Source organism: Erysipelothrix inopinata (assembly GCF_014396165.1).
Classification (GTDB): domain Bacteria; phylum Bacillota_I; class Bacilli_A; order Erysipelotrichales; family Erysipelotrichaceae; genus Erysipelothrix; species Erysipelothrix inopinata.
On record NZ_CP060715.1, the window covers coordinates 2131218 to 2188257 of the forward strand.

The following is a 57040-nucleotide window of genomic DNA, read 5'->3' on the forward strand; positions in this document are numbered from 1 at the left end:
AGTCAGAGTGGAAAAACAGTAACCTTAGTAATTGCTGACTAAATAAAAATGAACCGTTCCTTAAATAAGGAGCGGTTTTTTTAATATAAGAAAAGAGCACATGAATCCATGTGCTCTCGTTTATTTAATTGGGTTTACATAAATTCTTGGAACAGTATAACGAATTAGACTAATTAATTCATTAATAGATTGTCCTGTAATTTGGATGTAATCATAGATAGTTTGATCTTCATGACCAAATATCATAACCTTATCCTCAACTTCACAATCGATGCCTGTAACATCAATCATAAACTGTGACATTGCGATATCTCCAGTAATAGGGCAATGATGTCCATTTACCATAACGCCACCACCATTTAAGGATAGACTCTTCATAACACCATCACAATATCCTGCAGTGACTGTCGCAAGTTTCATATCTTGTGTTGCAGTAAAGGTACGTCCATAGCCTACGAACTCACCTTTCTTAATCTCTTTAACCATACAGATACGTGCTTCCATGCTAAGGACAGGTTTGTATCCATCATGAAGAGATTCGTTTAATTGTGATGGATGGTAAAGGCCAAACATGACCATACCACAACGAACAGCTGAATACCCTAGATCACCAAAATGAATGATGGAAGGACTGTTTTGCATGTGAGTCATCTTCGTATCAATACCTTCATCATGAAGTTTTTCAAGAACTTCATTAAAACGACGAATTTGATTTTTTGAAAATTCTGTAGCATCGCCATCATAGCTTTGAGCTTCGACAAAGTGAGAATAAATACCTGTAATATCTAAACCTTCTAAGTCATAACATGAACGAACTTCTTCATACGTTTTAAGTCCCAATCGATTTAATCCCGTATCAACTTTGATATGGCCTTTGATTTTAGTATTATTTGCTTTCGCAAAGGCATCTAATTTATGGGCGTATTCCATATTAATAACTGCTTGGGTTAAGTCAAAATCAATGAGATATTGAAAATTCGATTCAAGGGTTGCTCCTAAGAGAATGATAGGAAGCGTAATACCATCATTTCGCAAATCAACAGCTTGGTCAACATCAAGAACTGCTAGCATGTCGATTCCTAATTTCTCACATGTGTGAGCAACTTGAGTTAAACCACAACCATATCCATTTGCTTTGATAACTGAGATAATCTTGGTTTCTGGTTTTAATGTTTGACGTAAGAGTTTCGTATTATGCTCGATAGCTGCTTCATCAACAATAACATTTACGCTATCGATCATAAGATATCCTCAACCATCTTAGCCATAAGTTCTGTATACTCTACACCAACATTTTGTAACATCATTGGGTAACGAGAATTCTTAGTAAAACCTGGCATTGTATTCACTTCATTAAGATAGAATTGATCATCTTTTGTCACAAAGAAGTCTAAACGTGCAATATGACGGCAATCAAGAAGATCAAAAATAATTGCACCTTGGTTACGGATTGCATCTCTTAGTGTTTTTGGATATGTTGATACACGAAGTGTTTCAGTTGCATGAGGATGATATTTCTCTTGGAAATCAAATACAGCACCCGTTACGTTCACTTGGTCAACATCACTAATAATAAACTCGTTTTTTGTCTTGAGAATTGATAATCCGACTTCTACACCATCAATATATTCTTCGACAAGAATTTTACTATCATATTTGAAAGCAAACTCACATGCTTTATAGAGTCCTTCTTCATCTTCAACATAAGTTACACCAAATGATGATCCTTCACGTGTTGGTTTCACAATACAAGGATAATTGACATGGGCCATATCTAATTCCGCAATATTATGAATTGTTTGATATTGTGCCATTTTGATGCCATTGCTCTCACATACAGCATGTGTAAATGCTTTATCCATGCAAAGGGATGACCCTAAGACATCCGAGCCGGTAAAGGGAATGTTTGCACAATGTAATAGCCCTTGAACGTGGCCACCCTCTCCCATTTGTCCGTGTAAGACTAGGAGTGCTCCATCTAAGAGTACCGGTTCTTGAGTCACAAGATTCATGAATCCTGGTTTATCTAAATTAAAGGTAAGTGCAAGTTCCTGACAATTTGTAAATGTCATCGTTTCAAGTTCTTCAGGAGTGAAGTCTCCAACATTCCATTTTCCATCTTTAGAAATATAAATAGGAACGCATTCATAACGATCATGAGGGAAGTGTGCAAGTGCAGATGCTGCACTTGCTACTGAAATATCGTGTTCGCTGTTTACTGATCCAAATAATAATCCGATTCTTTTTTTATTCATCTTACTTATCCTCTTTCATTAAGCGTTCTAATTGATAAGAACGTGATCCTTTAATTAGTATCATAACGTGTTGATGATAATATGGCTTAACACGCTTTTCAAATGATTCATAGGTTGAATCATTAATGAAACGTTCTTTGTCATAACCATATTTATTAATGACCATTTCGAATTCTGGCCCAAGTGTCATGACTTTAACGATATTAGGATATTTTAATATCTCATCTAACACTTCTTTATGAGCTTGTTCACTCTGACTTCCAAGTTCCACCATATCTGATAAGACCGCAATACGATCTCCCTCATACTGATATTCAGATAGAAGTTCGAGCGCGTACTTTGCACTCACCGGATTAGATTTATAAGCATCTAAGAGTACGAGTGATTCAAACTTTGTTACAAGTTCCGTACGTAACCCTGTAAGAGCAACCTGGTTCAATCCATTTTGAATGGCATCTTCACTGATTCCAATTTTTTGTGCCAATCCGATGACTCCAGCACAATTGGATGCTTGATGACCCCCAATTAGATTACAAGTATAGTCTTGATTATTAACTTTAAATGAGATGCCACGGTTGGATGATTCGACATCTGAGACTACGAGTTCATTTGAATCTTCATATCCAAATGTATGAAATCTAGGTCCTGCTAATTCTCGGTAGATTTCAAAATCACCTTGATAGAACGCAAGGTCTTCATTTTGAACATGATCAAAGATTTTAAACTTCTCTTTAGCAATATGTTCAATGTTATTAAAGTTTTGCATATGTGCAGGTGCAAGACTTGTAACGATTGCGGCATTAGGTTTCACAACCGATGCCATTAGTGCTACATCGTCTTCATAGTCTAAGCCCATTTCAAAGATACCATACTGCGTGTCTTCATCCATTCTAAATAGATTGAGATAGGTGCCAATTTCAGTGTTTTGATTTTTATAAGTTGCGACCGTAGTTCCTAATCTTGAAAAAAGACTCTTTAAAATATCTTTAGTTGATGTTTTACCATTACTTCCAGTAATTCCTATGAAGAAAGCATTTAATGTATCACGGTAACTTCTTCCAAGCATCCTTAATGCTTCCAATGTATCCGCAACGATGATTTGTGGTACATCAACATCTAGCTTTGAGGAGACGATTAATGCAGTAGCACCATTATCAATGGCCTGTTGTGCGAAATCATGCCCATCCACACGTTCTCCTACAAGACATACAAACAAATCATTAGGTTCTATAAATCGAGTATCTACTTTAATACCATCAACGAATGCTTCTTCCTGGCATGTTCCATTGACCCACTGGGCAATTTTTAATGTGCTTAATTTTTTCATACAGAATGTTTCTCCTTCAATTCTTCTAATACATCAAATGCATCTCGTGTATCACGAGCTGTACTGTGATAACGTCCAAACAATAAAAGTAGTAAATGTGCTTCAGCCCATTGTTCCTTCGGTATCTTTCTCATTAACTTGGTCTCTACTTGCTCAACAGAATCATTGGGTTTCGCAAGCTTCAACCGTTTTGCTACACGTTCAATATGCGTATCAACTGCAATAGCAGGAATCTTAAATCCTTCTGATAATACAACATTGGCAGTTTTTCTACCTACTCCCGAAAGAGACATTAACTCTTTTCGAGTGTGAGGAACTTCACCACCAAATTCATCAACGAGTTGTTTCGAACACTGAATAATAAACTTAGATTTATTACGATAAAGACCAATCGTTTGAAGATACCTCTCAACATCCTTCACATCCGCTTGAGCCATTGCTTCAGGCGTAGGATATGCTTCAAATAATTTAGGTGTAACTTTGTTAACAGCAGCATCCGTAGTTTGTGCCGATAACACAACAGCAATTAAAAGTTCGAAAACATTTTCATGTTCTAACTCCCCTTTAACATTAGGATACTCCATTCGTAATATATCCAAGATTTCTTCAGTCTTCACGCTTACACCGTCTTTTCTTTTTCGTTATTAACTAAAATAGAATTAATATAATTCATCGATACTTTCTTATAAATAATTGCTGCTCTCAAAGCATCTAAGATATTTTCTTCTGAATACTTTGACAGCCAACCATTCAACATCACAAGTTCATGTTGAGATAAGAGTCTTCCAAACTCAGTTTCAAATACTTCGAAGATTCCTTGATCCACATAATCATAGACAACACCTTCTTGGAAAACACCATCAATACAAAATTCAAGACCCATTCCCTCAACTTTGATAGTGAGCAGTTCTTGACGAACAAGATCATGAATTAACTCGTCAATCTTATTCATCTCAATACCCGTTCTTTCGGAAAGGACCTCCAATGTGATAGGATCATTTTGTTGATTGAGAAAATCTATCATTAACAAAACCACAGTTTGTAATGGCGTTAACTTTAAAACACCAAGATTATCTAAAATCCAATCTCTACGATTTACATACGCTTTATTCCACCACATTTTTATTTCCTCCTACTTGAAATAAGATATCCAAAGTATCTACATCCACAAACAATTCAAGTTGACGGTTTTTAAGAACAAAGACAAGTTTGTTTTTATAAACTCCATAACTAATGTTCTTTTCATTCATGCCATAACGGGTTGCAATTTCACTTACTTTATCTTTACTTACTAAATCATGTTTTTCTAGTTTTGATAAATCCTTATTAAACCATACGATAAAGGATGCATCAGCATCTTTAACTTGAGTAATATAATAGACTTGATCATATGAAAAACGATTCAACAATTGAGCTTCATCATATTTCATTGTGTCCATCATTGCTTCTACATATTGCCGGTCTTCTTTCTCATAGGCACGTGCTGGCCCACCAATAAATCCGACATAACCTAACCATAATACGAGGATTAAGAGTATCACGAGAAGCAGTGATCCGAAGAATGATTTTAATACGTTTTTCATAATAACACCTCATGTATTATTTTATCATATTTACTCCTACGATTCATGAAAAAAGACAGGGTTTCCATTCTTAATTTGAAACTAATAACCTTAACGTCTAAAGATATGAAAAGACAGCATGTAGATGCTGTCTTATTGAGAGTTTAACTTTGAATTCTTGTGTCGTTTGAATTATTGATGTTCCTTCGCTGACTTCATGTTTAGTTCTTCATTTTTCTCTAATATCTTGAAGAAAGGATAATAAATGAGGAAGGAAACAATCCATCCAATAATGACGAAGGCCGCAGCTTCCCATCGGCCACCAGTCGATAAGAACGCTTTAATGGGTGCAGGTGTAATCCAAGGAATACTTAGAACAGGTGTTGGTAGAATATGGAGACTGCTACCAATTACTGCCATGATAAGGAGTACCACTGCAGATAAGATAAATGGAATCATCATAAGAGGATTCAACATAATCGGAAGTCCGAAAATTACAGGTTCAGCAATGTTAAAGATACTTCCTGGAAGGGATAGTGCTCCAAGACCTTTGAGTCGTGGTTTCTTCGACATTACAAGCAGTATGACAAGCGGAACAACACTGGTCCAAACATAGTTATCTAGGAAGAGAGTCGTGTATGTATATGGAAGTGCTTCTCCGGCTGCGAAGGCTGCTTGGTTTGCAGCAACCATTTGCGTCATATAAGTTCCTGTTATTGGAGAAATTGTATTGGAACCATGAATTCCTACTGACCAAAGAATTCGGTCAATGACAACGATAATACCACTTGCTAATGGGGTATCACCGACTTGAAGAAGAGGTGTAAAGAGTCCTGTAATTAATTTCCCAATATTAATATTTAGAACACTTCCCAGTACCCACCAGAATACAACTACAAAGATTGAAGGAATTAATCCTGCAAAGACATTCGCAACCATTGGTGGAACACCTTCTGGCATCTTGATTGTAACTTTTTTTCTTAAAAAGAAACGGTAGATTTCTACAGAAACAATCGCAACGATAATCCCAGTGAAGACACCATCAGCACCTAAAAATGCTTGTGATACTCCAGTAAACATTGTCGTTTCAGTAGAATTTTTCACAACTACTTCAAGAGTTTGTACAGGATTTAATAATAAGAAACATGCAGCCGCAAGAATTACTGGTTGAACAATTTCGTTGGTTTCCCCACGGTTTCGATTATACCAATCCACTAGGGCATACGAAGTTGTGAAAACAGTAAAGAGACCAATATAGTTTGTACCAATTCCTGCGACTTGGGCAATTGTCCATCTAAAGTCACCTAAGAAATTAAGATAAGCCTTACTTGGAAAAGACGCTAACAGTAAGAATAGAGATCCAATAATTAATAGTGACATAATGCCAAGTCCCGTGAACTGCATAACTTGAACATACTTTAACTGCGAGAAACGAATCAATGGTGGTGCAAGTTTTTCTTCAACAAAATTTGATATTTTTTGCATAATTACTCCCCTTTAGTGTTAATTGTGTAATCTATCAGACCTGCATGCATATAAGCTTTTACAAAATTAGGACAACTAGATTCTAGTCCTCTAACTTTTCCCATGGTAGTATAATATGCCTCGTAAGGAACAATACTAATTTCTCCTCTAAAGAGATCATATTTCTTCAAGGCTGTAAACCAAGTATCCACATCACTATCACTCATCTCAAGGTATTTAGTTGGTACAAAACCAACTAAGTCTTCAAGGTTCTCACCATATAGAAGATCCATTTCGACACCTTTTGCACGCAATCGTTTAACTGCTGCAGTAACTGTTTTGTGTGTGTAATAATGACGATCATGCATTGTGCCAATATGATGTGTAATCACAAGATCCGGTTGTTCTCTTTCAAGATATTCCATCATTTCTTGAATAAAATCTTGTTCAGATGGCATATTGCTCGATTTATAATCAAGTCTAACCACATCACAGTCCATCCCTTGTGCTACAGCATCAATTTGACCTATCAATTTTGTTTGGTATGCATCAAGTTCTTCTTGAGTTGCATCTTTCTTCTCCAAACGTCCTGTTGTTACATGGACAAAAGTTGATTTAGCGCCAAAGCGATTCATCACAATTGACATCGGCCCTCCCATTAATTCAGCATCAAGTGGATGAGCCCCCACAGTAACAATCCGTTTATAACGTTTCATAATATCCTCCTAATTCCATCATAATCATTTTTGAACCAATACGTGATTCAATTAATTCAGTCGACTTGAGAAACACTGTAAGCGTTTCCTAATTTCATTATATCGGGCTAGTTTCAGATGTCAACACTTTTTCCCAATTGAATTGAGAAAAAGTGTCTATTGTAATTTATTGTGATATTTAGTATGATAAATACATCGTACGAGGAGGACATATGAATCCGATACAGTTAATGAAAATAAACGAAACAAATTTTACTAAACAAGAAATAATTATCATGGATAGTATTATCGAAAACGTTGAGGATCTTACCAATTTATCACTCATGGAATTTGCAGATAAAATAAGCATTTCCAAATCCGCTTTACTTCGATTTTGTCAGAAAATAGGTTATGAAGGTTATAGTCAATTCAAATATGCTATCTCAAGATATGTATCCGAATTGCCTGCAAGTGATGATAATTCATCACAACAAAAAAACCTTACGGATATGTATTCAGATACCATTTTAACCATGGATTCATTTATCGGTGATAAAGATCTCGAGTCACTTTATAGCAAGCTCAACAATGCCCATTCTATTAAGGTTTTTGGTTATGCAGAAACAGGAATTTCCGCGCACTATTTTTCAGATAAACTTCAGGCTTATGGTTATGATGCTGAGGCAATAATACAACTTCATAACCTTCGTCGAAAAATACAAGTCGCACATCAAGACGATCTTTTAATTTTTATTTCTATTTCTGGTAACACATCTATCATGAATGAACTTGTAACTCAGGCTCAAGATGCAGGATTAAAATCAGTTTTGGTAACACAAAATTCTTTCTCAACATTTAAAGAGTATGTTGATCAAACTATTTTACTTCCTTACTTTTCTGAATCTTCATTCGTCTTAGATCCACACGTTATTCTATATGTCTTTTTTAGTAAACTAATTAACTATATTAATGAAAATAAATAATTAGAAAGTAGGAGTAACTATGAATGTAATACCTTTTGACGGAAAATATATTGATTCCCTTATCGAACTTTGGAATCTAGAACTTTATGCAGATTCAATGAATGTTGAAACTTTCTCTGCATTAGTACTGGGTGATGTAAACTTTAATAAAAATCTCGTTCTTTTAGCCGTTGAAGATGATAAATTGTGTGGCTTTATCTGGGCCGTCAAGCGTCGATATCCATATCTAGAACGGGGTTTAGAACCCCATAGAGGGTATGTTGTTGCACAGGCGGTGCATTCTGAATATCAAGGTAGAGGCATAGGAAAAACACTTCTTAAAACAGTGGAAGATACTATGACTAAAGACGATGCACAAGAAATAACAATTGGTGCATACAGTCCTAATTACCTATTTCCAGGAGTTGATAAAAAACACTATGAAAAGGCAATTTCATTCTATCAATCTCAAGGATATGATGTGAAAGGTGAAGCAGTATCGATGCATCAAACACTTATCGATTTTGTATATCCTGAATCCACTCGCATGCACAAACTTAAACTTGAAGAAATGGGCTATACCTTTAGTAAGTTCAAATATAGCGACAGCATTGAACTCCTAGATTTCCTTATGGAGAACTTCGGTTCTGGTTGGACTTCAAATGTTCAAGAGTCTTTAAAACGACACAGTGCTAAAGACACACTCATAATCTGTCGAAACAGCACAAATGAAATTGTTGGCTATTGTCAACGAGCAATCGATGGTCACGATGATCGCTTTGGACCGTTTGGAGTTAATGCGTCATTACGAGGTCTTGGAATTGGTGGCGTCTTATTTGACGAGATGTTGTATAGTATGGTAAAAAAAGGAATCCACCATGTTTATTTTCTATGGACGGGTGGACGCGCGCAAGCAATGTATGAACGACATGGCATGAAGGTATATCGATCCTATTCACTGATGAAAAAAGAATTTTAATCACCAAAAAGGGCAAATCCACTAATGGACTTGCCCTTTACTTATACGTTTATTTTTTCTTTTTTAACATGATTGTGTATACAACACCTGCAATTACTGCGATTCCTAAGGTAGCTGTCGAAACAATAGCAACAGTTTTTGAAGTACCATTAGTATGATCAAATCCTACAAATGCTTTTTCAAATATGAGGCCATCGTCATTCTTTGTTTTGTAATGAAGTCTCTTCTCTTTGCCATTCATGATTCCATAGAAGACTTCTCCGTCTTCTGCAGTCCATGCTTTATATTTATTATTCATGACAAGAGTGGTAGACACTTCTGTATATCGGGATTCAAAATCTACCGTTTTTTCCGAGTATTTCTCTGTATTCAAAGTTTCTTTTTGCATTGCTTCAGGAGCATTCAAGACAAGTGCATAATTCGTTCCCGACTCTAATAGAATTACTTCTTCACTTGGTTTATTCGCTTCATCAAGAAGATGCCAGGAACCATTGTTATTTTCATCTACTAGTAATTGTAGTTTGATATCACCATTAACAAAGAAATATCCCATTCCGCCTTCAATTTCATACTCTTGACGTTCAAATCCAATATTCTTCATATTACCATCTAATGTATCATCATCTAGCACAGTAAGTTTCTTACCATCAATTTCTGTCTTATTAACGACAGGAATCGTACTTGTTAGTACAATTTCATAATCCTGAGATATCTCTCCTGATTTAGCATTTGCAGTAATTGTTTTCGAAGTTTCATCTGCAGCAAAGTCAATTTCTTTCTCGTAGGTAAGTTCTACTCCTTCTTTAGAAGGAATCAATTCTAACCCCACACGATCAATATTTTTAGGTAGTTCATAGCTATAGCTAAATGTTCCCTCTTCAGTACCAAGTGTTTCTAATGCAACACCTTCCATTTTTGGAGAACGTGATGAAATTTTAATTCCTTCTACTAATGGAATTTTTTGTTCAGCTTCAAGTTGAGCTTTCTTCTCAGCTTCTTCTTTTGCTTTCTTTTCTTCTTCTGTTAATTCTTTATCTGGTTTAGTCGTTCCTGGGTTAGATGTTCCTGGTTTTGTACCACCACCATTATTATTGGACCCGCCATTGTTTCCGTTGCCTCCACCGGTATCAGTCGATCTCTTTTTCACTTCTGTATAAACTGTTGTAACTAGTTCAAATGGGTTCCCTTGATAATCTTCGCCTTTAATGTTTATGGAAAATGACGCTTTACCAGTCGAATTAGGTGTCACATTCGTAGAGAATGAGGGATTTTTGGTTGTATCTTCGCCAGTATCTATTAAAATTTTTCCTGTTTTTTCTGCAGATGCAACTCCTGGATTATTATTAGTTATTGTACCTTGAAAGAATCCTCCAGGGGCATTTGCACTTATTTTTAATGTTCCGCTGCTGTCAGTCATAATAATCCCTGTCACAGATGCTGATGCGGAAGCAGCATTAATATTTATTGGAATCAGCATCAAACTCATCAAGCTGACTAATAATATTTTATTTATTTTTTTAATCATTAGAATCTCCTAATCCTCTATTAATTTAATTCCAAGATAGTGACGCTTGATAGCCATCATATCAAATCCATCAACTACGCCATCCCGATTTACGTCAGCTGCAAGTAATGAATCACCCTCTAATAATTTTATTCCAAGGTAATGTCGCTTCACAGCCATCATATCAAATCCATCAATTACTCCATCACCATTCACATCGCCTCGTTTGTAGTTAGATTCTTTTTTAACTTCAAAGTACGAAGCAGGAACATACACCACATCTTTACCATGGGTCGCACCTTTTTCACGGCGAACCGCTTCAGGATAATTATAGAATTGGAATATTTTACCATCGGTGTCTAGCAGGTTGTCCGAACTAATTTTGTACCAAATATTTGAATTTCCAACTTGTGTTCCACGTACTTCTTCTAAAACTAGAACTGATTGATTTTTAAATTTAAACTTCATGCCAGTCGCGTATTGACTGCTTGCTTCTGGTCGAGTATACGTTGTTACAGAGGATTCTACATTCTGTAGGTTTTTTATTTTAAATTTTCCGTAGTCTTTGCTTCCTGTAGCTCTATCTAGAGCTAAGTAGTGAGCTGCAGCTTTTTCTCCCCAGTATGCATCCGAAGCATATCGAACATTCATACCAGATTGCTTATTACCAAGGAACCCTCCCCTGTAATTGCCTTCAGTTGAGTCTAGGTAGTGCCAGTTTAAGAATCGAGTATTATGACTATGGACTGATTGATCGATACTAGCATATTTATTTGCAGCACCTGGATACTTATCATAAGCAGCATGACCAAATAGGTTATTACGATCACGAGCTAAGTAACTACGTCCCCAACCGCTCTCATGAATAGCAAGAGCAAATGTCATCGCTCCGTTTGCGCCGTATTTTATTCCTTGATCAATAAATGATTTTTCGTTGCCGTATAACATTGATTGATTTCTTGGTACGGAATCATTTCCTGGATTGGTAACATTACTTGTATAGCCATTTTGATTTAAGAATTTTCTTAAGTCATCTGAGGTTATATTTGATGGAGCTCTATATGGTAAGAATTGGAAATAATTGTAGAATGGATCATTAGGATTTACTGAATTCTTATAGGTTTCATCTGCATAGTCCTTAATCATAGTTCCTACTTCTCTATAGAAATAATGACCATCATAAGAATAGTATGTTGTGTTCTTAGCTAATTTTGAAGGTGCAACACCATTATTAATCGTTGAATACGTCTTTTGATGAACACCGTTACTGATATAATGAATCAAATCTCCATTGTCATTAACTTTATAGTGTGAAATACTTTTAGCATCAGAGATTTCATAAACAGATAGTGCTTGTTCTGAAATCCATCCATTAACTCCAGCAATTACAATATGGTATCTCCCATTTTCTTTTCCTAAAACAGCTGCATCCGGATTATATCCTACACTTGTATTTAGGTATGTTATGACACTTCCTGAAGTTGAAGTAGTATATACATTATAGTTGTCTAAGTCGTTATTAAATGCACCAATTCCGACTGTTGTACTACGACCATTGGCTGCATTAAGAAAGTAATAAGGGATAAATGCGCTAGGAAGTAATGAACGAGTTGCCATTGGTTCTTCTTGTAATTCTTCTAATACTTCTGGATTGATTGTTTCTTCAGGGAGTTCAATTTCCTTAGATTCCTCAACATCGTCAAAAGTAGTTTTCAGGTCTGGGTTAATCATGAACCCACCTTTTTCATCATCTATTTCATTAATAGGTATAAATTTATCTACTTCATCAGCCCCATACGCTTCTTGCTCTTCCGAAGCAAAAACACGGGATGATATTCCGCTAAGTAGTAGTGTCCCTGTTAACATCAATAAAAAGATGCGCTTAATGTGTTTATTTCTAAATTTTTTCAATGTAAAGCCCCCTTATTACGCAAGTTAGATAAATTATATCATAATAGCTACGAGTTTCGCATTTATGCTACAAAAATATGTTAAAATGTCATAAGATTGGAGAGGATATTATGACAACAAATACGTTAAATCAATCAGAATCACTAAAAAATATTACAAAATTAAGCTTTAAAGAAGAAATGTGGAATTCAATCACTCATGGCGTCATGGCATTAGCACTCTTAATCGTCTACCCTTATGTCGCAATCCGTGCATTCAACCAAGGTGGAACCCACCTCGCGGTTGGAGACTCTATCTTTATTCTTTCATTATTCTCAATGTTTCTAGGCTCAACATTGTACCATGCTATGCCTTATGATACAGAACATAAATACGTCTTTAGAATCTTAGACCACGTATTTATCTTCGTTGCGATTGCAGGTACTTATACCCCAATTGCACTTACTGTATTACCGCCTGCACTTGGATATACCATCGTAGCACTTCAGTGGGCTATGACCCTCTTTGGAATATTTTACAAAATATTTTCTAAGAAAGCAGGATCTAAAGTTTCACTCATTATCTATCTAGCAATGGGATGGATGGCTGTGTTCTTAGTGCCATCACTCATCAAGTCAACATCACCAATGTTTATAGCATTATTAATCATGGGGGGCGTTATGTATAGTATTGGAGCTTGGTTCTACGCTCAAAAAGATCGTAAATACTTCCATACAATTTGGCATATCTTTATTAACCTAGCATCGATTTGTCACTTCGTTGGAATTGTGTTCTTTATGGTTTAAATAAAATTGAATAGATAGCAAACCCCAACATCATAAGTTGTTGGGGTTTTTTTTATTATCTTCTATTGCCTCTGTTTCTATTATAGCCTCGTTCATATGAGTTATACGTATTGATCATTGCCCGTTCTAAATCGTTCAAGCTTGCATATCCCGATGAAACTAAACTTACGAGTTTAATTTTAAATTCATCCCCATACTTGTAGTCAGCATAGACATCACCATTACCACTACCTGTGAAATGACTATTTACACGACTCAAGACATTCTTTCCTTGACCAACATAGACTAGATTTTTAGTTTCATTGAACAAAACATAAACACCTGTAATAGAATAACTAGATGAAATGTGTTGTTTATTATCCATAGTTTTTCTATTTCTTAAATTAAAAAACTCTTTGGGTGTTAATGTTATTTGATCATTGACTAATGTTCTAAGTTTCTTCCTCGTTTTTACATTCGAAATTAATTGGCCGATTATCATGCCAATTGATAGAATAAAACAAAAAATGCAAAAAAGACGTAGTCTCCAATCTAATAATTGAAACATAGTTTCCCCCCTATATTTAAAAAAGGAATGTTCTCATTCCTTAATTTTAATTCTTATTCTTCTGAATCTTTATATGGACAATCAAAGACAAATTTATTTTCATCTTCAACAAGGACTCTTCTTAAGTCTCCATCAGCAATGTAGTCATTGTCATGAAGCCATTCTGCAATCCCGATATGAACATCCTCAAAAGTATCTGCAATCACTCGAATCATACGTTCACGTGGTTCAGTCTGTATAAATTTAATAATCTGAGAATCATTACCTGGGTTTTCAACGGCAACAAATAACTTAATATCTACCAGTTCAACTCTATTTTCAGAGTCATAACCAATTGTAAAGTTATATTCTGGACTACGTAATTTTACATTTTGTCTCACGAGTTCTTTTCTAAGTGAGTTTAGGGCTTTGAGATCTAGTTCTCGAGAAAAATCAGGAATGGTCATTTCCATCACTGCAAGCCACGTTTTATCGAGTGATATTTTTTCAATTGTGTACGGCATAATTTTCTCCTTTTATTAATTATAACATAAAATTATAGGTTTCAAGGAAGATATAAAATTGTAGTGTTTTTATGTTCACTTTTGAATCAGTTTTGTCCACAATATTTGCAAAGCTGTGAATGTCATCATCATTGTATCACGCAGTATATTCATTTATTATATACGACGTATCTTCTTTTGGGGAAAGAAAAAAGAAGTGTATAACACTTCTTTTATGTTAAATCATTTATCATGATAAATACGAAGAGTAATACCATGATTGCGAGACCAATAAACATGATTACATTTTCTAGTTTTTCAGGTATCGGTCTTCTGATTATCGATTCAATGATAATTAAAACCGCTCTACCACCATCCATAATTGGAATAGGAACTAAATTAATTACTGCAAGGTTAAGTGATAATGCAGCCACTAAGTTTAAGAAGAATGTAAATCCTGAGTTTCTGATTTCTGATGTTACTTTAAAGATACTAATAGGACCTCCAACGGAAGACAACCCAATACCTTTTACAAGTCTTGCTAATAAGAATACAAGTTGTTGAATTAAGAACATCATTTGTGACCAAGCTACCGGAATAGCTTCTAGAATAGATAGTGATCGGTATTCACCCGGTTCCGCTACAATTCCAATAACATATCTCACTTGATCATTTTCCTCAATTTTTTGAGGGCTCAATTGAACGGATTCAATCGTTCCTTCGCGATCGACTGTGACAGTCATTTCACGGCCTTCATAAGTTGTTATACCTACAAGAATGTCTTGGAAGGTATTTGGTTTCACAACAGTACCATCACTGAATTTGAGTTCAATGATATGATCTCCTGGTAAGAGTCCAGCAGCTTCTGCTGGGTAACCTTCTTGCACAGATGCAATCACAGGTTTCGGTGAATCAACGGTACCATGATATGAGAATAATCCCCAGAAGATTAAGAACGCTAGAATAAAGTTCATTGTGACTCCGGCTAAGATAACAATTAGCTTTTGCCAGTTCTTGATACCTTTCATGGTTCTTTCAAGTGGAACATCCATATCTTCTTCACCGGGTTCACCAGCCATAGATACAAATCCACCGAGAGGTAAAGCACGGATACTATAAGTAGTTTCCCAGTGAGGTTTCTTTACCTTCCAAAGTGTCGGTCCCATTCCAATTGCAAATTCTTTACAGTATACTCCAAATTTCTTAGCAGCTAATAAGTGTCCGAGTTCATGAATAAGAACAATTATTCCCATCACAAGGACAAACATCAGTACATTAAATAAAAATGACATAGACAGCTCCTTATACTAAGAATGTCAATAAGACATTAAATGTGAAAAATGCAAAGATTACGGAATCAATTCTATCTAAGACACCACCGTGACCTGGGAAAATATATCCAAAATCTTTGATATCAAAATGTCTTTTGATTAAACTGAAGGCTAAATCTCCGAACTGTCCCATTACTGGAATCAACAGGGATGCAGCAATAATAATCTCTTTAGATACATAAGGCGTAATCCAAAGAAGTCCAAATGTTAAAGACAAAGCAGCGGATACAACATATCCAATTACTGCGCCTTCAACTGTTTTCTTCGGAGATATTCGTTCAATCAATTTATGCTTACCAAAGAATCGACCACCAAAGTAGGCAAATGTATCTGTAGCATAGGTTGCAAAGAGAATAAATCCAAAGACAAGTCTATCAAGTGCCAAGACTCTTGTAATAGATTGAAGTGTAAGAATCAACATCATAACAAGAATATAAATATAGGTTACGTCTTCGAACTTAAACCATTCAAAGGTTACTGTCATGCTGAATAACAACATGATCAATAACATTCCGAATGTAGGAACACTTGTCCATTTAATAATTCCACCAATCAAAGTCGCAATCACAATAACAACGAGAACGATTGGTTTTAAGTGATCTTTTTTTAAATTATAAATTTCATAAGATCCAACTAATACAAATGCAAATAGCAATAGAAAAAGAGCACGATCACCTAGAAATAGTGCTATGGTAAAAGCGCCTATTAATCCTATTGCTGTAATCACTCGCTCTTTCATCTACAACCCTCCAAATCTGCGATTTCTTGAATCAAAATCAACAAGACACGCTTCAAACTCGTCAGGTCCAAATTCCGGCCATGGTAAATCAACAAACATCAATTCTGCATATGCAAGTTGCCATAACAGATAATTAGATAAGCGTTGTTCTCCACCTGTTCGGATAAGTAGGTCAACATCTGGTAAGTCTTTAGTATCTAAATACAACGAAAAATCTCTTTCAGTAATATTACTGATGCCTGAATCTGCAATTCGGTTTACTGCGCGAACTATTTCATCGCGAGCACCGTAATTAAGAGCAAAGTTAAGCACAAGTTTGTCATTATTTTTAGTACGCTCAACAGCGTTTTCCATAACTTTTCGAGTACGTTCAGGGATTTTAGTTAAATCTCCGATTGTTTCAATGCGTATCCCACGTTCCATGAGTTCTTTAAGAAACTTCTCAAAGAAAATTGCTGGCAATTTCATAAGGTAATCAATTTCTTCCTGAGGACGTTTCCAGTTCTCAGTAGAAAATGCATACAAAGTAATGACTTCGACACCCATATCCAAGGCTCTTAACGCAATTTCACGAACGTTTTCACTACCATAGTAATGACCGAAGGAGCGAGTCTTCTTTTGTTTCTTCGCCCATCGTCCATTACCATCCATGATGATAGCAACATGTTTACATGATTCCATATTAGATCGTCATGATTTCCTTAACTTTATCTTTTGAGATTTCGTCAATTTTTTTGATGAATTCATCAGTAAGTTTTTGAACTTCATCAAGTAATGAACGTTCTTGATCTTCTGATACATCATCCATTTTCTTAACTTCATCGTTTAAATCACGACGGATGTTACGAACTTGAACTTTAGCTTCTTCTGCATAAGTACCTACAGACTTAGAAACATCTTTACGTGTTTCTTCTGTTAATTGAGGTACATTAATACGAATTAAAGAACCATCATTTTGAGTTGGTAAATTTAATCCGGATTCATTAAGAGCATGTTCAATATCTTTCATACTTGAAGGATCGAATGGTTTAATTGCTAATTGACGTCCCTCAACTACTGAAATTGTACTAATTTGCTCTAACGGTGTTGGTGAACCATAATAGTCAACATTAACACCGAATAGAATTGCTGCACTTGCACGACCTGTACGAAGTGTACCTAAACGGTTTTCAAAATTGGTAATTACTTCATCCATCATTGGACGGCCATCATTTTTTACTGAAAACATTATTTTCCTCCTCTTGATACGCGAGTAGCTACTGCCTCGCCTTTTACTGCTTTAATTATATTATTTTTTTCGTTCATATTAAATACTAATAGATCAATATTATTGTCCATGCACATAGAAGTTGCTGTTGAATCCATAACTTCTAATTGTTCTTGTAGTAAATCCATGTAAGATAAACTATCATAACGCAATGCATCTGGATTCACTCTTGGATCTGAATTGTAAACGCCATCAACACCATTCTTAGCCATTAAGATAACATCAGCTTTTATTTCTGAAGCTCTTAATGCTGCAGTAGTATCCGTAGAGAAGAATGCTGATCCAGTACCTGCTCCAAATACAACAACGCGTCCTTTTTCAAGATGACGTACGGCACGACGAGGGATAAATGGTTCCGCTACTTTAGTCATTTCTACAGCTGATTGGACACGTGTTTGAACACCATGTCTTTCAAGAGCACCTTGAATTGCTAAAGCATTGATAACTGTCCCTAACATACCCATGTAATCTACTTGGATTCGATCAATCCCAAGATCTTCAGCCATACGGCCACGTATGAAGTTACCGCCACCAACAACAACTGCCACTTCGACACCGTCTTCAACAATTGTTTTAATTTGGATAGCTAGATCGTCTAAAACTTCTGAATCAAAGATTTCCCCATCTTTAGATAAAGCCTCACCACTAAGTTTTAATAATACGCGCTTATACATGTTATGTACTTCCTTTCAAAAAGGACACGCTAAAGTGTCCTTATTATAAACTATTAAATTTGTGAAGCTTTAGCAACTTCTGCTGCGAAATCTTCTTCACGTTTTTCAATACCTTCTCCAACAGCGTAACGAACAAATGTTGTTACTGAAGCATTAGCATCTTTTAATACTTGAGATACTTTTGATTTACCGTCTTTAAAGAAGATTTGATCAACAAGTGAAATATCTTGCATTGATTTGCTTACACGACCCTTGATAATTCCTTCGATAACTTTCTCAGGTTTGCTTGCAAGTTCTGCATCGTTTTTAACAATTTCAACTTGGATATTGTGTTCTTTTTCAACAATTTCTGATGGAATTTCAGCTTGTGATACATATGAAGGACTCATTGAAGCAACTTGCATTGCAATATCTTTAGCAAGTTCTTCGTTAGCACCTTTCACAACTGCAACAGCTGAGATTTTTCCACCCATGTGGATGTATGAACCAAATACTTCATCGTCTGATTTCTCAACAACTTGGAAACGACGTAAAGTAATTTTTTCACCGATTGTTGCTGTAGCTGCTACAACTGCATCAGCAATGCTTTGTCCATTCATATCTAAAGCTAATGCTGCATCCAAATCTGCAGGATTGTTTGCTAAGATAACATGTTCTAAGTCTGATACTAATTTAACGAATTGATCGTTTTTAGCAACAAAGTCTGTTTCTGAGTTAACTTCGATAATAACTGCTTTATTTCCTTCAACAAGAACACTACTTGTTCCTTCAGCTGCAATACGTCCGGATTTCTTTTGTGCACTTGCAATTCCTTTTTCACGTAACCAGTCGATTGATGCTTCGATATTGCCGTCATTTGCTTCTAAAGCCTTCTTGCAATCCATCATACCTGCACCAGTACGTTCACGTAATTCTTTAACTAATTGTGCTGTAATCATTTATTTACGCCTCCACTTTTTTTTCTGTGTCTGCTTTAACAGTTTCTTCAGCTTTTACCTCTTTTTCAACGCGTTCGTTTGAACGGTTATCGGAGCGGTTGTCACGGTAGTCGCGGCCACCTGTACGTTGTTGACGACGACGGTCATCACGTTTACGACGTTCGTCCATACGTTGACGACGACGACGGTCATTTTCTGCTGCTTGTTGTTCAACGTTAACAATAACGTCTTCCATTGTAATATCTTCTTCATCTTGATCTTGATAAGCAACTTGTAATACGCCACCTTTAGGTTCGATCATAGCATCTGCCATAACACCTACAATTGTACGGATTGAACGAATTGCGTCATCGTTTCCTGGGATTGGGAAATCTACAACATCTGGATCACAGTTTGTATCAACGATACCAAATACTGGGATACCTAATTTACGAGCTTCAGCAACTGCGTTAGCATCTTCAATTGGGTCTACTACAAATACTGCATCAGGAAGTTTTTTCATTTCCTTGATTCCGCCTAGGAAGTTTTCTAAACGATCTTTTTCTTTTAATAATAATGAAACTTCTTTTTTAGTGTAAACATTGATTGATCCACTATTTTCCATTTCTTCAATTTCAACCAAACGACGGATTGATTTTTGAATTGTACGGAAGTTTGTTAATGTACCACCTAACCAACGTTGGTTAATGAAGAATGAACCACTACGTAATGCTTCTTCAACAACGATTGTTTGAGCTTGTTTCTTTGTACCAACAATCAATAATTTTCCATTTTTCTCAGCAATATCGCGTAATGCTGCGTAAGCTACATCAATCTTTTCTTGTGTTTTGTTTAAATCGATGATGTAAATACGATTTTTAGCCGCATAAATATATGGCTTCATTTTTGGGTTCCAACGGCGTGTTTGATGACCGTAATGAACTCCACTTTCTAATAACTTTCTCATTGTAACTACTGACATGAGTAAATCCTACCTTTCCGTTACTCCTCCATCATTTCCTATTGTAAGCAACTCATACGAGCACGGAGCCTACAAATCCATGATGTGTGTAATTGGTGTCTTCGCACCACTGATAATTTTAACATACGAGCTCTAGCAATTCAACCTTTAAAACCATTAATAACATTTACGTATTAATTGGATTTAATCGATGTTTTGATCTCCATCTACGACTTCAATATCTTCAACCACTACTGGGTTTAAGACATTATCTTTTAATGCTTCAGCTTTATCAATTTCCGAATAGATTTTTGACTTCAAATTCATGATTTGACGGTTTAAGCCAAAACCTGTTCCAGGAAGCACTTTTGATATTTTATCACAGTAACTTCTTGCTTGATCGTAATCATGACTTACAAGATACAATTGAGCAAGTGCTGTATTGTATGTATTTTTAGATAGAATCGATTTAGGTTTCGCTTCAATGTTTTCAATACTTTGAATCATAGCTAATGCAAGTGATTCATGTTCTAAACCGTTCTCGTTCGCATCTTCTTCATACTTATCAAAGATTACTGAATATTCTTTACGAAACTTAGTATCCACCATAAACATGATGACTGGAATCATTAAATAAGCAATCACTAATCCTAAGATAATATAAATATGTACTGGTTTTAGTCCCAGTTGTTGGAGGAGGTTAATTCCTACCATCGCAATGATCATTGTTAACATCGCTGTTAATATTGATTTAAATCCACTTTTCTTCATTGTAATATCCCTTCTCGCTTCTTATAAGCAAAATTCTCGAATAAACTGATCCAGTCTATCCAAACCATTTTCTAATGAATCCATATTCGCCCCATAAGAAATTCGTGCGAACCCTTCAGTTCCAAAGAATATTCCAGGAATAATAACTACACCTAATTCATCGGCAAGTTGCTTACAGAATGTGTATGAATCCATACCATATTTACGAATATCAATAAATATATAGAATGCACCCTCAGGACGAATGTAATCAACATCCATCAAAGCTAATCTTTTTAAGAGATACTTTCTACGATGATCATACTCGTCCAACATAAACTGAGTATCAACATCCAATGCAGTAATCGCTGCTTCTTGAATAAATGTTGCGACACCAGTTACGAGGTTTTGGTGGAACGCATTCATTTGTTTGATTAAACTTTCTTGGGCAACAGCATACCCAACACGCCATCCCGTCATCGCAAATGTTTTAGAAAAACTTTGGACGAGAATGACACGATCAATCGTTGATTCATAATCTCGTATCGAAGGATACTCACCTTCATAAATCATTGAACGATACACTTCATCAATAATGACATAAAGATCTGGATGTTCTTCCATCAAACGATGTAATGTAATCATACTTTCTTCATCATAGACAATACCCGTGGGATTGTTAGGGGATGCTAAAACGATTACTTTTGTATTTTCTTTGATATGTTTCGAAAACTCATGATAACGCAACTGGAAACCGTGTGTTGATGTATCATAATTAGATACTTCAGCTCCCGTTAACAATGCTTGGGTTTGATATAAAGGAAAGCATGGTGTTGGAATCATAACATTATCACCATGTCCGAGTAAAACACCCATTGCGAGAATTAACGCCTCTGTAGCACCATTAGTAATAATGACATTATTTTCTGTATAGGATTCGAAGAAAGACATCGATTCCAATTTCGCAATCCTCTGTCTGAGTTCATGATTTCCGCATATTGGTGGATAATGCGTATGATTTTCATCCAATGCCAATTTTAGTGCATCTTTTATTTCAGTGGGTGTATTAAAATCAGGTTCTCCAATTGTTAGAAAAATACAATCTTCTTTATTAATATACATCTCAGAGAATTCACGAATACCACTGATGTGTAATGTATCAACGAAGTGTTTCATCCACATACCCCCAATCGCTTAGGGATTCAATGGCGATTAATTCTACATCCTTTCCTGCTACTTTAATGACAGTCTTTCCAAAAGGATTACTTCTTTGTTCATTCCATGAATTAAATTGACCAAAAAGACGCGCAACAATTGTTGCAACCCATAAATATTCCTCGGAGCGACCTACCACAATAATTGCATCGGGTTCATGTGAGATAATCCATTCACGAACCGTGCTACATAACGCAGGATTTTCAACTTCATAGATATCCATAATTTCTTTTGATTTATGACCTTGGCGCAAATCGTAAGTAAGGTAATTCTCTAAATTTACCGTTCCAATTTCGCCATCTGCTAACACTAAATATTTCTTCTTCATGACACTACCTCCATATAGACTAATTTTAACACAAATTGGCCTTTTACGATTCTTTAGATTAATTTTTACGATAATATGATATATTTATACTATTGAAAAGGTGGCAATATGAAACGTTTTTTACTTACAACATTACTAATTCTTACATTAACTATTAATCCAGTCTTTGCGAATACAGACCCTCATGACATCATTCCATTAAAAAACGTTCATCTTGAAAGTGATAACTATGTACTAATGGATCGTGAGAGTGGTCTGGTTTTAACATCTAAAAACTTAGATAAGCAGATCCATCCTGCTTCAATTACTAAAGTACTTACCACAATCACGGCACTTGAAATGTTAGAAGGTACACCGCTAACCACAACCTATGAATTACCTCAAAGCATCTTTGATGGCCTTGACCCAATTGCTTCAGTTGTAGATTTTAAAGCCGGAGATATCGTAACGTTATCAGATATTTTACATGGAATAATACTTCCATCAGGTGCTGACGCAACGCGGGCTATTTCGGTCTATCTAACTGGAACACCCGAAGGTCTGGCGATCAATATGAATGAGAAAGCTAAAGAGATTGGTATGAGTCAATCGACTTTCATGAATACAAGTGGCCTTGATGATTCACAACATCTGTCAACAGTTTATGATCTCGCGCTTCTCGTCCAGTATTCATTAAAGAATCCTCAATTCAAGAAACTTTACTCTAAGGTTGAGTACACAACATCACCAACTCCTAAATATCCCGATGGCATTCCATTAACTAATAAATCACTTAAAGATGCCCATGAACGTGGTTTTGATGCAATGTATGGTGCTAAATCAGGATATACAGAACTTGCACAAGTTTCTTTATCTTCAGTAGCATCAACACCTACTGGCGATCTTATATTTATAAGTACGAGTGCCCAATCTCATGAAAAGATGAAAGAAAACCCTGCTGTTACCGATGCCATCGCAATGTATGAGCGTGCATTCAATGATTTCAAACGAACCGTTATTATTCCACGTGGAAATATTATTGGAGAAATACCCATTGTGCATGTTGAAAATCGATACCCTGTTTCTTATGAAAAAGATATTATCTCTTATCTTCCTAAAGGTGTCGAACGATCCGATCTTCAATTTAAACTCACTCAAGCAGCTACCGAATTTCGAGCACCTGTTGAGGCAAACTCAGTTCTTGGAACACTTAAAGTAGTTTATAATGACACCATCATTTTCCAAGATGACATCATCAATAAAGAGCCCATCGAAGCAAGTGTCGAAGTTATTGTCTTAGAATTTCTTCAATCCATGGGAGGTATTATTGGTATTTCAATTGTCGCAACCGGAATCGTCTTCTACTTCGTCATGAAATTCCAGAAAATGCGAAGAAGAAACCATCCCAATAAATGGCGTGATGCCCAACAACAAAATGATAGTACTGATCAAGACCTAGATTCCTAGGTCTTTTTTATATGTAAAAGTTTTTACCTAGATAACACTTTAATTTCATATGTGACTGTTAGAATAAGAATGAAACGTAATGGAGGCTTTAATATGCTCGAAAATAGAAGACGCTATATTGTTTTAACTTCCGCTCTTTTTGGTGTCGGATTTGTTTTATATGGATCGATTGGACTCCTAACAATGCAATATGATTTTGATTTTATAAACATCTCAAATCCTTGGCTTCGTGCCCTTGCAATTGCACTTCTTGGAGGCTATTTCTTTTCTAGTTTAATGTCAGGAATTATTGTTGTGACCCGTTTTATATCAAAACGATCCTTTAACGAAAAAATTATTCTCGCAATATTCTTTGTAGTTCCAATGTATATTGTATTAGGTGCCGCATTCTACTCAATCCCTTATGGCATCTATAACTTCATTAAATATAGACAACTTAAAAACAATCTCTATTCCTACTAAAAAGGCTGTGTTTCTCAACACAACCTTTTTTGGTTCTTTAAAATCTGGTGTTGGTGAGATATTTATCTCATCAACACTTTTTTATTTTAGATAATAAAAAAAGACATAGATAAGTAAATCCTCTATACTAAAGTCACCACAACCAGAGAAAGGGATCCATCATCTATGTCCAATCAAAATAATACACGAATTTTACTTAATATTAAAGACAAATCCATACATTTTTCAGATGAAAGTGTTCAACAAGAAGTCATAAAAGGAGTTTTATCTCACGTTGTATACGCTACACACTCTCCGGATCATCCCGATTATTGCACAAAATGTGGTTGCATTAATCAAGATAACTCTATTATTAAAAACGGAACTAAGTCTGTCACAATTAAACTTCCAAAGTGTTCTAATTTCACAACCTACTTAAAACTTAAAAAACAACGCTATTACTGCAAGATGTGTTCGCATACATTTATCTCTCAAACAAACCTAGTTGATAAAAACTGCTCCATATCCAAGAACACCTATCATAAAGTACTTTTAGAAATTAAGACAAAACGTTCTGTTTGGGATATATCAAAGAGTAATAATATCTCTCACACTACCATTAACTCTTGGATCACAAATATCAATTCAAAGTTTATTCAACCTCACAATTCCTTGCCCAAGAACCTATCCTTCGATGAGTTTAAGTCAGTTAAAGAGGTTAAGGGTAAGATGTCATTTATTTTTACAGACGCTGATACAGGTAAGATACTGGATATCCTTACGCATCGTCATATTGGTTTCCTCAAGTCTTATTTCTTTTCATTCCCTCTTGAAGTTAGAAAACAAGTAGAGACTGTTTCTATGGATATGTTTAAAGGATATATCGACCTCGTAAAGTCCTGTTTCCCTAACGCTAAAATAATTACCGATAGATTCCATGTCGTTCAGCTTATTAATCGATCATTCAACTCTGTAAGGACGCAAGTTATGAAAGAGAATAAACAATACTACTCTAAATTGAAGAAGTATTGGAAACTCTTAATGATGACTCAAGATGATTTAGATGACAAAGAATATAAGCACTTTAAGTGTTTCCCTCATCTTATGACTGAACAACAGGTCGTCGATGAACTCTTGAGATCTTCAAAAGAACTCGAAGAGTGTTATTGGTTAATGCAGCGAATACGGCTCTCTATCAATAACAGGCAAATAGACTATTTCGAAGACTTAATATCCAAGAATTACAAACATCTACCCAAGACGATTCAAACCACAATCAATACATTCAACTATCATAAAACATCGATACTTAATGCACTTACTTATGAATACTCAAACGGAAAATTAGAAGGTACTAATAACTTAATAAAAGTAATTAAGAGAATTGCATTCGGGTATCGATCATTCACAAATTTTAGAGCGAGAGTTTTACTTATAAGCAACACAATGTTACCATTACAATTATAAAAAGCTCCACCACAAATTAATGTGATGGAGCCGTGACTCTAAATCAATATTGGAGTTCACCAACACTAGATTTTCAAGAGCCCCTTTTTTATTCTTCTGAATTTATTTCTGCTAATAATTTGATTTCTAGAGGTGTTAAATCACGACTTTCAATGAGCTCCGGTCTCATTTTTTGGGTTTTACGAAGTGACTCTTTAAGACGATAATTACGAACATTCTCATGGTGACCACTAACGAGTACATCAGGAACTTCCATTCCTTCATATTCACGTGGTCTAGTATAGTGAGGATATTCAAGAAGGCCATTACTGAACGAATCATCCTCATGCGATTCTTGAGTAATAACTCCGTCCACAAGACGAATCACTGAGTCTGCTACGACCATCGATGCAACTTCACCACCCGTGAGGACATAATCTCCAATGGACAATTCCATATCAACATACGAACGAATTCTCTCATCAAATCCCTCATAATGTCCACATAATAGAATTATATGTTTTTCCTTAGCAAGATCATAGGATACAGATTGTTTTAATGTTTTCCCTTGAGGTGTCATCATGACCACCAACGAGTCCTCAGTACGTGTCGCTTTAATGGCATCAACCACAGGTTGACACATCAACACAAGACCCGCACCACCACCATATGGATAATCATCAACACGGTTATGTTTATCTTCCGTAAAAGAACGCATGTCTACGACTTCAATCTCAATGATTTCTTTTAGGATGGCTTTTTTAATAATTGAGGTTTCAACAAATCCCGTAAACATCTCAGGAAAGAGTGTTAAGATACTAATCTTCATTACAAACCTTCCATCCAGTCTACATCAATTCGTTTTTCATCAATATCCACTCCAGCAATGAATTTCTCAACAAACGGAATGAGAATATCACGATCTTCAGCTTTAACGCGAAGAATTGGGTGCGCAGGTGTATCCATCACTTCACTGACAATACCCAGTTCAATATTATTTGAGAAGACATGGCAATCTTCAAGATCTGAAAAGTAGTACTCATCTTCGGGTAATTCATGCATCATTTCTTTTGAAATGAAAAGTTCACCTTGATGAAAGTGCTCAACATCATTGAGCGTATCAAGTCCTTCAAACTTCACAAGAACAGAACCCTTATGATTTCTCATCGATTCAATCACAAAAGGATACGACTTCCCGTTAAGTTCCATCATAATATGATTTCCTTTTGCAAAACGTTCTTTTACAAAGTCAGTTTTCGGCATTATTTTTACTTCACCTCTAATACCAAAAGGTTTTTGGATAATTCCAATATTGATTAATTCCATACTAACCTCCAAAAAAAGGATGTAACAAATACATCCTTAATAAGATTCAAATTTAATTGAAATTCGTTGATCAAGGACACGCGATCCAATTGCCATAGTTTGACGTATTGCATGCGCCATAACTCCTTGACGACCAATTAAACGTGCAATATCAGCACTTTCTGCATATATTGCGAGAATCACTTCTTTTTCATCTAAGCTCGGTAACCTCTTGACACTCAAACTCTTTTCATCTTCCACTAACGGAAGAACTAAATCATAAAGAATATCTTCAACCGGTTTCATAATTATTTAGTTAATTTTGATTCGTGGAAACGAGTCATGATTCCTTCTTTTGAAAGAATACTACGAACTGTGTCAGATGGTTGAGCTCCTACTGATAACCATTTCATTGCTTTTTCTTCGTCAACACTTACAACTGCAGGTGTTTTAGTTGGATCATAGTAACCTACGATTTCGATAAAACGACCATCACGAGGTGCACGTGAATCTGCTGCAACAATTCTGTAAAAAGGTTTTTGTTTTGAACCCATTCTTCTTAAACGTAATTTAACTGCCATTATGTATAGCCTCCTTGTAAATCATTTCTTAACAAGAATATCATAGCAACTTGATGGTGTCAAGGACTTTTACTTAACACCTTTAGGTTTATAGAAATTTCTATTATCAAGTGCAAACATTCTTGGACTAAACTCACCTTCATTAAGGTCAGAATATACTTTTTCAAACATATTAGTACGTGCATCGGTGTTATCAATAATATTTAACATTTCTGCTTCTTTGAGCATAGGTACAACGGGTGATCCGTAATCAAGTTGTCCATGATGCGATAAAATCATGTGACGCAACATTAACGTTTGTTCAGCATCGGCATAACCAAGTTTTTCAGCTATTCCTACAAAATGACCATGCATAATGGAAATATGTCCAATTAAGCGCCCTTCAACAGAGTACTCACTCAAGACAGGTGCTGTATACTCATCGATTTTTCCCATGTCATGGATGATGACACCTGCTACCAATAAGTCACGATTATAGATTGGATACAACTCACACATTGCGTAGGCCATTTTAGCCATACCATATACGTGTGTTGCAAGCCCTCCTACAAAATCATGGTGATTACGTGTTGCGGCAGGATATTGATAGAAACGATCCCCACAGTAATCAAGTGACGCTTGAACGAGTTCTTTAATGATTGGATCTTCAATATCACTAACAAATCCTGCGATTTCATTTCTTAGAAAATCAACATCATATTGCGAAGCATTCACAAAATCACTTAACGAATAGGCTGTTTGGTCTAATGATGTAATACCGTGGATTCTTAACTGAAGACTTTGACGGTACTGAAGTACATCACAGTTGACTTCACTAATAAGCCCCACTTTAATAATTTCTTCTTGTTCTGGTTTAACATCCCAAATCTTTCCTTCAATCTCACCAGTATTATCTTGAACTGTAATCGAAAGATAAGGAGCGCCATTTTGAGTAACACCTTTAGTAACACGATTAATCAATAAGGGTGTCTTAACTTTCATTCCCGATTCAAATTCTTTAATCTTCATCTTTCAATTCCTCCATTACTTTCGCAATCATATCGTAGTTATAACCACGAGATAATGCATTTTTCACAACCCGATTTCTTGTTTCGTTATCATCATATCGTTTTGAATAACGTTCAAATGATTTTAACATAACAGCTCTCAAGCTATCGTATTCATCGCCCTCACTATAAGGGTCTTCCATATTTCTAATAACATCATTGATAACATTGAAATCAAACCCTTGTCGTTGAAGATGTTGTCCTAATTTCGCTTCACGTTGACGTGTAGATCCATCTTTAACAGTTCTTAAAAATGATTCTGAACGTTTTGTTGCACGTGCAAGGTAATCATCATAATCTTCATCTTCAAGTGCATCTTGAATTTTGTCGATATCAAAACCACGTTTGGTTAAGTCTTCGACGATTCTATGGTTTCCACGCATTTGTTCACGATGATATTCAATCTTATCTCTAAAGTATCGTTCATCATCAATAAAGCGTCGCTTCTCAAGAAGACTAATAATAATATCAATTTGTTCTTGAGTTAGATCACGCTTCTCACGAAGGTATTCCGCCATTTCAAAACTTGTATAATCACGAACACCAATTCGTGATAAAGCGAGTTGATATGCTTCGTAGACAATTTGATCATCTTCAATTTCATTTAATTCATTTCGAGACATAACACTTCCCACCTCGATTTCACGTCGTTCCTGAATCATTGGATCAATAATCATTGTTTCAACACCTGACTTCGTCTCAAGTGATAGATAGATTTCTTCACCACGATCATCAACACTCAATACGGTTGCTTTACCAAAGTAAACATCAATTCCCTTTTGGTATACTTCCAATACTCGATCCGCAAACAACTTACTGTCATAGGTCTGAGCATAACTGAGCGCTGTATCATGAAGTTCCTTTTTCTTATTTTCATCGGCAGTAATAAACTGATATGCTTTATCCGCAAACTCTTCAGAAGAAGTAAAGAGATAACCGGTGATATCATCTTCGATGATACCCTCTAAAGGCTTGTCAGGACGCGCAAACACACATAGACCACATGCAAGTGCCTCAATGTATGTAAGACCTTGTGTTTCCGTTAAAGAAGCGGAAATAAAGGCATTCGCAACATGATAATAGTTTACAACTTGATCACTTGAAACAGGTCCCACAAAAATGACCTTATCAGCAATCCCAAGTTTATGAGCTTGGATTTCCAATTCACTATCAGAAGGACCACCACCCACTATCATTAACTTCGCATTCACATCGCGCTTCAATAAAACTGCAAATGCTTCAATAACTACATCAATACTCTTTTCCTTCGCAAGTCTTCCTATATACACAAAGAGACTTGTTTCAGGGTCGATATTATATTTTTCTCTAATCCCTTTTAGTTCCTCTTCATTACGAACTTTAAAGCGATCCAAGTCAAGTCCTGTAGGAATGACAGCAATTTCTTTCTTTATGTCATATCCCAAGAGCATCTTCTTTGTTTTATCAGAAGGCGCAATCACAACCTGTGCAGACTTACTGAACATTCTCGACATCTTTGCAACTGCTTTACGTGATAGTTGGTCTACCGATTTTAAGCCAAGTAAGTTTACATAATGTGTATAGTCTTCGTAAGTCGTATGGTATGTTGAAATCAAAGGTAAATGTAAATTTCTTGCTACAACACGTGCAAACATCCCAATACCAAACTCAGAGTGAACATGAATGACATCCAACTCCATCTCTTCGATAACAGCTTGAGCTTGAATATGCAACGGACTGCTTAATACATATCCATATAAAAACTTAAGTTCTACACCAGGTAATCTCAATACACCATCTTCATAGGTAGTACTGATTATTGAAGGTTGGTTGGTAACGACAAAAACAGCATGTCCTTGTTTTTCCAACGCATTCTTCAGTGTTACGATTGAAGTAACAACACCATTAATATCCGGTGTATAAGTATCCGTAAATAATCCAATTCTCATTTTTGCCTCCTTTTAAACAAAATAGGCTCCAATTCATGAACATATTTTATTAAGTTAATTAAAATAGCACTACATTTTCTTCTTTATCATCTTCAACCAAACGAACTTTAACAGTTTCTGCTAAAGACGTAGGAATATTCTTTCCAACATAATCAGCACGAATTGGTAATTCTCGATGACCCCGATCAACCAGCACAGCAAATTGAATTTGTTGTGGTCGACCATTAAAAACAATCCCATCCATTGCAGCACGAGCAGTACGTCCCTTAAAGAGAACATCATCCACAATAACTACAACACGGTCCTGTACACTAATTGGTAATCTAAATGCTTGTTCTTTACTAACAATATCATCACGCCAGTAACTCACATCAAGCGACGCAACAGGAACACTCACTTGTTCAAACTGTTCCATCAATTTAGCAATTCTAAAAGCTAGGGTCGCTCCACGCGTTTCTATCCCTAGTAAAATGACTTTATCTAGCCCTTTATTACGCTCAATTATTTCATGAGTCATACGTATCAATGAGCGATTGATAGCATTTTCATCCATAATCGTTTTCATATTTTACACCTCATCAAATATTATAACAAACACCTGTTGAAATTGGTATAAGACTATGGTATTATTTACAAGCAGTCAAGGAATATAGGGGTATAGTTCAATGGTAGAGCAACGGTCTCCAAAACCGTTAATGTGGGTTCGAGTCCTGCTACCCCTGCCAATATACACTAAGTAGCCACTTTCGAGTGGCTTTTCTTTTGGTTTCGTGAAAATGCTTGCCATACATCTGCCATACATAAAATTTCCTATTATTTATTTCTGTATTCCAGAAGATGATCTATTACTTCTGGATATCTCCGTCTTGAAATATAGAAAACAGAGTCGTTAGTCATAACAATACGATCCTTATATACTCTTTTGAAATACTTAGGATTAACAAAGATACCTCGATAGACACAAATCAACCGATTATCGAATTGCCCAACTGTGCTGCATATTGTATCGGTCGTAATGATATCTCCCACATCAGTATGAATCATCGTTTTTCTGTCGTAACATTCAATAGAATATACATCTTCTTTCCTTATCAATATATCAGCTACCTTTATAAACATTAAAAAACACCCCACTTTGATGCCAACTACGCATGGTACTTACCCCAGGTAATGGGACACAATAAAAAACTAAGCATCTTGTATTCGTACAATTGTTATAAGACAGTAGTGCAAATAGGAGATGCTTTTAATTATGAATAAAAAAGAAACTATATAGCATAGAGCTAAAAATGAAGGCTATTTATTTGAGGGAAGAAGGTTGGACCTTTAAAGCAATCACTGAAGAGTTAGATATCATAAATGTCTCGCAAGCAAAGCAATGGTGGTATTGGTATAGAGATGGCGAAATTGATAGACTTTCTCAGCCTATAGGAAAACAATACTCTTTTGGACATGGTCCAGAAGGAAGTACACTTGAAGAAAATTTAATTATTCGTAACAGAATATTAGAAAATCAAATCAAGATATTAAAAAAGTATTCAAAGATGGAAAAGAAGTGGTACGGGAAGTATTTGTTGATTTAGTAGATGAGTATGAAAACGAATTTCCGATTGTTGATATTTTTAAATTATTTAATATCTCAAAATCCTCATATTATAGATGGAAGAAAAAGTATAATGAAGAAAATACTTTGAGTGAATATGAAACCCTAGTAATTGAAACGTGTAACAAAACGAAATTTGAGTATGGGTATCGCAATATAGCAGGAATACTAAAAAGGGAAGGTTCCTTAATAGGCGTAAATACAGTGCAGCGTATCATGCAAAAATATAATTTACAAAACCTAGTAAAACCTAAGAAACAGAAAAGTATTAGCGATACTCAGGATCTAAAGTTTGTTCTGGATACTCTTAATCAGATCCCAGAATTGGAGACGTTTTGCATCTTGCATTCAGATTAAGGATCCGTTTACACATCAGCCACATATCAAAATTTGGTTCATAAAAAAAGCATTACCATGAGTATGTCTCGTAAGGGCACACCCGCTGATAATGCTCCAATAGAATCGTTTAATTCCATCTTAAAGACCGAAACGTTCTACAGATATCCGGAACTAAAAAGTTCTACTGAAATTATATCACAAACTGTGATAGACTTTATTCAACACTATAACAACACAAGAATACAAACAAAACTAGGATTCATGTCACCAGTACAATACCGTGAGTCACAAGTCCTAGCTTAGTTTTTTTTATAAGTATCCCATTACCTGGGGTCACTACCCATTATAGCGAGGTTTTTTATGTTTTTTTGCAACTAAAATAGGTAAACTTTTACATTATCTTTAGCTTCTCTTTGGTTATTCAAATAAAGAGTTTCATTCTTAGCACCTGTTCAACACTCAATCTTACTTTCGAAATATCGCTATTTTTGTCCCTCTTTAAAATTTATTAACTCTTTTATTGCATCTTACAATGCTCCACTATTTTTTTTACGGTTCTTGTATCTCTCGAACTTATTCATTCCGGCATACAGCTTATAGAAAAATTTTTAAGTGGACATCATCCAATTCGTTTTCTAGTTTATAAATCCATTTTTCGATTGAAATTAACTTATTTAACTGTAGCCACTTTACAGATTCACCACTTGGTTACATCACCTCTTGTTAAAACAGAGGCGATTGGCGCTAGATTTGAACAATACCATTTTCTTTATCACTCAAAAGTATTACTACATCTTCTCGAGTAAATTCATTATTTCGGAATTTTTCTAAAATTTTTAATAGTTGTTCAGTATCTACAATCAAACTTTCATTTCTTTTTGCTAGTTTTATTTGATTTTCGTGAACCGGTTCTCGTTTGTCCGGAGATTTTCTTCTTTGATGATTCATGATGAGTAGAGAAAAGACATTTGAGGAATTGATATTAGGATTTCTTTCTAAAAAAGTTTGATAATGAACATCTAGCTGTGATATATTTTCGCTTCTAATATTCGATGTAACTCCTTTAATCTCTCCAACGTACCAATTGTTCCCGTATTGAAAACTAAAATCTTCCTCTTTTAAATCAATGAAATCTGTTAGATTGCAATCAAATAGTTCCTCTAATATTTCTAGAACTACTTTTTCCAATTCTTTTGATTGAGTGTACAAAATAGATTTTAATTCACTATTTTTTTTTAGAATACTATTCGCATTAATAATTTCGCGTTCTGCATTTGAAATGATATTTTGATTATCAAAAATATTACTCTTTTGATCTTTGTCATCGAACATTTCTATACTTTCCATCCACTCTGGTTCTATCGGTTTTTCCTTCTCGAGAAGTCCCATTTCTTCAATTAGAGCCTCTAAATCCAAATTATCGTTACACTTCATAGTTGTGCGACAAATATTATCTGTAAATATTGCTGTGATTGTATTATCATTACAGTTCCTTTTTATAGTTACATCTTCCCATACAGAAATGGAATCAGAAAAACTAAAATCTGAATTAAGTACCAGAGCAGATGCCCTAGTTTGTGTAGGAGAAAAAATTAATACTTCTTGGTAAGATATATACTTATCTAAATCCGCTAAATGGTCAGGAATGTAGTTTAAGCAATCTTTTAGTTTTGAATACTCAAGATAATTATCGTATGCTTCCGACCCCTCATAACCATAAGTGAAATTTATATTTTGTGGCAAAAGAATTAAAATCTTTTTTTTGCAAATATCCATTTGTTTGCTGATAGTATCAAAATCTTGTAAGCAATGCAACGGATCCCAAATCCTAGAACTCTCGTAAGATTCTCTACCATAATTAGACCAAATTTTTTCATTGTTCAAATCAATAATATTTAATTCATAATCATTAAAGTTATTGTGCTCCGAAAATGATTTTAGAATCATATTTTCACTTTTTTCAAAGTAATCATTTTCAGTGATCATCTGTATCAATACAATTCCCTCCCTGAGTTTAATAAATTAATCATAGCAAAACCCTGCCAGATATACTAGTAAGGTAATAACTGTTCGGCTTAGAATCGAAAGTTGGTGCGGTTGTCTATGTTAAGCCTGTAATAATGACCGAAAATAGGGACAACTAGCATATTTCCCTGTGTGTAGGTTTATACTATCATTTTTTTAAGTTCTTTTCTTTCGATTTCTATTTCGTTTATTATCTTATCGAATGATTCAATATCTTCTTTATCAATTACCTTGGCATTTATTACCATTCCCATTAATTCGTGTTTCATATGAGGATTCTCAAAACCAAAGTTTAGAATAACTATATTCACTAAGTATTAGGTGCAACAATCTACTTCAACCTGTTCAATCTCCTTATTCATAATCGGGCATTTAGATTTCTTTGAATTCAAATAATCATTAAACTGTATTATAGAATGAATATTAGATGATGCATCCCTCCCTTGAACGATTACGTGCGCAATGCTAGATCCTCTCTCAGATAGTCCTGTAATAAATAAGTATAGCTTATTACCTTATTTTCTTATTCTTAAATAATATTGATTTTATACATTAATCACCATCTCATTTAATGCGATAATTGAACTCAAATCTCCGAGAGAACAGTCAAACTCAAAATCAAATAATACTACAAATTTATTACCATTCATCAACTTCATAATATTAAAATTATCTTTATACACTGCAAAGTATTTGGACTTTTTTTCAGATTGCCCTCTTCGATTAATCCTTAAATGAATAGTAGTTATCGAAAATGGTTCATCATCATATTTTGTAAACTCAAACCCTTGTTCACCCACATACTGTATATTCTTCCTTCAGTAACAATTGCTCCAAATTCTTCATCAGATGTTTACCAATTGAAATGACACTCACCGACCTTATAATTAGCCTCTCTATATGGACAAGTATCCCAATAATATACGGATTGACTCTCATGTTTAAGTGTCAATCCTATATTGTTCCACCCTTGTTTTCCACTTTTATTTGATACATTGATATTCGCCTTTCTAAGTGTTAGTATTTCAGTAGAAAGCGGGTGAACTATGTCAACCTACAGATGTGGATTTTGTAATACTATATTTAGTAAACAATTTGGTAATACCTATATTGCGCATGCGATTAATAAAGAAGAAAGTTCTTTAATTACTACGATGTTTTTTGGTAGTCCAAGTCCTGTTCCGAAGATTAAGCTTGCCTCCGAGCGAGAAAAGATGCCGGCTTGTTTATCTGTCCATTATTATATATGTCCAACATGTAATGAAATATCGGTCGAAGTTCATACAGAAGGAAGTCTTTTTGACAGAGACGTTATTCGAATTCGGCCAAGATCTGCAGCATTACAGTTACCAGACTTCATTCCTTCTACAATTAAAAACGACTATGAAGAGGCTTGTTTAATAGTCGATCTCAGTCCTAAGGCATCTGCGACATTGTCACGTCGTGCACTTCAGTATATGATCAGAGATTTTTTTGATGTGAAAAACAAATCCTCATTACACCAAGAAATCTTAGCAATTAAAGATAAAATTACTGATGATGAGTTTAATGCTTTAATGTCTTTAAAATCGATAGGTAATATAGGTGCGCACCCCGATAAAAATGATGATATAAATAAGATTTTAGATATTGATCCAGAGGAAGCATATATATTAATAAGGCTAATTGAGCATTTTATTGATTCCTGGTATATTAAGAGATTTGAACAAGAAAAATTATTAGACGACATTGTAAATTTAAGTAAAATTCGATCTACAACAAAATAATTTATTGATTTTGTTTAAGATAACCTATCTCTAATTTAGTTGTATGAAACGTCATTCAACGCCTAATTTAATAGGCTAAGAATAATTTTTAATACTTTTAATCAATTTCATCAGGAAGTTCCCTTCTTTTTCTAATTGATGAAGCTGTCTACAATCTGTGGCCTCTTTTTTACTTAATACTCGGTACATATTATAATAAGTCTTATGTCTGTATATACATTTCAGATTAGCTAGCTATACCAATGGACGTTTACATTTAAACATTTATTGAAGTTGTTCTGAAAGTGCTTCTTCGCATTGAGTTGCCACATCTTTTTTCGCGGTAACTTTCTTTTCTTCTCCAATTTGATAAAAATATGAATTTAAAATCTATCATTTATGGATTGAGGCAATAAATAGCTAAACGATAAATAGTCAGGCTATTTCCCTATATTTCTCATGACACCAAAGTACAAAATAACTACAACTCGTATTGGTTTATTTAAGATTGTATACTATCAATAAATATATAAATTTTATAAATGATATAGCAGGTATAAATTGTTAATTGCTCAATATTAAACTGAATAATTAAAGAATATATTGTGGTTATTCATGAATAATTACAATATGTTTTGTTACCTTCATTAATAAGAATTTGTTTATTATTATTCTTAGAACGTTTCGAAAAGTGTTTTTTAAAATTTTTATTTCAGTTGTAGACTCGACAATCAAAGTAACCAATATTCTATATTCTTTCATGATTTTAAGTCAAGTCCTAAATCATGTGTAAAATGTATTATGTCAGCAAGTGAATCTAATCAATCCACTTTTTTGTTTCGTCAGTATATTTAATATATTGCCTTAAACTTGATTCCCACTTTTCACTAATATCTATTAATATCGAGCTAATTAGTCTCATTACTGAAGCTTCATTTGTAAACATACGAACTAGTTTATCTCTTCTTCTAATTTCCGAGTTCAATCGTTCAAGCATGTTTGTACTCTTTAGTCGAGGATAGTTTATTTCTTCAATGGCACAGTATTGAAATTCATCCTCAAATCCTTCAACAGGACACTCAGTCATTTTTGGATACAATTCAGAATATTTATCAATAATTTCATTTTTTTGTTTTACGTGCAATATCAACACGCTTATTTCGTAGAGAAACTTAAATAAAAAGGAATACATCAAAGTATTTCCAGAAAAGGTAATAGTATCGATAATGGATTAATGGATAGTCTCTTTGGGGTAATGAAGTCAGAAATATATTATTGAATGGAACATGAAAATAAGAGCATTCAAGATTTAACTATCGCAATTGATAAATATATCGAGTATTATAATAACAAAAGAATTAAATGCAAACTAAAAGGATTAACCCCTTCGCAATACAGAAATCAATCCTTTAGTTTATATGTTTAATTAAACCGTCCAAGATATTGGGGTCAGTTCACTATGACCTTTTTTACTTTTACACATTTATATGGGCTTTATCTTTTTTTAGAATAATAATTTCTTAAATAAACAATTGGGAAGATAATTATTACTGCATAGTAAAGATAATGGAATACTTCAACAAATGTATTCTTAGGATCCACAAATGATTGCAATGCACTATCAATCATGATTATAAGGAAACAAGAAATTTGGAAAATATAAGTTTTTAAACTCACTGGGTTATTCTCATCTCTATTTTCTCTGTATTCTTTTCCTGTTAATAGCACGATCGTAATCAACGCAATGTAGTAGAACATGTGAAACAGCATAATAAAAGTATTGGTGGGATCTCCAAAACCTTGGAGTGCGCTGTCTATAATGACTATTAGCAGCCCAAGCATTGTGCCGATAAACATTCTTTGACTTGAACCTTTCATGGACTAACCTCCTCTTAAGTATATTTAAATATCGTTTAACACTTTTCTCTTTGATTTAATCGTAAATGATTATTCTTTTACTATCTATTAGGATTGACTTGAGTAAAGATAAGTTTATCCTGCATTAATCTCGATAAATATATTCCAATTTCTCCATCTTCCTTATACAGTACTTTGTAATCTTCATATGTATCACAACTTTCTGGATAAGACTCTAGTTCATCCGTTTTTAAGATACAATACTTACCAGCACTCCCAACAACAATAACTTTTATTATTCGTTTCTCTTTACTATTTTCCACAACTACAAGAATCGGATTTACTTCTTTATTCTTTTCGGTTCGAAACCAACTTAATATGGTAGGAATGTTATCATCATAAGATTTTTCAGAAAATATCAGTATATTACCTAACTTTTGGATATTCGTTGGGATATCAAGAGATTTACTAATCTCACTTAAACTGTTCGTTATGTTTTTTTGATAAATCTCCTCTTTTCTCTTATTTTCGCTAGTACATGAGGTTAAAACAAGCATCAATATTACTAATATCAGAAACTTTCTTTTCTCTTTTTTCATAGCGTATCTCCTTTCCGACTTAAAGAGTAGAATGAATCCAATCAGTTTTATTTTCTTCCTCGCCAATATTCCCTAGTTTTTATTTTGATTTATCACATCAATCTTCTTATTTAATTCAACTATAGAATCGTTGATTGAATCCAATTTCTTATTTAAATTCCGAAATGCAAACAAATTACCGATAAAAGTAGATATAACTAATATCCATACTAAATCTTTCATCATGCACCTCCTTTTCTAAATAGGAACAGAAAAAACAGAATTCCATCTGTATATTCTGTCAGTTATAAGCTAATGATTGCGGTAGAATCCTATTCTAGCGACTTTGAAATTTGGCATATTCATTTTCGTATGAGTTGCTTGCCGTCCGTCTTCGATAAGAACCACTTCTTTTATACCTTTCAACTTCAGCAAGTGTTTTAAATTCTAAATTATTGTAGTAAATGTGTTTTTTACCACTATCTGAAACTATAATATTGGCACCACAATGATGCTTAAAAGAATGAGTCATTAGTATCACCTCATTCATAATTATAGAATATGAGTACGACAGTTAATGGCACATACAATTAATTGTAGAAGTTGTTGTTATTTATGTTTCGATTGTTCTTTTTGAATTTTTTCATTTCGTACTACTAAAAAGTAATTCGCAACAGAACTTATAAAAACAACGAGAGTGATAATGTAGATAAAGACCATCCCAGTATATGGTAGTGATTGAATAAAACTAACGGATCCATTTCCAATGCTGACATTATTACTCGATAAGGCAACGCCATGATATACGAGTGTTAGTGGAATTAATGAAAGTATTACGAGTACTGATGCTTTAAATCGATCCATATGATAACCTCCCCGATCCTCAGAATTAAAAACACAGAATATTGATATTAATCTATTTTGAATCTTCACTATTCTTTTTCAATTTTTCATGATATATCACCAAAAAGTAATTTGCTACCGTGCTAACAAAAATAATGATTACTACAATGTTAATAAAAACCATTCCAGTATTATTTAGCACACTTTGATTTGATAAGGCTACTCCTAATTGTACAAGCGTTAAAGGTATTAATGAGAGTATCACAAGTACTGCTGCTTTAAATCGATTCATAAGATATCCTCCTACTTCTTAAAATCAACATATAGCTTTCAACCATTAATTTAACACCTTAAATAAACATCTAATTATTATGATGAATAACGAAAATAATGAGTCATTATTAAAAATAAATTAAATTCAGAGTAAAAGTAAATACTCGTATATGCAAAGTAATTTTCCTATTTTTAATCCTTGCTTAACTTTTCTGATTTTTCCTTTTGTCCCACTATGAAGTAGTTTACTACTGAGCTTAGAAAAATTATAATCACGATTATAAAAATAAAAACCATTCCTGTATACGGTAGTGATTCCATGAAACTAACTCTTCCTGTTTCATTAAAAACTTTTTGATCTGATAAGGCCACACCCAAGTGTATAAGTGTTAGTGATATCAACGATAACATTACGAGTACTGCTGCTTTAAAACGGTCCATATGGTATCCTCCCCGACTCTTAAAGTCAAAATACGAACTGAATATTAGTTATTAATTTGATTTGTTCATTTTCTTTAGTTCAAACAAGATTAAAATAAGTAAAACAATTTTTGTTGCATCAACAGCGATTCCTACTACCATGTAAATTCCTCCTTTGAAATTACGTAGATCTAAAAATCATCATTAATTTTCTTAAAGAACTTATAGCTTTTCCAAACACAATATACAAGTGTTAAGGTTATTCCAATTATACCAAATATAATTTTGATTTGATTATTATTTGCCAAACCGGATTGAAACCCTTCATAGAAGCCTAATAAAAGCAGTACTAAAAATATGCATTTCGATAAAAACAATGCAAACTTAAAAGTGTTTTGGGTATCGCCTTGTTGGCTCCCATCAAAGAGTAAAAATAATGTTGCAAAGAGAAAGGTCAGTATTCCGAGTAAGAAGTTCATATGATATCCTCCTCATAGAATAATTAATAGTAACTTCTTTTTTCTTTCTTAAGGAAATATTTATTTAAGAATTTTTCGACATATACGGTTCCAAACCCTAGCATTGCACCCGAAATTAGAGGTCCAAAAACATGATGATCAATTCTAATATTAAGGAATTTCACTAAGATAAGATAGATTATAGTAACAATTAAGAGTGATAATAACCATGTGTATTTTTTCATTTTGAAAGCCTCCTTTTCTAAATTATACCATGAGGCATCCCATGATTTTATAGGCTCGTGAATCTTTCAACAAACATTCACATTATCCTTACCATAAAAAAACTCCGAAAATATTATTCGGAGTTTGTATATTTTATTTAAGTTCTGGCCAGTATTCTTTATTTGCTTCGTATAGAGCATCAAGAACTTCTTTAGCAACACTTGCACTTGGTACTGTTTTAGAAAGTGTTAATGCTTGCCATAGTTTATGATAACTTCCTTCAATCCATGCTTCAACACATAGTTTTTCAACGGCATTTTGTTGTGCCATGAGACCTTTTTGGAATGTAGGAATTTCACCCATAGAAAGTGGTTCTGGACCGTCACTACCAACGATACAAGGAATTTCTACCATTGCTGTAGGATCAAAGTTAGAAATTGCCCCTTCGTTTTCAACGATCAACAACATACGTTCTTTGGTGTTGAATTTAAGAGCTGAAGCGAGATCAACGATAAATGAAGCATGAGCTCCTGCTGATAACGTAATGCCTTCAGTTGATTGTTGCTCTGTAATTTTACGAGCTTGTTCAAATACTGTTTTTTCACGTCCATCCATTACTTCATTAGCACGTGTGTATTCAATGTTTGAATGTGCTACTACATAGTCTGGGAAGTAATAGTACTTAAGGTATGTATTTGGTAACGTATCAGGATCTAATTTATAGATATCTGCTACTTTACGGTATGTTTCTTTCCAACTATCATCGCGATGTTGGAAATCCGATGTATCAAGTTCTAATCCTCTTTCGGAGATATATTCTTTAAGACGAGGCATCATATCATTACCTTGTTTGTCTTTAATACTTGTCCACCATCCGAAGTGGTTGAGTCCGTAGTAACGAACATCAAGTTCTTTACGGGATTCAAGACCAAGGATAATAGCGAATGATCGTTCCTGTCCAACTGGCATATCACAAATATTAATGATTCGTTTACCAGGGCGTAAACGACGTGTAGCTTCTGCTACAATCGCTGCAGGGTTTGAATAGTTTAAGAGCCATGCATTAGGGCTGTATTTTTCCATGTAGTCATAGATTTCTAGGACTGGACCGATTGAACGCATACCGTATGCGATTCCACCAGGTCCGCAAGTTTCTTGACCTACTACTCCAAATTGGAGAGGAATTTTTTCATCCTTCTCACGCATTTCGTAGAGTCCAACACGAATATGTGCCATTACAAAGTCAATATCTGTAAATGCAGTTTCTGGATCTGTTGTATAAAGAAATTCGATTTCTGGATGTCTTTCTTTTACGATTACTTCACAAGCAGTTGCGAGTTTTTCTTGGCGTTCTGCGTTGTTATCATATAAAATAATTTTTCTAATTGGGAATTGTTCCATGTTGTTGATAAGCATGAGTACGATTCCTGGGGTGAAGGTACTTCCTCCACCAGCGATTACGACTGATGATTTCTCTTTCATGAGTGTGCCTCTTCTTTCTCTAATCAAACGATATCAAGAATGAAATATGATTACTAGGCAATTGGGTTTCTTAGGTATAAGCTCTCAATGTCGGGTATTGTCCCATTTTTCGGATTAAAGTCCAACACGCTTTGCAACAACGAATATAAGTATTGAAACAAGTAGCATTACAAGGCTTGGAATACATTGCTTAAGAAGATCTCTCTTAGGAGTTTCTTTAAGTTCCTGCCATTTCAAAGTAACTTTATTTGAGAATGCAAAGATTAACGCCACTATCAGAGCTGCGAAATAAACTTGGCCTAGTAATAATAATGAAGCAATGAGTAGAAATAAGCTTAACATTACGGCCCAATCATTCACGACTGACTGTGTATAATAGTCCATCTTGTAAAGTATGTATGCCATAAATGGTAAACAACATAAGCGCATAAGTGAGATTAAGATAACAGGGTGCGTCTCAATTATTGTCTGAAAATCAAGTCCTTTTAGATCTGGATTCATCTTCACCATAAATATTAATAAAAAAGGTGCACTCATAAAGAGTATTTGTGTTACGACACGTACTCGTTCTAAGAGTTTATTCTTTGGTCTCACCTTGACTGTTTTTCTTCCCATTGCAATCTCCATTCTTATTTTAATAGTTCTTCAAATTCATCTCTAATATGAGGTACTTGCATTCCTACAATAATTTGAATTGCTTTTCCCTTACTTACTAATCCGTGAGCCCCAATTTCTTGGAATGTCTTTAGTGGAGCAACCAGTGTTTCATCTACAACGGTTAAACGGAGTCGTGTTGCACAGTTTGTAACATCAACAATGTTATCCTTACCACCTGTAGCTTGTAGGAACAGTGCAGCTTTTTTAGCATCATCTGAAATGCCAATTGATGCTGTTGGATCATTTTCAGTATTTTCTAAATCAAATTTCTTATTTTCACGACTTTCCTTATATTCTTTCTTACTTACAAGTCTCATTTCTTCATCATCATCTTCGCGACCTGGTGTTTTGAGATCAAGTTTCAAGATTAAGAAACGGAAGACGACAAACCAAATAACAGTAAACACAAGTCCAACTGCAATTTGAACAACATAGATTCTCCAATGTAAAGGTCCGAGTGGTAGCCAGTTCAATGTAATCCAGTTAAGAATTCCACTTGTAAAGTAACCAACAACACCAAACATGTTTGCTACTGTAGCTAAGGTTGCAGCAAGTGCTGAGTGAGCTACGAATAGAATTGGGGCCATAAATAAGAATGTAAATTCAATTGGTTCTGTTACCCCTGCAATAAGTGCAGTAATCGAAACAGGAATCATTAACCCCAATACTTGTTTCTTCTTATTTTCTTTAGCTGTTGAATAGAACGCTGCGGTAATACCTGCAGGTCCAAAGATCTTAGCCATACCATAAAGTGAATAAGCACCCGCTGGGAATTGTTCCTTTAACGGTGCAGGGTTGACTGCCATATTTTCTAATTGAATGAGCCATTGTGCCTTGATACCACCATCAATTACAGCATTATCAAGTGTAAATGGCATATAAATGAAGTGATGTAATCCTGTAGGAATTAACATTCTTTCTAGGAATGTATAAATCCAAACTCCAAAATATCCACTGGTAACAATTAACTCTTGGAATACCCCCATGAAATCTTGTACTTTAGGCCAAATTATTGCAAAGAGTGCAGCAATTGGTAACATAACAAAGAAACCAACAATCACAACAAAAGATGATCCTTTGAATGTTCCGAGCCATTCTGGTAATTTAAAATCAAAGAAACGATCATGGATTGCGACACTCACACCTGCAACAACAAGTGCTCCGATAACGCCTGTATCCAATGTTAATGTACTTGCAATCGTTGCGAGTCCTGATACTTCGCCTTGAGTCATATCGACACCAAGTTGAGGCCCCCAAATTGTAAGAATCGCTGCTAGAAAGTAATTAAATGTAAAATACAGAACAAGTGCTTCCATACATGCACGAGCATTTTGTTTCTTAGCAAGTCCAATCGGTAACCCGACGACAAACAACATTGGTACTTGACGGAATACTGCATAAGCACCTTCCTTAATTACAAACCAAATGTTATACCACAAAGTTCCTTTGTGGGCGATGCTACCAACAATGAGTTCGGTTTGAAAAACTGTTGATAGACCAATCATGATTCCTGAGAAAGCAAACAGCATGACTGGTGTAAACATAGCGCCACCGAATCTCTGAACCTTTTGCATCATAGTTAAATCCTCCTTAAATGATAGTCCAATTATATGTAAGGTGGTAAGCGTTTTCAAACACTTTTCCAAAGCAGGTATGAAAACCCATTTTTAGGGAAAAGTAACACAATACGGACTTTAATCCAATTCCTTCATCATCTTATTCTTATAGAGTTGATATCGAATAAATAAGAACTCTGTAATTAAAAAATACATCGCTGTCGAAGAAGCCATAATTGGATATTCTTCAGTCCCAATACTATGTTTAAGTTTAGATATATACAGGTTATTATCACTGAGTGCTGCTAGTCTATTATCATTTAAATTTGAGATTGATATGATCTTAATACCTTTTAAGTGAAGACTGGTCGCAAGTTCGACAACCTCATCGGACTCACCACTAATCGAAATGATAATAATGCAATCACCTTCTCTAAGCTGTGAGACAACATCACGAGGATTTTCAGCATCGTCAAAACAATATATATAATCTCCAGCCGAAACAAAACGACGGGCCATCTCTTTCACAACATTCAATTGCACAAGCCCTGATCCATAAGCAAAGACTCTTTTTGCACGATACAAAATTTCACAAGTATCTTCTAAATCATTGTCTTTAAAGTCATCAATCATTGCGTGATAAGTATTCGCAATATGATCCATTTCAAGGTTAACATCCTCCTCATCGATTCTGCTTTGATCAAAGCGAAGCATGGCTCTCAATTCACTATAACCCGTCAATGAAAGTTTCTGAGAGAATCGAATAATACTTGTTTTAGAGATAGAGCAAGCATCTGAAAGTTCATGAAGTGTGTATTGCATACATTTTTCTTTATTATTTTTAATGTAGTTCCAAATATAACGATCATTTTCATTTAAATCTGCATAATATTGATTAACTAAGGTTTCAATATTCATCGTGGTAGCCACCTTTCATAAAATCCTGATACATACTGTGGAGAAGTTCAACCATAACAAAGAGTACTGAAATTCCCTTGGTATCCTCTGCACTGATACTAATCGTAAAATCACTGAGTTTATGCATGATTGTTTCACCCTGTTTAGAGATGTTAACAGTGAATACCTGTCTTTTAATAAAACTTGGTAACACGTCTAAAATTACATCATCCTGATTCATTGCTAAAAAAATAATTAAATCATCTTGGGTTGCATTTTCAGATAGTTTTCGAATTTCATGCTCACCCCAAATCGGGTATACTAAAATATCTTCCGAGAAAAAGAGCCGTTTAAAGTACTGCGCAACCAACGTTTCAGTATGTTTATCGCTGTAGATAAAAACCCGATTCGCAACTGAAAGTCTTTCAAACAAAAGACTGTAATCTTCCCGAATAAAATCAAGAATAGAATCACTCATCATGTTTGCTCTTAAGTCTACAGAAGTTGTGGGAGTCTCTATTTGCAGTCCTTGTCTAATAATTAACTTTAATTCACCATATCCACTAAATCCTAATTTTTGGGAGAATCTTAGGACAGAAGTCCGTGAAGTGTTACATAATTGTGCCAATTCACTAATACTTAACATCGTTGTTTTCTCAAGATTATTTGATATAAACTTCCAAATACTTAAATCAACATTCGATAAGGATTCAAAATGTTCTTGTACAATAGTTTCTATTTTCATGGCTTACCTCAATCTACTTTTAGTATACACCAAGTTATCCACTTTTATTCTTATACATTCGTCGTAAGTCTTACTTTATATCCTTTCAATTATATAAAAAGTGTATGAATACTCGTATGAATTGTGTATAACCAACATTTTATATTTGTGAAATAACGATGAAAAATCGCAAATATTCAGTCACTACGCTTTACGACATTAAAAAAAACATGTTACAGTATTCATAGAAAGTGAGGAATACGCATGGCAGATAAAGGTACAGGCGACAAAGTAATTGGTAAAACAAAAGAAGTTATCGGTGAAGTAACTGGTGATGACAAAACTAAAGCTGAGGGGTTACTTGATCAAGCAATTGGTAAAGCTAAAGAAGTAGCTCACGACATTAAAGACAAATCAGAGGATTTTGCTGAAGATGTGAAAGATGCTACAGAAAAAGCAGTAGACACACTTAAAGAAAAATCTGAAGATGTCGCTGAAGACGTAAAAGAAACTACTGATAAAGTTGTAGAAAATGTAAAAGACACAACTGAAAAAGTAGTCGACAACGTTAAAGAAACATTCAAAAAATAATTGTTTTACCACACAAAACACAGGATCCACATCCTGTGTTTTTTTAGATTATAAAATAAGTTAGTAACCCCACACCTATACAGAAGATAATGTAGAGTTTATTATTCTTGAGATTTTCTTCGCTTAGTGCAATGGTATAAAATTGGAGCGCTACAAAACCAGAACCAATTCCTTTCACGATTTGCGAAGAAGTCAAACTAATAAAGTACAGTAAGAAAACAAGTACGATTAAGAAAACCAATGACTTTGTTTTCATTGGAAACTTTGCCATGATACAGTGCCTCCTAAAGTAGATTTGATTACTACTTATTGATTATATCCATAATACTTTCCCAGAATATGATCTAATTGATTGACGATCTTAAAGGAATCTTCTGATGTATTGAATTTGATACCATCAACATTTGTCTGAGAAAGTCCCGGTACGATTGTTACAATGTGTTGATTATCTTCGTAAAATGAAACTTCAATACCTTCTCCTATCATTATCGGCCCCACATATTTATTCCTTAGTTTAACTTGTGAGATAAGTTCAATAATTACGTTAAAATCAGGATTTTCTTGAGACACTTCCACTATCTCATTATGATGACTTAATGTAATTCTTGAAACTTTAATATCCTTGATACTGCTGAGCTTATTTTCATTAACTTCGACAGTGTAAAACATACCAAAGACTATAGCAATGACAATTAGAATCACTAACTTTGTTATACGTTTCATAGCATGCTCCTATCTATTGACTCAGTCTGTCAATAACTAACTCTGTGTTGATAGATGATGGATGTTGCTTCTTTATTTCATTAAAGCACAGATTGTATTGCGTTGTATACCTTCCTATGTGATATTTTCTTGATATAATGGGTCTAGAGTATAAATTACAGAAAGAGGACTCTTATGAATGATGAGCAAATAATGACAATTGCCTTAGATTTAGCGCGACGTGCAGTAGAGAACGGTAATGAACCTTTTGGTGCCCTTCTTGTGAAAAATGGTGAGATTGTAGCAACTACCGAAAATAAGATTCATTCACATTCCAATCCGACGCATCATGCTGAACTCCTATTAATAAGCGAATACTGTATGAAACATCATGTTATGGATTTAGCAGACATCACCCTTTATACAAGTTGTGAACCCTGTTTCATGTGTTCGGGAGCGACAGTTTGGACATCCTTGAACCGACTTGTGTACAGTGCAGGAAGCTGTGATCTCAATCGAATCTTAGGAGAACCTGAGGTGAGCTCAAGTGAAATTGTATACCTCAACTCTCACCACCAACCGGAAGTTACCAAAAATATTCTCAATGCTGAAGGCATCGAAATATTACAATCCTATTTTGGAACCAAGTAATTCTATCGTTAAAAAAGATGATGCGTCCCAATCGATGCATCATCTTTCTTTATTCTAGTTAGCTTGTAAATACTATTTAAATTTAAAACCAATGTTTGAGACCTAATTTATCTGAAACTTATTCATAAATTAGTTATTTACTTTTATCTTTCTTTTAACAATAACACCAGCAACTAACATAACGCCAAACCCTAACATAATATAAGGAGTTAGATTTTGCGAAATACCTGTTGCAGGTAATGCTTCTTTTTCTTCTATTGGAGTTTTAACGTCTTCAGTTGATGTCTCCACTTCCTCTACGGGAGGTTTTATTTCTTCAACTGGAGGTTTCACTTCCTCAATTGGCGGTACAATTTCTTCTACTTCTTCGCGAAGATCAATGGCTTTGTATTCAATCACTTTATTCAACACTTTATCCTCAGATAGGTTTCTTTCAAATAAACTCTTAAGACTCCCCAGTTTCAAGGTGTTGATTTCAATTTCATAAACATCTCCTGGGGCAATATATTCTGAAATTTCAAATGTTGTAGTCTCTTCTTCAGTTTCAAATACAAGTACAGGATTTTTTAATGTGTAACGGTTTAATTCTGCTTGCTTTAGAGCAGGAACTGTTTCTTTTGGAACATAATCATTCGTAATTGTAATTGTGTTATTTTCAACCTTGATACTCAATCCCGGATGTTCTACATCACGATGATTTTTATTTGCTACAGGATTTCCATTTTTAAAGAGTGTCTTATGAATTGTGGTAGCAAGCTCATCTCGTTTTCCGGATGCAGTTTCTTTATCTTGAGACGCCATCCATACGATGATACCTCCCAAATCGTTATCAAGAACATAATTTGACTTGGCTTCCACAGATTTTACAGAGTCATAGCTTAAGAATGCCCCTGTATCTTTGTTATACATATAGTTCATCTTTGAAACATCATCCCAATACTCAACCATGCCTGGATACACTTTATCTAAGCGATCGAAGTTTCGGTATGCCCATAAGCCTGCTGCATGTCCCTGGTCCCCATCTACTAATGGACGATCGTTCCATGCTCCTTTTCCTACAGGAGAACCATCTTCTTTGATATGAGTTGAATCTTCAAGGATTTCACCGCCAAACCCTGGTAGATTTGCATCCGTATTGTCTGAAGAAACTTTATGGAAACCACGGCTGTAATTTGCCACACCAATCACTATTTTTTCCGAAGGAGCTCCTTGGTTTTTATAGAAGTTCACAGCATGTTCTGCAGTCCACATATTTGGATACTTAGGGTTTGCCATCAATGCAGTATGGTGATAAGCTTGTTGGTCCCAATTACCATGTGTGTCATACGTCATGATATTTGCAAAATCGATATGTTCAAATAAATCAGCAATTGCAGGACCAAAACTTGCATTCCAACCACTTGAAGTTGCTGCAATGGATAATTCGTAATCCTTTTGAGAACTCTTTGATTTTTCATCAAGAGCCTCTCTTAAATCTTTAAGTAAAAGAGGGTAGGACCATTTGTCATCCGGGCCACCTAGAGGTGTTCCCTCATCTTCTTTATTATCAATCAAATCTGGGAAACGCTCCATTCCTGGATATTCCCAGTCCACATCTACAAAATCAAGATTTGCATAATCAACAAGACGCATCACTTGATCGACAAAATTCTTACGTTTAATATCATCTTTGGCTACTGCACTAAAATCACCAGACTTTGACCAACCACCAAGGGAAATCCCTACTTTCAGATTAGGATTTTCTGTTTTAAGATGTGTTACTGCCGATAAGAGCCCTTGCATTGAAGCATGTGGTGCATTAAGCCCGTTATCTTGTTTATAAGCGTAGATTTCATCAAACATCAAATCTCCGTTATCATCAAAATCAATAAAAGCATAATTTAAGTGTGTATATAAATCTGCCGGCATATCCTTAGGTAGGAAATTACCTTGGTCATCACCAACAGACCAGTCACCATAATACATGATGAACCTCTTATTGCTTGGTTCTTGTGCATTAACAGAAATCTTAGGTACGATACCCAAGATTAGAGTAAGACTAAAAAACATGATTAAGAATTTTTTCATGATACCCTCCCTTTTTAATCATACCAACAATATAGCACAAGCTGAAAACGTTTACAACATAAGGTTATAACATTATGGTTTATTCTTGTTCTATTTGGACCTTTACTTCTTGAATTAAGGACTCAATATCTTTGATTCCTAACTCATCCATTCGTAATGGAAGAGCTTCAATTATTTTAGGACAGACATAAGGATCGTGAAGGTTTGCAGTTCCAATTGCGACAGCACTGGCACCTGCCATGTACATCTCTAAAACATCATCAACCGTTTCAATCCCTCCCATACCAATAATTGGAATCCTTACAGCTCTTGAAACTTCATATACCATACGAATCGCGAGTGCTTTTACCGCCGGACCTGAGAGTCCGCCCGTTTTGTTTGCAAGAATTGGTTTTCTCGTTTTTAAATCAATTCTCATGGCTGTAACTGTATTAATCATGGTGATTCCATCTGCTCCGGCTTCCTCAACGGCTTTAGCAATTTCCACAATACTTGTGACGTTGGGAGAAAGTTTGACATAGACTGGTACCGTCGCAACTTCTTTTACTTTGCGTGTCAGTCGGGCAGCTACTTCAGGATCGGTTCCAAACGCGACACCTCCCTCTTTAACATTCGGACAAGAAATGTTGAGTTCAATTGCTTTTACATTCTCCACTTGACTCACACGACGACACACTTCAACATACTCATCTTCTGTAGAACCTGCCACATTCGCAATAATTGGAACGTCGAACTGTCCCAAGAAAGGATATTTTTCATTGAGAATCACATCCAAACCGGGATTTTTTAAACCAATCGCATTCAACATTCCCCCTGGTGTCTCACAAACTCTGGGAAGTGCATTACCTTCTCGCGGTGTTAATGTTGCAGCCTTTGCCATGATAGCTCCCAAAATACTGAGATCATAATATTGCGCAAATTCCTCACCAAATCCAAAACAACCGCTCGCAGGAATAATTGGATTTTTTAATTCCAATCCTGGTAAACTTACTTTTAATCGATTCATAATTCAACCTCTTTCGCATTAAATACCGGACCGTCATAGCAGACCCGTTTCTTTTTATCTTTTGTATCACACGCGTGGCATGCCCCCATTCCACACGCCATTCTCTCCTCCATTGAAAGGTATACATGCTCTATTTTTTCAAATTTATGCTGTACATAGTTTAACAAGGGTATCGGACCACATGCATATACTGAACTCGGATTAACACGTCCTATGCCATTTCCAACATGACCCTTAATGCCGTATGATCCATCATCGGTTGTAATCACAACATGACCCAACTGTTCAAATTTTTCTAAGTAGTAACAATCATTTTTATTCGCAAATCCCAAAACAAATGTAATATTTGCATGTTTTTCGTAGAGTTGTTTTCCCAGTTCATAGAGCGGGGCAACCCCAATTCCTCCGCCAACGACTAACACTTCATCATTTTCCCGAATATGAGATATCTCGAAGCCATGACCTAATGGACCCAGCACATCTACAGTATCTCCTGATTTAAGTTCTGAGAAATTTTGTGTTCCCAGTCCAACGACACGGTATAAAATCGTAACTGTCTCTTCATCAATCGACGCGATACTTATCGGTCTTCTTAAGATCAAGTCCTGTCGATTTGTTTTTATATGAAGAAATTGTCCCGATTCATTCATCATGTCGACAAGCTTTCCTTTAAGTTTCATTTCAAATATTTTATGAGCTACTTCTTGATTGGATACAATACACATATTTTCTTGTTTCATCGTCTCTCCTCCAAACTCCATGGGCTAAACATTCTTGACTCAAGAACATTAATTAATACTCGTGCTGTATCTAAAGATGTAAAGAGTGGAACACCTTGTTCCGCAGCAACACGTCGGATCATGAATCCATCACTAAATGCTTGCGTATCCCCACTCACGGTATTAATGATGAAATTAAGTTCATGACTACGAATAATGTCGAGTATATCAATATCACTTTCATTTACTTTTGATATCACAACAGCCGGTATTTGATGATTGTTCAAAAACTCTGCTGTGTTTTCTGTTGCAAGCAATTCAAAGCCGAGCATAGACAGTCTTTGTGCCATTGGAAGTACTTCTTCTTTATACTTATCCGCAACTGTCAAGAGTACTTTTCCTGTCTCATTAAAGGTATGACCGCTTGCGATAAATGCCTTATAGAGTGCTTTCTCTAAGGTGTGGTCCGAACCCATAACCTCTCCTGTAGATTTCATCTCTGGACTCAAGTATGTGTCGACACTTCTTAATTTTGCAAAGCTAAACACGGGCGCTTTTACATGAACACCATTTACTTCTGCACCGAGTCCCGATGGATAGTCAATTGGGATCCCTAACATCGCACATGTTGCAACTTGGGCCATTTGAATTCCCGTAACTTTACTCATAAATGGTACCGTTCGAGAAGCACGAGGGTTTACCTCTATAACATAGACATCATCTTTATGAACAATGAATTGAATATTCATCATTCCAACTGTATTCAAACCCAAAGCAAGCTTCGTTGTGATATTGACAATTTTCTCTTGAATCTTTACATCGAGGTTTTGAGGTGGATAGACCGCCATTGAATCCCCTGAGTGAACTCCAGCTCTTTCAATATGTTCCATAATTCCAGGAATTAAGACAGTTGTACCGTCGCAAATCGCATCCACTTCAACCTCTATACCCGAAACATATCGATCAATGAGGACAGGATGTTTGAATGATAATGTTTCAACATGTTCATGAAGTTCTTGCGTTGAAGTAATAATCTTCATGGATTGACCCCCAAGGACAAAGCTTGGACGAATTAAAACTGGATAACCAATTCTTTCAGCAATCTCTATTAACGCTTCTTCATTCATCGCACTTGCTCCCTCAGGTTGTTTAATGTCCAACTTGATGAGCGTTTCTGTAAATTGTTCTCTATCTTCTGCACGATTAATATCTTCTAATCGAGTTCCAAGAATTGTGACACCTTCTTTTTGAAGCCCTTCCGCAAGATTAATGGCAGTCTGACCTCCAAATTGAACAATTACTCCTTCAGGTTTTTCAAGTCTCACAATATGCATTACATCTTCATGAGTTAACGGTTCAAAGTACAATTTATCGGCAATTTCAAAATCAGTCGACACAGTTTCAGGGTTGTTGTTGATGATGATTGCTTCATATCCCTGTGATTGAATTGCTTGAATACAATGTACTGTTGCATAATCAAACTCCACACCTTGACCGATACGAATGGGACCCGAACCTAACACGATAATCTTTTTCTTAGTGCTGACAATACTTTCATTTTCTTCTTCATACGAACTATAGAAGTAAGCAACATCACTTTCAAATTCACCACCACTTCCGTCAACACGTTTGTAACTTGGTTTGAGTGTATGACTACCCACAATTGAGTCCGGTAAGCCATAGTATTTCTGTTGTGCTACATCTGAGCTTTTCTCGAGTTCGATAATATGTTTAATCTTATTTAAAAAGAAACGATCAATTCGTGTTAATTGATAAACATCTTCAATACTAAAGCCGCGACGCATTGCTTCAGCGATAACAAACAGCCTCTCATCAGTTGGTTTGCTCATTAATTGCGAGAGTTCCACATCTTTTTTCTTTTTCAAGGATTCAAGATGAAGCGAATCAATACCAAGCTCCAAGGATCGTACAGCTTTTAAAAGAGATGCCTCAAGATTACGCGCTAATGCCATGACCTCTCCAGTTGCTTTCATTTGCGTACCCAGTCTTCTGTCGGCACTACTAAATTTATCAAAAGGCCAGCGAGGAATCTTCGTTACAACGTAATCTACCACAGGTTCACGGAAGGCTTTTTGACCGGGAATGATCGGATGATCTATTTCATCAAGTGTTTTCCCTATCGCAATCTTCGCGGTAATTTTCGCAATGGGATACCCTGTTGCTTTACTTGCTAAGGCAGAGGAGCGAGAGACTCGCGGGTTTACTTCTATAACATAATATTGGTCACTAAAGGGATCGAGCGCAAACTGAACATTGCATCCTCCTTCAATTCCCAAAGCAGAGATGATTTTTAAAGAAGAATTTCGGAGCATAGCAATATCATGGTGAGTTAACGTTTGCGCCGGTGCAAATACGATTGAATCCCCCGTATGTACACCTACAGGATCAAAGTTTTCCATCGTACATATGACCATCGCATTATCGTCTTTATCACGGATAACTTCATATTCAATCTCTTTATATCCAGAAATATCCTGTTCTACAAGGCATTGATTAACTGGGGACATTAGGAGTCCTGAATTTACGATTTCTAGATATTCTGCTTCGTTTTCTGCTCGGCCACCACCCGAACCACCCAATGTATAAGCAGGTCTGATAATAATCGGATACCCAATCTCTTTTACGGCTTCTAATGCTTCTTTCTCATTATGAATAATAGCAGAAGGAGCAATCGGTTCGTGAAGTTCTTCCATTAAGTTTTTGAAGAGTTCACGATCTTCTGCTTTTTCAATAGCTTCAACAGACGTTCCAAGAAGGATGACTCCCAGTTTATCAAGAATTCCTTTATTATAAAGTTCTATTGCTAGGTTTAATCCTGTTTGCCCACCCAGATTAGGAAGGATTGCATCGATACGTTCTAACTTTAAGATACGTTCTACAAATTCAGTTGTGAGTGGTTCAATATATACTTTATCTGCAATATTAGCATCCGTCATAATTGTTGCGGGATTTGAGTTCACTAGAACAACTTCATATCCCTCTTCACGAAGTGCTAGACATGCTTGGGTACCTGCATAGTCAAATTCCGCAGCCTGACCGATAATAATTGGACCCGATCCAATGACAAGAATTCTTTTGATTGTTTTCATTAGTGTTGCTCCTTTTCTTGTTTCATATTCTCTATGAATGTTTGAATAATGGACTCAGTTCTTGGATCACTCTCCTCATAGTCATATCCATAAATGGATTGATATGAGTACTTATATGCCAAAGTAACATCAGTATTTAAATCTTTTTCTAACGTCATTACATGTTCATCTATCACTTTAAAACCACCGTATAATGATTTAACTAGTTGTGGTTTCATCGCTGTGGTCTGCGAGGAATCAAACATTCTATTTTCGGGTAACACTCCAAGTAGAAGATGTGCCCCCAATCCCAATCCAAGAATTGGAATTGATTTAAAGTTTGATTTGATTGCTTCAATGTGATTGTCTTGTACTTCATTAGCCAGAGATCCATTGCTTAGCAAAATGCCTTCCGGGTAAGTTGCGTCTATGGTTTCAATCGAACTTGTGTATGGCAAAACGGTGATATGACACTGATGATTCATGAGATTTTGAATCATTGTTTGATTCACACCAAAATCAAGAATTGTAACCCGAGGCCCTTTTCCTTGAACTTGATAAGTTCCATTAATATGCTTGATACTTGGTTTTTCATCACTCGATTTTGAAGATTCTAATGTATCAGAAATTATCGCAGTTTTAATGTTATTCTGTCGTATGTAACGTACAAGTCTTCGGGTATCAATATCTTTAATTCCTGGTATTTTATTCAGTATCATTGCTTCTTCCAGTGATTTTTGAGATCTCCAGTGGGATGGTGTCATTGAATACTGACGCACAATTACTCCGGAACATCCCCCTTGCAACGATTGGTCATCTTCAATGTTTATTCCAGAATTTCCAATACTGGGATAAGCATAAATAACAATTGTTTCTTCATTGTTGGGTGATGTCATTACTTCTTGATATCCTTGTGCACCAGTATAAATTTTTAAGGATCCTGAAACTACTGATTGGTACCCAAAGGCTTGTCCAATAAATACTGTTCCATCTTCCAAGATTAAATAACGTTCCATACAATCTCTCCTTCGACTACTGTCAGAGCACACATACCTTGAAGTTTGGCACCGATAAAGGGTGTGTTTATTGATTTTGATTTAAATTCTGTTTCTTTTACGGTATGTTCAGTTTCTAAATCGAATACTGATATATCAGCCGATTGGCCAACACTGAGACTTGACCCCTTGAGATTGAATAACTTAGCCGGCTTCAAACTCATCCAATCTTGAACTTGAGCTAAAGTCATCATGCCTGTTTTAATGAAATGTGTGTATATCAGTGCAAAGGCAATTTCACTGCCTGTGATTCCAAATGGGCTACCCACAAATCCTGATTCTTTATCTTCAACAGTATGCGGTGCATGATCGGTTGAGATAATATCGATCGTACCATCAAGAAGTCCACCAATAAGTGCCTGTTGATCCTCAATCGAGCGTAAGGGTGGATTCATCTTATAATTTGCATCATCACAGCAAACATCCATTTCATTTAAGATGAGATGATGTGGCGATACCTCGGCTGTAACCCGTACTCCGATCGTTTTTCCAAAACGAATGGCTGCGATACTTTCTTTGCTTGAAACATGACAAACATGATAATGACATCCCGTTTCTTTCGCAATCAAAATATCACGAGCTATTTGAGAGGATTCTGTAATGCCCATAATCCCTGGCAATCCCAATTCT

At 35.3% G+C, this 57040-nt stretch carries 68 protein-coding genes, 1 tRNA gene and 2 pseudogenes (2 of these 71 only partly in view); 15 read left to right on the top strand and 56 right to left on the bottom strand.

The features are described 5' to 3' along the window. A protein-coding gene (locus H9L01_RS10175; protein WP_187533837.1) for a transglycosylase domain-containing protein crosses the window boundary here: on the top strand, nt 1–42 show its 3' portion. Its footprint begins 3051 nt before the window's first position; 42 of the gene's 3093 nt are visible here — the last part of the coding sequence; its start codon lies off the left edge, out of view; its stop codon occupies nt 40–42. A 78-nt stretch (nt 43–120) separates the two neighbouring features. Here H9L01_RS10175 and alr read toward each other — a convergent pair whose 3' ends face one another. From alr to H9L01_RS10215, 8 genes are all read right to left on the bottom strand, one after another. Continuing rightward, on the bottom strand, nt 121–1242 hold the full coding sequence (alr, locus tag H9L01_RS10180; RefSeq protein WP_187533838.1) for an alanine racemase: 1122 nt from the start codon (nt 1240–1242) through the stop codon (nt 121–123). After that, on the bottom strand, nt 1239–2255 hold the full coding sequence (locus H9L01_RS10185; protein ID WP_187533839.1) for a D-alanine--D-alanine ligase: 1017 nt from the start codon (nt 2253–2255) through the stop codon (nt 1239–1241). The genes alr and H9L01_RS10185 overlap by 4 nt, the downstream gene beginning before the upstream one ends. A 1-nt stretch (nt 2256) precedes the next feature. Then, the gene (locus tag H9L01_RS10190; RefSeq protein WP_187533840.1) at nt 2257–3582 is read right to left on the bottom strand and encodes a UDP-N-acetylmuramoyl-tripeptide--D-alanyl-D-alanine ligase; all 1326 of its coding nucleotides are present in this window, start codon (nt 3580–3582) and stop codon (nt 2257–2259) included. Then, nucleotides 3579–4199 (bottom strand): endonuclease III, encoded by a 621-nt coding sequence (nth, locus tag H9L01_RS10195; protein WP_187533841.1) that lies wholly within the window; start codon nt 4197–4199, stop codon nt 3579–3581. The genes H9L01_RS10190 and nth overlap by 4 nt, the downstream gene beginning before the upstream one ends. 2 nt (nt 4200–4201) lie before the next feature. After that, a complete protein-coding gene (locus H9L01_RS10200; RefSeq protein WP_187533842.1) occupies nt 4202–4702 on the bottom strand; it encodes a DnaD domain-containing protein in 501 nt (166 codons plus the stop codon). Continuing rightward, nucleotides 4689–5165 carry a transporter gene (locus tag H9L01_RS10205; RefSeq protein WP_187533843.1) on the bottom strand — a complete coding sequence of 159 codons (477 nt, stop codon included), beginning with the start codon at nt 5163–5165 and terminating at the stop codon, nt 4689–4691. The genes H9L01_RS10200 and H9L01_RS10205 overlap by 14 nt, the downstream gene beginning before the upstream one ends. A gap of 171 nt (nt 5166–5336) precedes the next feature. Continuing rightward, nucleotides 5337–6629, bottom strand: coding sequence for a PTS sugar transporter subunit IIC (locus H9L01_RS10210; RefSeq protein ID WP_187533844.1), 1293 nt, complete (start codon nt 6627–6629; stop codon nt 5337–5339). 2 nt (nt 6630–6631) lie between these two features. Next, entirely contained in the window at nt 6632–7324 is a 693-nt protein-coding gene (locus H9L01_RS10215) for a PIG-L deacetylase family protein (RefSeq protein WP_187533845.1), read from the bottom strand. A gap of 212 nt (nt 7325–7536) precedes the next feature. Between H9L01_RS10215 and H9L01_RS10220 the strand changes: the two genes are divergently transcribed. Together H9L01_RS10220 and H9L01_RS10225 are read left to right on the top strand one after the other, a co-directional pair. Continuing rightward, complete coding sequence (locus tag H9L01_RS10220) at nt 7537–8286, top strand: MurR/RpiR family transcriptional regulator (RefSeq protein ID WP_187533846.1); 750 nt, start codon at nt 7537–7539, stop codon at nt 8284–8286. 19 nt (nt 8287–8305) lie between these two features. Continuing rightward, the gene (locus tag H9L01_RS10225; RefSeq protein WP_187533847.1) at nt 8306–9244 is read left to right on the top strand and encodes a GNAT family N-acetyltransferase; all 939 of its coding nucleotides are present in this window, start codon (nt 8306–8308) and stop codon (nt 9242–9244) included. 49 nt (nt 9245–9293) lie between these two features. Here H9L01_RS10225 and H9L01_RS10230 read toward each other — a convergent pair whose 3' ends face one another. Next, the gene (locus H9L01_RS10230) at nt 9294–10769 is read right to left on the bottom strand and encodes a hypothetical protein (protein WP_187533848.1); all 1476 of its coding nucleotides are present in this window, start codon (nt 10767–10769) and stop codon (nt 9294–9296) included. A 9-nt stretch (nt 10770–10778) separates the two neighbouring features. Continuing rightward, nucleotides 10779–12659 carry a glucosaminidase domain-containing protein gene (locus tag H9L01_RS10235; RefSeq protein ID WP_187533849.1) on the bottom strand — a complete coding sequence of 627 codons (1881 nt, stop codon included), beginning with the start codon at nt 12657–12659 and terminating at the stop codon, nt 10779–10781. 110 nt (nt 12660–12769) lie between these two features. On the opposite strand from H9L01_RS10235, the gene trhA reads away from it, so the two are divergent. Beyond that, a complete protein-coding gene (trhA, locus tag H9L01_RS10240; protein ID WP_223151027.1) occupies nt 12770–13444 on the top strand; it encodes a PAQR family membrane homeostasis protein TrhA in 675 nt (224 codons plus the stop codon). A gap of 55 nt (nt 13445–13499) precedes the next feature. Here the strand turns inward: trhA and H9L01_RS10245 are convergent, their stop codons facing one another. From H9L01_RS10245 to H9L01_RS10300, 12 genes are all read right to left on the bottom strand, one after another. Then, nucleotides 13500–13808 carry a GIY-YIG nuclease family protein gene (locus tag H9L01_RS10245; protein WP_187533851.1) on the bottom strand — a complete coding sequence of 103 codons (309 nt, stop codon included), beginning with the start codon at nt 13806–13808 and terminating at the stop codon, nt 13500–13502. A 236-nt stretch (nt 13809–14044) separates the two neighbouring features. After that, nucleotides 14045–14494, bottom strand: coding sequence for a hypothetical protein (locus tag H9L01_RS10250; RefSeq protein WP_187533852.1), 450 nt, complete (start codon nt 14492–14494; stop codon nt 14045–14047). Between the two features lie 212 nt (nt 14495–14706). Next, a complete protein-coding gene (locus tag H9L01_RS10255) occupies nt 14707–15765 on the bottom strand; it encodes a M50 family metallopeptidase (protein ID WP_187533853.1) in 1059 nt (352 codons plus the stop codon). A gap of 10 nt (nt 15766–15775) precedes the next feature. Next, on the bottom strand, nt 15776–16543 hold the full coding sequence (locus tag H9L01_RS10260; RefSeq protein ID WP_187533854.1) for a phosphatidate cytidylyltransferase: 768 nt from the start codon (nt 16541–16543) through the stop codon (nt 15776–15778). Further along, nucleotides 16544–17224 carry an undecaprenyl pyrophosphate synthase gene (uppS, locus tag H9L01_RS10265; protein WP_187533855.1) on the bottom strand — a complete coding sequence of 227 codons (681 nt, stop codon included), beginning with the start codon at nt 17222–17224 and terminating at the stop codon, nt 16544–16546. Nucleotide 17225: 1 nt separating this feature from the next. Further along, on the bottom strand, nt 17226–17771 hold the full coding sequence (gene frr, locus H9L01_RS10270) for a ribosome recycling factor (RefSeq protein ID WP_187533856.1): 546 nt from the start codon (nt 17769–17771) through the stop codon (nt 17226–17228). After that, nucleotides 17771–18484: a UMP kinase gene (gene pyrH, locus H9L01_RS10275; protein ID WP_187533857.1), complete on the bottom strand. Its 714-nt coding sequence runs from the start codon at nt 18482–18484 to the stop codon at nt 17771–17773. Before pyrH ends, frr begins: the two co-directional genes overlap by 1 nt. A gap of 53 nt (nt 18485–18537) precedes the next feature. Next, nucleotides 18538–19422: a translation elongation factor Ts gene (gene tsf, locus H9L01_RS10280; protein WP_187533858.1), complete on the bottom strand. Its 885-nt coding sequence runs from the start codon at nt 19420–19422 to the stop codon at nt 18538–18540. Nucleotides 19423–19426: 4 nt separating this feature from the next. Beyond that, nucleotides 19427–20383, bottom strand: coding sequence for a 30S ribosomal protein S2 (rpsB, locus tag H9L01_RS10285; protein WP_246449051.1), 957 nt, complete (start codon nt 20381–20383; stop codon nt 19427–19429). 183 nt (nt 20384–20566) lie between these two features. Then, nucleotides 20567–21133 carry a hypothetical protein gene (locus H9L01_RS10290; protein WP_187533859.1) on the bottom strand — a complete coding sequence of 189 codons (567 nt, stop codon included), beginning with the start codon at nt 21131–21133 and terminating at the stop codon, nt 20567–20569. A 21-nt stretch (nt 21134–21154) separates the two neighbouring features. Next, entirely contained in the window at nt 21155–22288 is a 1134-nt protein-coding gene (locus H9L01_RS10295) for a pyridoxal phosphate-dependent aminotransferase (protein WP_187533860.1), read from the bottom strand. After that, on the bottom strand, nt 22272–22655 hold the full coding sequence (locus H9L01_RS10300) for a hypothetical protein (RefSeq protein WP_187533861.1): 384 nt from the start codon (nt 22653–22655) through the stop codon (nt 22272–22274). Before H9L01_RS10300 ends, H9L01_RS10295 begins: the two co-directional genes overlap by 17 nt. A 108-nt stretch (nt 22656–22763) precedes the next feature. Here H9L01_RS10300 and H9L01_RS10305 point away from each other — a divergent pair, with 108 nt between their 5' ends. The 3 genes from H9L01_RS10305 to H9L01_RS10315 all read left to right on the top strand — a co-directional run bounded on the left by H9L01_RS10305 (nt 22764) and on the right by H9L01_RS10315 (nt 26009). Next, nucleotides 22764–24101, top strand: a complete 1338-nt coding sequence (locus H9L01_RS10305) for a D-alanyl-D-alanine carboxypeptidase family protein (protein WP_187533862.1) — start codon at nt 22764–22766, stop codon at nt 24099–24101. Nucleotides 24102–24170: 69 nt separating this feature from the next. Next, the gene (locus tag H9L01_RS10310; RefSeq protein ID WP_187533863.1) at nt 24171–24563 is read left to right on the top strand and encodes a hypothetical protein; all 393 of its coding nucleotides are present in this window, start codon (nt 24171–24173) and stop codon (nt 24561–24563) included. Between the two features lie 165 nt (nt 24564–24728). Further along, complete coding sequence (locus H9L01_RS10315; protein ID WP_187533253.1) at nt 24729–26009, top strand: ISL3 family transposase; 1281 nt, start codon at nt 24729–24731, stop codon at nt 26007–26009. Nucleotides 26010–26097: 88 nt separating this feature from the next. On the opposite strand, the gene trmD is transcribed toward H9L01_RS10315, so the two are convergent. The 7 genes from trmD to pyrR all read right to left on the bottom strand — a co-directional run bounded on the left by trmD (nt 26098) and on the right by pyrR (nt 31413). Further along, entirely contained in the window at nt 26098–26817 is a 720-nt protein-coding gene (gene trmD / locus H9L01_RS10320) for a tRNA (guanosine(37)-N1)-methyltransferase TrmD (RefSeq protein ID WP_187533864.1), read from the bottom strand. Beyond that, nucleotides 26817–27314: a ribosome maturation factor RimM gene (rimM, locus tag H9L01_RS10325; protein ID WP_187533865.1), complete on the bottom strand. Its 498-nt coding sequence runs from the start codon at nt 27312–27314 to the stop codon at nt 26817–26819. Before rimM ends, trmD begins: the two co-directional genes overlap by 1 nt. A gap of 36 nt (nt 27315–27350) precedes the next feature. Continuing rightward, on the bottom strand, nt 27351–27599 hold the full coding sequence (locus H9L01_RS10330; protein ID WP_187533866.1) for a KH domain-containing protein: 249 nt from the start codon (nt 27597–27599) through the stop codon (nt 27351–27353). A 2-nt stretch (nt 27600–27601) separates the two neighbouring features. Then, nucleotides 27602–27874 carry a 30S ribosomal protein S16 gene (gene rpsP / locus H9L01_RS10335; RefSeq protein WP_187533867.1) on the bottom strand — a complete coding sequence of 91 codons (273 nt, stop codon included), beginning with the start codon at nt 27872–27874 and terminating at the stop codon, nt 27602–27604. Between the two features lie 69 nt (nt 27875–27943). Beyond that, nucleotides 27944–28882, bottom strand: coding sequence for a 3'-5' exoribonuclease YhaM family protein (locus H9L01_RS10340; RefSeq protein ID WP_187533868.1), 939 nt, complete (start codon nt 28880–28882; stop codon nt 27944–27946). Then, nucleotides 28872–30848: a glycosyltransferase gene (locus tag H9L01_RS10345; protein ID WP_187533869.1), complete on the bottom strand. Its 1977-nt coding sequence runs from the start codon at nt 30846–30848 to the stop codon at nt 28872–28874. The genes H9L01_RS10340 and H9L01_RS10345 overlap by 11 nt, the downstream gene beginning before the upstream one ends. 58 nt (nt 30849–30906) lie before the next feature. After that, a complete protein-coding gene (gene pyrR, locus H9L01_RS10350; RefSeq protein WP_187533870.1) occupies nt 30907–31413 on the bottom strand; it encodes a bifunctional pyr operon transcriptional regulator/uracil phosphoribosyltransferase PyrR in 507 nt (168 codons plus the stop codon). Nucleotides 31414–31499: 86 nt separating this feature from the next. On the opposite strand from pyrR, the gene H9L01_RS10355 reads away from it, so the two are divergent. Further along, nucleotides 31500–31573 (top strand) — tRNA-Trp (locus H9L01_RS10355). Between the two features lie 88 nt (nt 31574–31661). Here H9L01_RS10355 and H9L01_RS10360 read toward each other — a convergent pair. Next, nucleotides 31662–31967, bottom strand: coding sequence for a LytTR family transcriptional regulator DNA-binding domain-containing protein (locus H9L01_RS10360; protein WP_187533871.1), 306 nt, complete (start codon nt 31965–31967; stop codon nt 31662–31664). A 170-nt stretch (nt 31968–32137) separates the two neighbouring features. Between H9L01_RS10360 and H9L01_RS11000 the strand changes: the two genes are divergently transcribed. Genes H9L01_RS11000 through H9L01_RS11010 form a run of 3 tightly spaced genes read left to right on the top strand, consistent with a single transcriptional unit; the run spans nt 32138 to nt 33093 of the window. After that, nucleotides 32138–32431, top strand: coding sequence for a hypothetical protein (locus tag H9L01_RS11000; RefSeq protein WP_415696927.1), 294 nt, complete (start codon nt 32138–32140; stop codon nt 32429–32431). Continuing rightward, nucleotides 32404–32808, top strand: a complete 405-nt coding sequence (locus H9L01_RS11005; protein ID WP_415696928.1) for an IS3 family transposase — start codon at nt 32404–32406, stop codon at nt 32806–32808. The genes H9L01_RS11000 and H9L01_RS11005 overlap by 28 nt, the downstream gene beginning before the upstream one ends. A gap of 57 nt (nt 32809–32865) precedes the next feature. Beyond that, nucleotides 32866–33093 carry an IS3 family transposase gene (locus H9L01_RS11010; protein WP_415696929.1) on the top strand — a complete coding sequence of 76 codons (228 nt, stop codon included), beginning with the start codon at nt 32866–32868 and terminating at the stop codon, nt 33091–33093. 441 nt (nt 33094–33534) lie between these two features. Here H9L01_RS11010 and H9L01_RS10370 read toward each other — a convergent pair whose 3' ends face one another. From H9L01_RS10370 to H9L01_RS10375, 3 genes are all read right to left on the bottom strand, one after another. Continuing rightward, a complete protein-coding gene (locus H9L01_RS10370; RefSeq protein WP_187533872.1) occupies nt 33535–34776 on the bottom strand; it encodes a hypothetical protein in 1242 nt (413 codons plus the stop codon). A gap of 179 nt (nt 34777–34955) precedes the next feature. Next, entirely contained in the window at nt 34956–35084 is a 129-nt protein-coding gene (locus tag H9L01_RS10910) for a hypothetical protein (RefSeq protein ID WP_281381183.1), read from the bottom strand. A gap of 276 nt (nt 35085–35360) precedes the next feature. Then, nucleotides 35361–35615 (bottom strand): hypothetical protein, encoded by a 255-nt coding sequence (locus tag H9L01_RS10375; RefSeq protein ID WP_187533873.1) that lies wholly within the window; start codon nt 35613–35615, stop codon nt 35361–35363. Nucleotides 35616–35861: 246 nt separating this feature from the next. On the opposite strand from H9L01_RS10375, the gene H9L01_RS10380 reads away from it, so the two are divergent. Next, nucleotides 35862–36581 carry a DUF4145 domain-containing protein gene (locus tag H9L01_RS10380; RefSeq protein WP_187533874.1) on the top strand — a complete coding sequence of 240 codons (720 nt, stop codon included), beginning with the start codon at nt 35862–35864 and terminating at the stop codon, nt 36579–36581. Between the two features lie 796 nt (nt 36582–37377). Here the strand turns inward: H9L01_RS10380 and H9L01_RS10385 are convergent. Next, nucleotides 37378–37708, bottom strand: a pseudogene (locus H9L01_RS10385) (transposase); the annotation flags it as partial. 32 nt (nt 37709–37740) lie between these two features. Here H9L01_RS10385 and H9L01_RS11015 point away from each other — a divergent pair. Next, a pseudogene (locus H9L01_RS11015) lies at nt 37741–37986 on the top strand (IS3 family transposase); the annotation flags it as partial. A gap of 68 nt (nt 37987–38054) precedes the next feature. Here H9L01_RS11015 and H9L01_RS10395 read toward each other — a convergent pair. The 14 genes from H9L01_RS10395 to H9L01_RS10460 form a co-directional block, all read right to left on the bottom strand. Further along, nucleotides 38055–38438, bottom strand: a complete 384-nt coding sequence (locus tag H9L01_RS10395) for a hypothetical protein (protein WP_187533877.1) — start codon at nt 38436–38438, stop codon at nt 38055–38057. 80 nt (nt 38439–38518) lie between these two features. Beyond that, nucleotides 38519–39016 carry a hypothetical protein gene (locus H9L01_RS10400; RefSeq protein WP_187533878.1) on the bottom strand — a complete coding sequence of 166 codons (498 nt, stop codon included), beginning with the start codon at nt 39014–39016 and terminating at the stop codon, nt 38519–38521. A 72-nt stretch (nt 39017–39088) separates the two neighbouring features. After that, nucleotides 39089–39238, bottom strand: a complete 150-nt coding sequence (locus H9L01_RS10405) for a hypothetical protein (protein WP_187533879.1) — start codon at nt 39236–39238, stop codon at nt 39089–39091. Between the two features lie 94 nt (nt 39239–39332). Then, nucleotides 39333–39527 (bottom strand): hypothetical protein, encoded by a 195-nt coding sequence (locus tag H9L01_RS10410; RefSeq protein WP_187533880.1) that lies wholly within the window; start codon nt 39525–39527, stop codon nt 39333–39335. Between the two features lie 77 nt (nt 39528–39604). Continuing rightward, the gene (locus H9L01_RS10415) at nt 39605–39859 is read right to left on the bottom strand and encodes a hypothetical protein (RefSeq protein ID WP_187533881.1); all 255 of its coding nucleotides are present in this window, start codon (nt 39857–39859) and stop codon (nt 39605–39607) included. A 52-nt stretch (nt 39860–39911) separates the two neighbouring features. Further along, on the bottom strand, nt 39912–40130 hold the full coding sequence (locus tag H9L01_RS10420) for a hypothetical protein (protein ID WP_187533882.1): 219 nt from the start codon (nt 40128–40130) through the stop codon (nt 39912–39914). Between the two features lie 173 nt (nt 40131–40303). Then, entirely contained in the window at nt 40304–40552 is a 249-nt protein-coding gene (locus H9L01_RS10425) for a hypothetical protein (protein WP_187533883.1), read from the bottom strand. 170 nt (nt 40553–40722) lie between these two features. Continuing rightward, nucleotides 40723–41010, bottom strand: coding sequence for a hypothetical protein (locus H9L01_RS10430; protein WP_187533884.1), 288 nt, complete (start codon nt 41008–41010; stop codon nt 40723–40725). A gap of 23 nt (nt 41011–41033) precedes the next feature. Continuing rightward, on the bottom strand, nt 41034–41234 hold the full coding sequence (locus H9L01_RS10435; protein ID WP_187533885.1) for a hypothetical protein: 201 nt from the start codon (nt 41232–41234) through the stop codon (nt 41034–41036). A 133-nt stretch (nt 41235–41367) separates the two neighbouring features. After that, a complete protein-coding gene (locus H9L01_RS10440) occupies nt 41368–42696 on the bottom strand; it encodes a 6-phospho-alpha-glucosidase (protein WP_187533886.1) in 1329 nt (442 codons plus the stop codon). 114 nt (nt 42697–42810) lie between these two features. Continuing rightward, a complete protein-coding gene (locus H9L01_RS10445; protein ID WP_187533887.1) occupies nt 42811–43311 on the bottom strand; it encodes a hypothetical protein in 501 nt (166 codons plus the stop codon). A gap of 14 nt (nt 43312–43325) precedes the next feature. After that, the gene (locus tag H9L01_RS10450; protein ID WP_187533888.1) at nt 43326–44930 is read right to left on the bottom strand and encodes an alpha-glucoside-specific PTS transporter subunit IIBC; all 1605 of its coding nucleotides are present in this window, start codon (nt 44928–44930) and stop codon (nt 43326–43328) included. A gap of 117 nt (nt 44931–45047) precedes the next feature. Then, nucleotides 45048–45827: a MurR/RpiR family transcriptional regulator gene (locus tag H9L01_RS10455; RefSeq protein WP_187533889.1), complete on the bottom strand. Its 780-nt coding sequence runs from the start codon at nt 45825–45827 to the stop codon at nt 45048–45050. Next, on the bottom strand, nt 45817–46551 hold the full coding sequence (locus tag H9L01_RS10460) for a MurR/RpiR family transcriptional regulator (RefSeq protein ID WP_187533890.1): 735 nt from the start codon (nt 46549–46551) through the stop codon (nt 45817–45819). The genes H9L01_RS10455 and H9L01_RS10460 overlap by 11 nt, the downstream gene beginning before the upstream one ends. A gap of 243 nt (nt 46552–46794) precedes the next feature. Here H9L01_RS10460 and H9L01_RS10465 point away from each other — a divergent pair, with 243 nt between their 5' ends. Continuing rightward, entirely contained in the window at nt 46795–47121 is a 327-nt protein-coding gene (locus tag H9L01_RS10465; protein WP_187533891.1) for a CsbD family protein, read from the top strand. 43 nt (nt 47122–47164) lie between these two features. Here H9L01_RS10465 and H9L01_RS10470 read toward each other — a convergent pair whose 3' ends face one another. After that, nucleotides 47165–47392: a hypothetical protein gene (locus H9L01_RS10470; protein WP_187533892.1), complete on the bottom strand. Its 228-nt coding sequence runs from the start codon at nt 47390–47392 to the stop codon at nt 47165–47167. A gap of 35 nt (nt 47393–47427) precedes the next feature. Next, nucleotides 47428–47844: a hypothetical protein gene (locus tag H9L01_RS10475; protein WP_187533893.1), complete on the bottom strand. Its 417-nt coding sequence runs from the start codon at nt 47842–47844 to the stop codon at nt 47428–47430. Between the two features lie 174 nt (nt 47845–48018). Between H9L01_RS10475 and H9L01_RS10480 the strand changes: the two genes are divergently transcribed. Further along, nucleotides 48019–48474, top strand: a complete 456-nt coding sequence (locus H9L01_RS10480) for a nucleoside deaminase (protein ID WP_187533894.1) — start codon at nt 48019–48021, stop codon at nt 48472–48474. Between the two features lie 129 nt (nt 48475–48603). Here H9L01_RS10480 and H9L01_RS10485 read toward each other — a convergent pair whose 3' ends face one another. From H9L01_RS10485 to H9L01_RS10510, 6 genes are all read right to left on the bottom strand, one after another. Beyond that, a complete protein-coding gene (locus tag H9L01_RS10485; RefSeq protein WP_187533895.1) occupies nt 48604–50541 on the bottom strand; it encodes a glycoside hydrolase family 18 protein in 1938 nt (645 codons plus the stop codon). Between the two features lie 79 nt (nt 50542–50620). Then, entirely contained in the window at nt 50621–51547 is a 927-nt protein-coding gene (locus tag H9L01_RS10490; RefSeq protein WP_187533896.1) for a dihydroorotate dehydrogenase, read from the bottom strand. Then, nucleotides 51544–52287: a dihydroorotate dehydrogenase electron transfer subunit gene (locus H9L01_RS10495; RefSeq protein ID WP_187533897.1), complete on the bottom strand. Its 744-nt coding sequence runs from the start codon at nt 52285–52287 to the stop codon at nt 51544–51546. The genes H9L01_RS10490 and H9L01_RS10495 overlap by 4 nt, the downstream gene beginning before the upstream one ends. After that, a complete protein-coding gene (gene carB, locus H9L01_RS10500) occupies nt 52284–55376 on the bottom strand; it encodes a carbamoyl-phosphate synthase large subunit (RefSeq protein WP_187533898.1) in 3093 nt (1030 codons plus the stop codon). Before carB ends, H9L01_RS10495 begins: the two co-directional genes overlap by 4 nt. After that, entirely contained in the window at nt 55376–56371 is a 996-nt protein-coding gene (locus H9L01_RS10505) for a carbamoyl phosphate synthase small subunit (RefSeq protein ID WP_187533899.1), read from the bottom strand. Before H9L01_RS10505 ends, carB begins: the two co-directional genes overlap by 1 nt. After that, nucleotides 56356–57040: the 3' portion of a dihydroorotase gene (locus tag H9L01_RS10510; protein ID WP_187533900.1), read on the bottom strand. Its footprint extends 575 nt past the window's final position; the window shows 685 of its 1260 coding nt (coding positions 576–1260); its start codon lies off the right edge, out of view — the gene reads right to left on this strand; it ends in the stop codon at nt 56356–56358. Before H9L01_RS10510 ends, H9L01_RS10505 begins: the two co-directional genes overlap by 16 nt.

Bases quoted from the DNA above. Each gene is read 5' to 3' on its own strand.
- alr (WP_187533838.1), bottom strand. From the start codon at position 1,242: ATGATCGATAGCGTAAATGTTATTGTTGATGAAGCAGCTATCGAGCAT.
- H9L01_RS10185 (WP_187533839.1), bottom strand. From the start codon at position 2,255: ATGAATAAAAAAAGAATCGGATTATTATTTGGATCAGTAAACAGCGAA.
- H9L01_RS10190 (WP_187533840.1), bottom strand. From the start codon at position 3,582: ATGAAAAAATTAAGCACATTAAAAATTGCCCAGTGGGTCAATGGAACA.
- H9L01_RS10200 (WP_187533842.1), bottom strand. From the start codon at position 4,702: ATGTGGTGGAATAAAGCGTATGTAAATCGTAGAGATTGGATTTTAGAT.
- H9L01_RS10205 (WP_187533843.1), bottom strand. From the start codon at position 5,165: ATGAAAAACGTATTAAAATCATTCTTCGGATCACTGCTTCTCGTGATA.
- H9L01_RS10210 (WP_187533844.1), bottom strand. From the start codon at position 6,629: ATGCAAAAAATATCAAATTTTGTTGAAGAAAAACTTGCACCACCATTG.
- H9L01_RS10215 (WP_187533845.1), bottom strand. From the start codon at position 7,324: ATGAAACGTTATAAACGGATTGTTACTGTGGGGGCTCATCCACTTGAT.
- H9L01_RS10220 (WP_187533846.1), top strand. From the start codon at position 7,537: ATGAATCCGATACAGTTAATGAAAATAAACGAAACAAATTTTACTAAA.
- H9L01_RS10225 (WP_187533847.1), top strand. From the start codon at position 8,306: ATGAATGTAATACCTTTTGACGGAAAATATATTGATTCCCTTATCGAA.
- H9L01_RS10230 (WP_187533848.1), bottom strand. From the start codon at position 10,769: ATGATTAAAAAAATAAATAAAATATTATTAGTCAGCTTGATGAGTTTG.
- trhA (WP_223151027.1), top strand. From the start codon at position 12,770: ATGACAACAAATACGTTAAATCAATCAGAATCACTAAAAAATATTACA.
- H9L01_RS10245 (WP_187533851.1), bottom strand. From the start codon at position 13,808: ATGGATAATAAACAACACATTTCATCTAGTTATTCTATTACAGGTGTT.
- H9L01_RS10250 (WP_187533852.1), bottom strand. From the start codon at position 14,494: ATGCCGTACACAATTGAAAAAATATCACTCGATAAAACGTGGCTTGCA.
- H9L01_RS10255 (WP_187533853.1), bottom strand. From the start codon at position 15,765: ATGTCATTTTTATTTAATGTACTGATGTTTGTCCTTGTGATGGGAATA.
- H9L01_RS10260 (WP_187533854.1), bottom strand. From the start codon at position 16,543: ATGAAAGAGCGAGTGATTACAGCAATAGGATTAATAGGCGCTTTTACC.
- uppS (WP_187533855.1), bottom strand. From the start codon at position 17,224: ATGGAATCATGTAAACATGTTGCTATCATCATGGATGGTAATGGACGA.
- frr (WP_187533856.1), bottom strand. From the start codon at position 17,771: ATGTTTTCAGTAAAAAATGATGGCCGTCCAATGATGGATGAAGTAATT.
- pyrH (WP_187533857.1), bottom strand. From the start codon at position 18,484: ATGTATAAGCGCGTATTATTAAAACTTAGTGGTGAGGCTTTATCTAAA.
- tsf (WP_187533858.1), bottom strand. From the start codon at position 19,422: ATGATTACAGCACAATTAGTTAAAGAATTACGTGAACGTACTGGTGCA.
- rpsB (WP_246449051.1), bottom strand. From the start codon at position 20,383: ATGTCAGTAGTTACAATGAGAAAGTTATTAGAAAGTGGAGTTCATTAC.
- H9L01_RS10290 (WP_187533859.1), bottom strand. From the start codon at position 21,133: ATGAAGAAAAGTGGATTTAAATCAATATTAACAGCGATGTTAACAATG.
- H9L01_RS10295 (WP_187533860.1), bottom strand. From the start codon at position 22,288: ATGAAACACTTCGTTGATACATTACACATCAGTGGTATTCGTGAATTC.
- H9L01_RS10300 (WP_187533861.1), bottom strand. From the start codon at position 22,655: ATGAAGAAGAAATATTTAGTGTTAGCAGATGGCGAAATTGGAACGGTA.
- H9L01_RS10305 (WP_187533862.1), top strand. From the start codon at position 22,764: ATGAAACGTTTTTTACTTACAACATTACTAATTCTTACATTAACTATT.
- H9L01_RS10310 (WP_187533863.1), top strand. From the start codon at position 24,171: ATGAAACGTAATGGAGGCTTTAATATGCTCGAAAATAGAAGACGCTAT.
- H9L01_RS10315 (WP_187533253.1), top strand. From the start codon at position 24,729: ATGTCCAATCAAAATAATACACGAATTTTACTTAATATTAAAGACAAA.
- trmD (WP_187533864.1), bottom strand. From the start codon at position 26,817: ATGAAGATTAGTATCTTAACACTCTTTCCTGAGATGTTTACGGGATTT.
- rimM (WP_187533865.1), bottom strand. From the start codon at position 27,314: ATGGAATTAATCAATATTGGAATTATCCAAAAACCTTTTGGTATTAGA.
- H9L01_RS10330 (WP_187533866.1), bottom strand. From the start codon at position 27,599: ATGAAACCGGTTGAAGATATTCTTTATGATTTAGTTCTTCCGTTAGTG.
- rpsP (WP_187533867.1), bottom strand. From the start codon at position 27,874: ATGGCAGTTAAATTACGTTTAAGAAGAATGGGTTCAAAACAAAAACCT.
- H9L01_RS10340 (WP_187533868.1), bottom strand. From the start codon at position 28,882: ATGAAGATTAAAGAATTTGAATCGGGAATGAAAGTTAAGACACCCTTA.
- H9L01_RS10345 (WP_187533869.1), bottom strand. From the start codon at position 30,848: ATGAGAATTGGATTATTTACGGATACTTATACACCGGATATTAATGGT.
- pyrR (WP_187533870.1), bottom strand. From the start codon at position 31,413: ATGAAAACGATTATGGATGAAAATGCTATCAATCGCTCATTGATACGT.
- H9L01_RS10360 (WP_187533871.1), bottom strand. From the start codon at position 31,967: ATGTTTATAAAGGTAGCTGATATATTGATAAGGAAAGAAGATGTATAT.
- H9L01_RS11000 (WP_415696927.1), top strand. From the start codon at position 32,138: ATGAAGGCTATTTATTTGAGGGAAGAAGGTTGGACCTTTAAAGCAATC.
- H9L01_RS11010 (WP_415696929.1), top strand. From the start codon at position 32,866: ATGAGTATGTCTCGTAAGGGCACACCCGCTGATAATGCTCCAATAGAA.
- H9L01_RS10370 (WP_187533872.1), bottom strand. From the start codon at position 34,776: ATGATCACTGAAAATGATTACTTTGAAAAAAGTGAAAATATGATTCTA.
- H9L01_RS10910 (WP_281381183.1), bottom strand. From the start codon at position 35,084: ATGAAACACGAATTAATGGGAATGGTAATAAATGCCAAGGTAATTGAT.
- H9L01_RS10380 (WP_187533874.1), top strand. From the start codon at position 35,862: ATGTCAACCTACAGATGTGGATTTTGTAATACTATATTTAGTAAACAA.
- H9L01_RS10395 (WP_187533877.1), bottom strand. From the start codon at position 38,438: ATGAAAGGTTCAAGTCAAAGAATGTTTATCGGCACAATGCTTGGGCTG.
- H9L01_RS10400 (WP_187533878.1), bottom strand. From the start codon at position 39,016: ATGAAAAAAGAGAAAAGAAAGTTTCTGATATTAGTAATATTGATGCTT.
- H9L01_RS10405 (WP_187533879.1), bottom strand. From the start codon at position 39,238: ATGAAAGATTTAGTATGGATATTAGTTATATCTACTTTTATCGGTAAT.
- H9L01_RS10410 (WP_187533880.1), bottom strand. From the start codon at position 39,527: ATGACTCATTCTTTTAAGCATCATTGTGGTGCCAATATTATAGTTTCA.
- H9L01_RS10415 (WP_187533881.1), bottom strand. From the start codon at position 39,859: ATGGATCGATTTAAAGCATCAGTACTCGTAATACTTTCATTAATTCCA.
- H9L01_RS10420 (WP_187533882.1), bottom strand. From the start codon at position 40,130: ATGAATCGATTTAAAGCAGCAGTACTTGTGATACTCTCATTAATACCT.
- H9L01_RS10425 (WP_187533883.1), bottom strand. From the start codon at position 40,552: ATGGACCGTTTTAAAGCAGCAGTACTCGTAATGTTATCGTTGATATCA.
- H9L01_RS10430 (WP_187533884.1), bottom strand. From the start codon at position 41,010: ATGAACTTCTTACTCGGAATACTGACCTTTCTCTTTGCAACATTATTT.
- H9L01_RS10435 (WP_187533885.1), bottom strand. From the start codon at position 41,234: ATGAAAAAATACACATGGTTATTATCACTCTTAATTGTTACTATAATC.
- H9L01_RS10440 (WP_187533886.1), bottom strand. From the start codon at position 42,696: ATGAAAGAGAAATCATCAGTCGTAATCGCTGGTGGAGGAAGTACCTTC.
- H9L01_RS10445 (WP_187533887.1), bottom strand. From the start codon at position 43,311: ATGGGAAGAAAAACAGTCAAGGTGAGACCAAAGAATAAACTCTTAGAA.
- H9L01_RS10450 (WP_187533888.1), bottom strand. From the start codon at position 44,930: ATGATGCAAAAGGTTCAGAGATTCGGTGGCGCTATGTTTACACCAGTC.
- H9L01_RS10455 (WP_187533889.1), bottom strand. From the start codon at position 45,827: ATGAATATTGAAACCTTAGTTAATCAATATTATGCAGATTTAAATGAA.
- H9L01_RS10460 (WP_187533890.1), bottom strand. From the start codon at position 46,551: ATGAAAATAGAAACTATTGTACAAGAACATTTTGAATCCTTATCGAAT.
- H9L01_RS10465 (WP_187533891.1), top strand. From the start codon at position 46,795: ATGGCAGATAAAGGTACAGGCGACAAAGTAATTGGTAAAACAAAAGAA.
- H9L01_RS10470 (WP_187533892.1), bottom strand. From the start codon at position 47,392: ATGGCAAAGTTTCCAATGAAAACAAAGTCATTGGTTTTCTTAATCGTA.
- H9L01_RS10475 (WP_187533893.1), bottom strand. From the start codon at position 47,844: ATGAAACGTATAACAAAGTTAGTGATTCTAATTGTCATTGCTATAGTC.
- H9L01_RS10480 (WP_187533894.1), top strand. From the start codon at position 48,019: ATGAATGATGAGCAAATAATGACAATTGCCTTAGATTTAGCGCGACGT.
- H9L01_RS10485 (WP_187533895.1), bottom strand. From the start codon at position 50,541: ATGAAAAAATTCTTAATCATGTTTTTTAGTCTTACTCTAATCTTGGGT.
- H9L01_RS10490 (WP_187533896.1), bottom strand. From the start codon at position 51,547: ATGAATCGATTAAAAGTAAGTTTACCAGGATTGGAATTAAAAAATCCA.
- H9L01_RS10495 (WP_187533897.1), bottom strand. From the start codon at position 52,287: ATGAAACAAGAAAATATGTGTATTGTATCCAATCAAGAAGTAGCTCAT.
- carB (WP_187533898.1), bottom strand. From the start codon at position 55,376: ATGAAAACAATCAAAAGAATTCTTGTCATTGGATCGGGTCCAATTATT.
- H9L01_RS10505 (WP_187533899.1), bottom strand. From the start codon at position 56,371: ATGGAACGTTATTTAATCTTGGAAGATGGAACAGTATTTATTGGACAA.